This is a genomic window from Oligoflexus sp. (assembly GCF_035712445.1).
GTDB lineage: Bacteria > Bdellovibrionota_B > Oligoflexia > Oligoflexales > Oligoflexaceae > Oligoflexus.
This window is the reverse complement of record NZ_DASTAT010000131.1, coordinates 1-54,643: the sequence shown is the minus strand read 5'-3', so window position 1 is coordinate 54,643 and position 54,643 is coordinate 1. Positions and strand designations below refer to the sequence as shown.

Genomic DNA, 54,643 nt, shown 5'->3' with positions numbered 1-54,643 from the left:
GGCGCGAAGTAATAGGACTCATCCCGGATAATGCCGAGAACCCGCTTTTGCCAGCTGTTGAGAGGCGCGTATTCCAAAAGGAATTTCAGGACATCGCGCTCGGGATGTTCCGGGAAATTCTTTTTGCGCTTGGCCTTCTCTTCATTCTTGGCTTTCTGGCCTTCCAGAAACTCGTTCGGGTTGATGTAGCTGTCCATGTATTTTCTACTGGACGTGAGCTTATGCACGGGCTCGCCACGATAGTGCTCGGTCTCATCTTCGTAATTGGCTGGCGTCACGTTCCGCGCGGGCTGATTGAAGGGTGCATAGATATCAATGAGGTTTTCCAGCGACAGACAGCAGTCAATGTAATCTTCGACCTCGTCATGACCGACGTCTTCGATGAAGCGGCGGATCACCGAGGCATGGTTGGCCATCTGATCCAGCATCTTCCGATTGGTTTTGCTGAACCAGTAGTTGTTCTTGAAGAAATCACAGTGACCGAAAACGTGCGCGATCACCGTCTTCTGCGAAACCATGTTATTGGCGCGCAGAAGGTAGGCGTAGCACGGATCGTTATTGATCACCATTTCATAGATCACCGACAGACCGTAGGTGTAGCTCTTGGACAGACGCTCGTAGTCCATCCCAAAGCGCCAGTGCGGATAGCGGGTGGGGAAGCCGCCATAGGCGGCGATTTCGTTCAGCTGCTTGTAGTCAACCAGTTCAAAAATCGTTTCAAAGAAATCCAGGCCTGCGCGCTTCGCGGCTTCCTGAATGGAAGCGGCCAGGTCACGCAGCTCGGGAGTCAGTTGGGTGTTGTAGACCATGCTTACCTCCCCTTGCCTAAAAAGATCTTGAGTGCATCCATGATCGCGTCACGGTCTTTGATCTGACAGGTCGTGATGCCTTCGTTGGCTTCCCCGAAGTGTTTGTGCAGATCGCGGAGGAACTGGCCCGATCCATAGCGGGATTCCACCTGACCGTAACAGAACATGTTGGAAACCGGCAAAAGACTCGATTCGAGGATCTTCATACAATCCGCGGTATCGTTGCCCGACCAGTTGTCACCATCCGAGAAGTGGAACAGGTAGATGTTCCATTCATGAGGATTGAAGCCGTCCTCGATCAATTTCAGAGCCAGTTTATAGGCCGAACTGATCAGGGTACCGCCCGATTCCTTGGTCTTGTAGAAGGTATCCGAATCCACTTCCCGCGCGGTGGCGTCGTGGATGATGTAACGGCGTTCGAGGCCGTTGTACTGCGTGCTCAGCCAGGTATCGAGCCAGAACGCGGTCAGACGGACGATTTCCTTCTGCTCATCACCCATCGAGCCGGATACGTCCATCATATAGATGATGACCGCATTGGCGACTTTTTCATGCGTGATGCGATAGGAACGGAAACGCTTGTCGTCCTTGACCGGGATGATGACCGGATTATCCGGATCATAATCACCGCTGGAAATGCTGCGGCGCAGCGCCTCCTTGAACGTTCTCTTGAAGTGACGCAAAGACTCAGGACCCTTCTTCAGGATGCCCGAGTACTTGTACTTCTTGTCCTCGATGTTTTCCTTGCCCTTGCTTTGGATATTAGGAAGCGCCAGCTCCTCGCCCAGGATCTGAGCGAGTTCTTCCAGCGTCACATCCACTTCCAGGCTATGCTGGCCTTCGCCTTCCCCAGCCTGGCCTTGACCCGGCTGCGGTTGACCCTGGCCTACTGTATCACCAACTTCGCCATCCCCCTGACCGACTCCACCTTTTTCCCGATTGCCGAAGCTGAAATGAGGAATGTCGATGCGAGGAAGAGGGATGGTAATGCGTTTATTTCCCTGGCGACCGACAAGGTCGCCACTGGAAATGAAACGCCGGAGTTCTTTTTTAATCTTGCCACGGACGATTTTTCTGAACCGGTTGAGATCCGATTCCATTTTCATGGCCAAAAATCACCCCCATCTCCGGCTTAGGTCTTATTTCTTATCTTTCTTCACCACATCACCGCGCGCGAACACGCTGGCCACGAAGCCCAGAGCGTCGGTTGCGCAGATCTCGCAGTAGCCGTAGTTCTTGATCAGACGGTTTTTGACCACATCAATCTTCGCCTGAGCTTCCTTGTCGACCACGTTGGACACGAGGCTGGTGAGCTTGATCGTGTCTTTCTGGTCTTCAAACAGTTTCAGCTCAAGGGCTTTGTGCAGACGCTCGTTCGTACGGAAGTCAAAGGCGCGTCCTTCGAGAGCCAGGGCCCCGATGTAGTTCATGATTTCACGACGGAAATCGTCCTTGCGGGAATCGGGGATGTCGATCTTCTCTTCGATCGAACGCATCAGGCGCTCATCAGGCTCTTCCGCTTCACCCGTGTATGGATTCTTGACTTTTTCCTTCTGGGTGAAGGCTTTCACGTTGTCGATGTAGTTGCCGCAGAGTTTATCTATGGCACTTTCATCAGCCGAGATCGCACGCTGCACTTCGTGCTTCACGATGTCTTCGTATTCCATCTTAACCAGAGCCAAAAGCTCGCGGTAACGCTTGCGGGTCTCTTCATCCTTGATCAGCGAGTGGGTTTTCAGACCCGACTCCATTTCATTCAGAATGATGAAGGGGTTCAGGCAGCCGTTGCCTTTGTCCACGACCAGAGCGTTCGAAATCTTATCCTGGATATAGCGTGGACTGATGCCGTCCATGCCTTCACGGGTCGTTTCCTTGCGCAGTTCCTTGACGTTGTCTTCGGTAAAGCCTGGGATGGATTTGCCGTTATACAGCTTCAGCTTCTGCATGATCGTAAGGTTGGCCTTCTTCGGCTCTTCCAGACGAGTCAGAATCGACCACATCGACGCCATTTCCAGCGTGTGCGGCGCGATATGGATATGCGGTACCGTCTTGGCATTGAAGTCCTTGCGGTAGATTTCCACTTCGCGATTCAGACGCGTGATGTAAGGAACGTCGATTTTCACAGTACGGTCACGGAGAGCTTCCATGAACTCGTTGCTTTGAAGTTTGCGGTATTCCGGTTCGTTGGTGTGACCGATGATCACCTCGTCGATATCCGTCTGCGCAAATTTCTTGGGTTTGATCTTGTGCTCCTGACTTGCTGTCAGAAGGTCATAAAGGAAGGCCACGTCGAGCTTCAGAACTTCGACGAACTCGATGATGCCGCGGTTGGCGACGTTGAATTCACCGTCAAAGTTAAAGGCGCGAGGATCGGAGTCGGAACCATACTGTGCGATCTTCCGGTAGTTGATATCACCGGTCAATTCGGTTGAGTCCTGGTTCTTCTCATCCTTGGGCTGGAACGTACCTATACCGATACGATCCTGTTCCGACAGAATCATGCGGCGAACCTGGATGTGCTTGTTGACCATCTTTTCCCAGTCACCGTTGTAGCGCTCCATCAGCTTGTTATAGACAAAGCGACAGGCTGGGCAGAGATCGCCTTCGATGTGCACGGCTTCGGCGCGATCGCGGTTTTTATTCAGGATCTCGAGCACCGCGCGGCGGCGTTCCATGGGAATGACGTGCAGCGGCTCTTCGTGCATGGGGCAGGGCATGGTGTCTTCCATACCGAGCACATCGCCGAGGCCGATCCACGAATAGGTGTAAAGCGCACCTGCGTCAGTCCGTGAATACTGCTGCAGCCCTTTTTTCAAAAGGCGAGCGATGGTGGATTTCGCCGAGCCAACCGGCCCGTGCAGAAGGATCACGCGTTTTTCAGGGCCGTATTTCTGCGCGCCGGCCTTGAACACATTCACTAGTTTGTTCAGGTGAATGTCGAGACCGAAGACGGCATCGCGGCCGTTTTCAAAAGGGTCATCGAAGAATTTCCAGTGATACAGTTCTTTTTTGTACTCGTTGTAAGTTTCATAACCGTAGCCGGCAATCATATCGTACACGCGTTGGAAAGCGGTGCGGGCGATGGCTGGGCGCTCAATGACCATGTTCAAATACTCTTTGAGGCTTCCCGTCCAGTGCAGTTGCTTGTACTGATCATGAAATTCATGTTCTGTGATGGCGCTGATGATCTTGCTGGCATCCATGCTAGCCCCTCGCTGGTAGTGAACGATGTCGCTGCCCTAATCATAGGTCCTGATAGATAACGGAAGCATAAACCGAAGCATCTGGCAACTTTTTGAAGCGCCTTGTTCGATCACCTTCTGCCATCCATCTAATTTTTGCTGCTTAATGAGTGGGTGTCCCGCTTTCTTATATAAGAATATCGGGGAAAATAGGGTAAGTCAAAAAATGTTTTGGAAGAATGCTATCTTGCATACACTCCTGAGGGAAAGTATGGACCTGTTCTCATGAGAACTTGATAAAATTGGAAAAAATTAAAAAAAAGGTGGAAAAGCCTGGAAATGCAGCCCCCCACGTTGCGGGGGGTGACGGAGTGAGCTTCGGGGGTGACGGAGTGAGCTTCGGGGGTGACGTGGGTGTTGCGCGACCCCCGTTGCCGTCGACGGACGCGCTTTGTGCTGCGTGGACTGTCGACTGCTGCCGCTCACTCACCCGCAGGCGTTTTGTACTGCTGCCCCAAATACTCGTTGATAAAGGTGTCGATGGAACCATCGAGCACTTCATCAGGAGCAAAGGATTCATGATCGGTTCGATGATCCTTAACAAGTTTATAGGGATGCAGAACATAGGAACGAATCTGACTGCCGAACGACACATCGCTCTTGTTGCCTTCAACCACGGCTTGCGCGGCTTTGCGGGCTTCCAGTTCGCGTTCGTAGAGGCGTGACTTCAGGATTTTCATGGCCTGATCGCGGTTTTGATGCTGCGATCTTTGCGTCTGACAGGCCACGACAATACCTGATGGCATGTGCGTGATGCGGACAGCAGAATCCGTACGGTTTACGTGCTGACCACCGGCACCGGATGCGCGATAGGTATCGACTTTAAGATCCGAGTCCGCGATCGTGATCTCAATATTGTCATCAACAATCGGCGAAACATAGACCGATGCAAAAGAGGTATGGCGTCTTGCGTTGGAGTCGTAAGGACTGATCCGTACCAAACGATGCACACCCGATTCCGCTTTCAGAAGACCAAACGCGTAAGGTCCGCGCACCTCGATCGTCGCACTCTTGATGCCTGCCTCGTCGCCGTCCTGAACGTCGTGGATCTCGGTTTCCCAGCCTTTGCGTTCGGCATAGCGCAGGTACATCCGAAACAGCATGGACGCCCAGTCACAGGATTCGGTCCCACCGGCGCCCGAGTTGATCGTCAAAATTGCATCGTTGCCATCGACTTCACCGCCGAGCAGACTCTGGATTTCCAGGGCCTGCAGCTCTTTCTCAAGCAGTTCGAGAAGGCGTACGGATTCCTGAAGATATTCTTCATCACCGGCTTCTTCCGCCAATTCGAGAGCGGCCTTCAGATCGTCGCGCGTTGCCGTCAGGACTTTCGCCCGATTGACAGCCAATTCCAAAGCGCGTTTTTTCTTCAGGATGGGAGCCGAGACAGTGGGGTTGGACCAAAAGTCGGGACGGGCTTCTATTTCAGCTTCGATGTCCTGCAGCTGGGATTGCTTGCTAGGGACGTCAAAGAAACCTCCACACGCGATCGTACTTGGTAGCTGCTTCTTTGGCGCGGGAATTGAGAACGTCTAATTGCATATAAGGATTCTCCAAATAGGGGAGCTTGACGGTCGAAGACCGACGAAACTACCATAACTGCAAGACGACCGCCATAGCCAGCCTGCCGCGAAAGGACCCGCGATGATACTTCTGACCAAGCTGGATCAGCAAAAAATCCTTATCAATCTGGAAACCGTCAAATATATCGAGTCAGTTCCGGACACCATCATTTTTTTTACCAACGGTGAGTCTTTGATGGTGCAGGAGTCTCTCGATGCCATTTCCCAAGCCGTAGTGGAATACCAGGCTGCCGTATTTCGCCAGTCCGCGACGACGGCCCCTTGAGTCTGCGGCATTTTCTGCCGACCAGTCCTGCAACCTTCAGAACAAGGAAGCAGGGATTTGGGTCTTTCCCTTAAAAAAGCGCTCCTCCTCCTGTCAGGCCTCGGGCTTGCCGGCGGGATCGCATTCGCGCGCAAAGCACCCAAACCCGCGCCGGTCCCCAAAGAGGACCCCAAATCCGAGATTTATGAACGCTCGGCCGACAGCATCATCAAAAATTTCATGTTCGTCGGTGACTTTGAGCAAAAAGAGGAAACCCGGTCGAACAGCTCCGAAGTTTTCTGGCGTTATCCCTCGACCCTGCCCAAGGTCAGCTTTGATCTGGATATGAACCCCGAATTTGACAGCGAAGCCATGCGCGCGGATTTTCCGGCCACGACCGGGGAAGGACGCGCCTATCAGCATATGAACCGGGGCCGCGTCCTCTTTCTGGAAGGCAATGTCGATGAGGCCCGCAAGACCTGGCTCAGCGGCCGCGCACGCTATGGCCGCAAGTACGAAGCGCACCGACGGGCGGATTATTTCATTGCCCAGTCCTTCCTCTATCAGGGCTGGCTGAAGTGGAAGGCCAATGGCAAAAAGTATGATGTACCGGAAGTTCGGCAGGATTTTGTGAATGCCACGACCTTCCTCGCCTGGGCTTTTGATCGCAAGAAGGATCTGCCCGACGGTCTTTTGGAAAGGGTTTCCCCGCGGGCTTACTACAATCAATCCGTTATTTACTTCAATTATGAGCGCTGGGCCGGAGTCTCGGGATCGGTGGCGAATGGACTCGACTTTCTGCGCAGAACCGGGCGCAAGGAATACCGCCGTGATCTGCGCCGCATGATGGCCGAGGTGCATATCCGCAATCGCTCCTATCTGGAAGCTGTGCAGGAACTGGATCTGACTCTGCGCCAGGACGAGGATACGGCTTCATCCGCTGCGATCTTCGCGCGCATCGGTGATATCTATTATGATCTGAACAACTTTGAGCTGGCTGAAGAGGTCTACGCAGCGGCCAACAAAATAGATCGCGAGCTGAATCAGATCCGTCCTTCGCAGTATATCCTGCGCGGGGAATCCCTTTTCTGGCTGGGCCGTTTCGAAGAAGCGCGCAAGACCATGCAGTATGCGCTGCAGGCAGCTGGCTTGCCGCAGGCTGTGGAGGATCTTGATACCAATATGCAGGCCCTGGCCAGCCTCAGGATCGCCGATACCTGGCTGGCCACCAAGAACTATGAAAAGGCCCGTCTCAGCTACTTTCAGCATGGACAGGAATTTCGTGGGCACGTCACAGCTAACTTCGCGAGGATTCGCCTCGCCTGTCTGGAGCTTCCCGAATACGAAGGCAACAACATCCTTCATGCTCGTAAGCTGCTTCAGGAACTCAAAGGCCAGGCGGATGTGATCCCGCCTCCGGCCCAGGAAATGGCCTGGACCTGTGAAACGGCCTCGTATGCCCAGCACGAACGCACGCCGGAAATGGTCGAGCGCGTGCGGGCCTTCGCGCAGAATTATCCCAATTCGGCTTTTCTGCAGAAGCTGGTCGAGCCTGTGCGCGAAGTTCAGTCCCGCAAGATCGAAGATTACTTCAAAGCCGGGGACATCTTTGGTGCCGTGCAATTCTTCGAAAAAACCCGGTCCTATCTGTTTCCCGAGGTCAACGAGAAACTCGCGACGCGGCTCTTCGCAGCCTATGCCGAGATCAATCAGGCCGGAAAAGCCAAGGAGTTTCTGCCCGTTTTCGAAAAGAGCCGCATGAACGAACTGGGTCTTTTGCAGCTCGCTTCGGTGCTGGTGGAGCTGGTCGATCAAACCGAGGGCAAGGATAAGGATCATTGGGTGCAGCGCAATCGTGAGCTGGCCCTGGAGCTCGAAAAGCTCGATATGTATATCCCGCTCGAGGATCGCGTCCGCCTTTACCTGCATCGAATCATCAATCATAAGCAGGGCTTTGAGCACTATCCCTGGATCCTGGCTCTGGGCCTGAAGTGGGTGGAGGACGACGTGTCGATCGGCTGTGATATCGTCTATCCGATGCTGCAGAAGATTCAAACCCATGATCGCCTGCGGGAGCGGATGGCCGTGCAGCGCACTGCCACGCGCTTTATTGATGGCAGCCTGAAAGACCTTCTGCGTTTTGAAACCAACTGCGCCTATTCCCTGATGGAACTGGAACTCGATATGAACAAGGGCGCCATCAGCGAGCTGGCGCAGCGTTATCTGAAACGCGATTATATTCCCTTCAATGCGATGACGGCCTCCATCATCTGGCACGTTGCGGAGGAGTCGAACGCCCAGGGTGATAAGGAATCGGCCGTCGCGCTTTGGAAGCTCCTGACCACCAAAGGCGGTGCAGAAATCCCCGAGGTTCGCTATGCGCAGAGTCGCCTCCGGGTGCAGCCCACCGAGTTGGAAAACCTTTGGCAGAATTGATCATTCGCAAAAAGTCCGACAAAAGTCCTGTGATCTTGACCCAGCCGCCGCCCACGCTCCCATCCAAGCCTTGGAAAGAATTCAAGAATTAACCTGAGCGACCGATGAACTTACTGAACTCGGCTCTTTTTCGTTACGAGCGAAGGGATGATGTTATGTCGAGGTTTTTCAAAGATCCCCTGGTTGTAGCCGCGCTGGCCACACTGCCCGCAGCAGCGATAGGGTTTTCTTCCGTGATCGAATTTCAAGGCTTCGTCGTGCCGCTCCTGGCCGCTGTGCTCTGGGCGTTTGTCGTGTTCCAGGCCTTCAGCACCAAGGACGCTGCGCCTGAGAAAGACGAAGGCGATGCCGACGAAATCCAAAGGCTGCATCTGGAGCTGCAAACGGCCACCGACAAGGTGGATCGCATTGCCGAAAAGAAGCTCGTTCTTCTGAAGAATAACCTCGACAAAAAGCATTCGCTGGACAAGAGCGGACTGGAGACGGCGCTCAAAGAGCTGGAGATTGAAAACAACCGCCTGCGCGTGCAGCTCGGCGAACGCAACTCCGACCTTGCCAATATTCGCGTCCAGTTGAATGATCTGAAAGTCGAGATCGAAGGCCACCGCGAGCGTCTCAGTAAGCCCGGCAATAATGATGAGGCCGTGAAGCAGAACGAGAGAATCCGCCAGCTTCAGTCGCATCTCTCGGAGCGTGACGAGCATCTTGCGGCCCAGGAAAAACTTCTGCGGCATATCCTCGGTCTCGTGCCCACGATTCAAAAGCAGATGTCCGCCGTCATCGAACACACGGAAACCTCGGCCATCGAGATCGGTGACAAGGTTCGTTCCATTTATGAAAAAGCCCAGGAGCACCTGGCTGAATCCAACGAGATCAATAAGCAATTCTCGGGCAGCCTCGGCAAAAGCGATGATGAGGAAAAACTTTCGCTGTCCGGCGTGATTTCCGTCGCACTGAAACTGCTTCAGGAAATGACGGACATGCTGGATGAAAACGGCAAACTCAATCTGCACTTCTCGCAGTCGATCCAGGCCATCCTGGAAAACACCGCGACCATCAACAAGATCACCGAAGATATCCAGTACATCTCGGATCAGACCAACCTGCTCGCGTTGAACGCGGCGATCGAAGCTGCGCGTGCCGGCGAGCATGGTCGGGGCTTCTCGGTGGTTGCCGAGGAAGTCAGGAAGCTGTCGGATCGGACCAATCAGGCGTCCAACGACATCACCCAGATCGTCGGCAAGGTGAACGATTCGATCGAGGCCATTTCCAAATCCTTGATCGATAACAGAAGCAAGACGGAAAGCAAGAAGGATAGCGTGGATAAAGCGGTGAAGTCACTGCTTCAGACCGCGCGCGAATCCACAGCCGTGTTCTCGAAGCTGGTCGACTCGTCGGTCATCAGCTCCCAGAGCGTGGCGCATAACATCGACCAGATTATTCTCAGTCTGCAGTTCCAGGATATTACGCGGCAGGAAATCGAAGCGGCCGTGGTTCCGATCCGGCAGATTTCGAATCTGGCCGAGGAAATGGTCACCAAGCTCAGTATGCTGAGCACGGACAGTATGAATGAGCGTCCGATGAAGATGGCGGCAGGCCAGGACTTTGTTCCGTCTGCAGCGCCCAAGAGCTCGGCGTCCCCAGCGCGTCAGGCGCCTCCGACATTGACCTTCGATGATCCGCCGGTCGCGACCGAGCTGAAATCGACGTCCGTGAAAAAGCAGGATAGCAAAGCAGGCGAAGTCCTGGTGTTCGATACGCCGGACGAAAAGCTGAAGAAAGAAGTCGAGCCCGGGACGAAAGAGGAAGCTGAAGATCAAAAAGGCGCCGAACGCGGCGATGTCCTTCTCTTCTGAACCAGCTAGGCGACCTGAGGCCGCTGATCCATAGAGCAGATCTCCAGCATGGAAAGGAGATTGCTTTTGAAGACGCGGCGCAGATTCTCCTCCAGATGCTGACCTTCCCCCAGCGCCAGCCGCTGAAAGATTTCCGAACCCAGATACTCCCCGAGGTGACGGCTCAGGCCAAAGTCCTGGTGCTTGTCTTTCTCATGAAGTCGGGACAGATCCTCCAGAATCCGTTCGGGATTCCGCAGAAGGTCAACGCCTTCCTCGGAGACGCGCGGACGCCTTGGATTCATGATGGAAGCCGCGAGGGTTCCGCAGGCCTGTCTTTCAATCCTTTGCATGAAGTTCAGTCGTCCTTCACGCCGAGGTGCCTGGAGCATATCGTAAAGGTAGAAGCCGGCGATTTCGGCAAAGCGATTGATGCTGGGTTCACGCAGGAGCACAGTTCCCGAGGGGCTGAAGTAGGCAAAGCCATCCAATTCGCAGCGCCGCTCGGCCGCGGAAAGTTCCGTGCGCGTGAGTTTCAGTTTGGCTTTGATATAGCTGCGCGTGGCCTTGTCAGGTTTGATGTAAAGGTCAAAGTGCGAAAGATCGTTGGTATTGACCTTCAAACCCATGAACTGATTCAAGGCTTTCAGAATATGCAGCAGCTGATAGTCGAAGTCGTATTGATGCTCGGTATAAAGGTCGAAATCATCGCCATGGGTTCCATCCCAGCTCGCATGGAACTCCTCCCACATCGCGAGCGACTGCCATTTGATCCAGGGCGCCGTATTCAGAACGCAGAAAAAATCCTGCGCGAGCCGCAGATAGTCGGTGCTCTCTGTGGGCAGCTTTTTGGAGCTGAACGCGTAATCGTCGATATTATTGACCACGCGGACCGTTTTGATGCCAGGGTTTAAATGAGCCAGAAGATGCTGGTCTGCCAGGTGATATTCACCAATCAGGCAAAGGCAGAGCTGCTGTGGATTTTTCTCTGCCCATTCATTCAGTATATTCGCCGCAAAGGCATCGCGCCTTGTCAAACGATTCGGGGTGTCGAACTGCGAATTGATGCCCGAGACGCGGATGCCTTGCTGCGCGCAGAAAGCCACGATCGGCTGATAGTTTTCCCAGGGAAAACCCCACTTGTTATGATAGTCGATGCGCTTCAGGAATTTGTCTTCCGGCAAACGTCCGGCCAGGAACTCGTCGATCGCAGGTTGATCTTCGGCATTGAATATTTCCAGCGCCACCATCAGGGGACGGCCTGGTTCGCGACTCCGAATGTGGCGCAGAATCCTGAGAAATCCACGTTGGGATTGCCGCAAGGTGTGGAAGTCACCGAACAGCGTGATATGCGCCGCGGTAATGCGCGCAGCCACCTCATCAATGCTGCTGGGCAGCCATGTCGATGGCAACGACGCCTGAAAGTTGCGGGAATAAGCGAAAATTTCCGCTGTATTCATCGAAGTGATATGCTGCGTCGCTTGAATCGCATGCTGATAAAGTTCCTGATGAAAGGACTGTAACTTATGCAATGCACTGCTGGGCACAGCGAACCTCAAACATGGAGATAGGTAGGCCGTTGAAACGGCTTTATCACTTTCAGATGGGGCGTGGAAGCTCTAAAAATAGTTTACCACAATAAGAAAGGCTCCCAGGGAAGGGAGCCTTCTCAGTCCGAAGAGTGGAGAGGAAAGATATTATTTTTTGGTGTTTGCTAAGTCTTCGGGCGCGAAATAGAAACCGCCCATTTGCGAATCCTTTTCCGGATCCATCCCTGGAAAAATGTAATTACAACGCAGACCTGTCTTGCCTGGAATCATCCAGCCCATCTTGATCAGGCCTTCGGCGCGGCTTTTACAGCGCTCCTGCAGTATGCTCGTGACTTCCTGCTTGTCGATGACTTCGCGAATCAGGATGCCCACACCTTCCTTGGTCAGAAGACTGCCGACATAAGCGATCGTCTTGATGTTCATGCTCTCGTTCGCATTCTTGACCAGCTCTGCCTGCGATATGATCCCTTTGCGAACGTCAAGGATTTGACGCTGGCGGGGATAGATCAAAAGATCTTCACCGGCGAGAAGTTTCTGGGCGACGTCGAGGGCCATGTAGGCAGCAATCTTCTGGTCGGCTTTGAATCGCTCCTCCGCGCGCTGCACCCAGACTTCTGCATCCTCGCCCTGCTGGGTCCATTGCTGGAGCCTGAGCGCGGTTGCATACATGCGGCCCTTATCAGGGGCCACGGCGAGCATGATGCGGCCGAGTTCATTCTGTCCCATGATCTGCAGCCAGACCATATACTGCGTTTCATACCCGTTCTGCGCAATGATGTGAGCGCCGCTGGCATCCGGACAGGAATCCAGGATAGCTTTGCGGGCATTCGGGGTTTTGATGCGCCAGACGCGAAAGACCGAGAACTGCCATGGAGCATCGTAACGATTCTGAAGGATCGCCTTCATCTTATCGCCGATATCCTTGGTTCGCTTGGCACGCGGATGAAAGAGGCCTTCGATCTTATTCCACTCATCCTTGCGGATGGCTTCAAGGAACTCATTCAGGAAGTTGTGAAGCAGGATTTCCTGGTTTTGCAGAGCGACGCCAGGGCCTTTGGAGATGAGATCGCATTGAGGCAACTGGGGCGGAGGCGCTGCGGCCTCCTTTGCGGAAAGAGAAGGGCTGATGAGAAGAGATCCCAAAAGCCAGGAGATAGGCATGAAAGAATTATTTCGCCGCGCAACTCCCGCAACCCGAACTTTTTTCAGAAAGGTCAACAAGCTCCCAACTCCCGAATTCGGCGTTGATCAGATCGAGCGCATCTTCAAGATATTCCTGCTCAACAGTGAATAATTCTTTCATGATATGGGTTTCCAAACAATAGGCATTGTAGGTGAAGATATTCTCATCCGGGTTGAAGATCAGGCTCACACCGGCCTGGCGGTCTTCAAAACGATAGACTTTTTCCAGGAAATTTTGATCGTTCAGTTGTTCGCCTCGCATAATCAGGCCTCCATCGTGAAAATGGTTCCATCGGCCAAGGGTAGCGAACCTCGACACAAACGATCAAGCACTTCCGGATAAAGCCGGCATTCACTGCTGAAGACCTTGGAGGCAATGGCCTCGGGATCAGAAAGTCCGGCGATCGGCACCCGGATCTGAGCGATGATGGAGCCTTCATCGTAATGCTCATTCACAAAGTGAATGCTGGCTCCTGTCACAGTCTCCTTGTTCGCATGCACGGCGCGGTGCACATGCATCCCATACATGCCCTTGCCACCATACTCCGGTAGGAGGGCGGGATGAATGTTGATCACCCGATTCTCGTAGCCGGGAATGCTGGGAAAAGGTTTCAAAAAGCCGCCAAGCGCGATCCAATCAATCTCTTCATCACGCAGCCATTGATGAAGGTCCTCCACCAGCGTCGGCACTGCGCTTTTACCGAAAGTTCCGACGAAGACCGGCAGACCCAGCTCATGGGCGATCTCGACCCCAGGGCAGTCCTCGCGCGAGCTGATGACCCCAGCAATACGGTAAGCCCGGGTATGTTCCTGGGCGATCAGATTCTTCAAAGTTCGGCCACCGCCTGATAAGGCCAATGCGACTCGTTTGCGTGGGATAGAGACCATCAGTGAAATCTCCCCTCATCCTTAAGCCGTGCGCCATTCCAGAAGGACAAAGCGTCCACGGTTTTGGAGCCAGCGGGTTTCAGCTGCCTGATCCAGATAGGATGCGTTCCGGTTCCGACCAAAAGCGCCTTGGACTTGCGATCTAGGCGGAAGACACCGGGTTCAAGCTGGGGAACGTCGCCTCCGGCCTGTTCCAGATCTTCGATCACAACGCGCGCATCCTGCCAAAAGCAGAAGGAACCGGGCCAGGGCTTATACGCACGAAATTCATTCACAAGTTTATCCACAGCTTGTCCCCAGTTGATCTGACCGTCTGTCTTCGCAATTTTCTTACAGAAGGTGACAGCACTGGGATCCTGTGGCGTGCCTGTGAAGTCAGGATCGCGCAGCTTATCAAGAGCCTGGAGCAGCATGGGGCCACTCGCGGCAAAAAGGCGACTCGTGAGACTGGCCGCGTATTCCTGCGGTTCAATCGCAAATTTTTCCTGGAGAATGATGTTGCCGGCATCCAGGGCTTTGACTGTGAAAAGAATCGACACGGCTGTTTCCGTGAGCCCATCGAGCAGGGCTGCCGGCACAGGTGTCGCGCCGCGATAGGCCGGCAGAGCCGAGGGATGGATATTGATCGTGGCCCGCTTCGGGATTTTCAGGAAATTGTCGCTCAGAATTTGTCCGTAAGCCGCGGTGATGATGACGTCAGGAGCCGCCTGCCGCAGGACGTCCAGAAAATCAGCCGCGCTGGCTTTTTCCGGCTGCCAAACCGTCAGTCCCTGTTCCTTGGCAAAGGCAGCGACAGGAGGATCGGTCAAAACCTGCTTGCGTCCGGCTGGACGCGCGGGCTGGCTGACCACGCCCAGCAGTTCATCCGTAGCGCCGCTGCGGCAATGATCCATTAAAGTCCGCAGAGGACTCACAACTTCTTCGGGTGAACCCATGAATATGATTTTCATTCGTAACCTCGCGCGCGCCTTCAATGCGATGGGCTGCAAATATGCCACGGACGACGCGCGGGGACAAGGAAAGAGTTCAGGGTACGTTTTTAGGCAGGCCTTTGCATTCTTCAAATTGGCCGCGCAGAGCGACGTTGATTTCCTTCAGCAGTTCGTATTCCTTCGCGGATTTGATGCGGCCATAGTATTCCGAAAGTTCCACGGAACGATCGGGATTCATGAGCGCGAGGATTTGCGTGGTCTGCTTCTGGGGAAAGCGATTGAAGAGCGAAACCACAAGGTCCTTGTCAAGTTTTTCAAAGACGGCAGCGGCCTTCTTGGCTTCCATTTTCTGATAGAATTCGACAAGTTTGTCGAGGCGCTCACCCTGCAGCTGCTTTTCCTTCTGAATGGTCTGCTGGAAGAAAATCATCTCGTCTTCCAGTTTTTTGATCTTCTCATCGACCGACTTTTCCAGGTTTTTGAGCTGCTCTTCCCGCGTGGTCAGAATATGGATGCGGTTTTCAATCTGGCTCTGCTTTCTTTCCAGCATGGTGAAGTAGCGGCCAACTTCATCCTTGTCCATGCCCTCGGTGCTGATCTTGGGCAGGTTCAAAAGATCATCCAGAAAACTGCGGCGCTTTTTCGCGACGGCTTCCGACTCTTCAGGATCCACAGCGGCGATGACGGGCGCCGGAGCATCCAGAGGCGCCGCAGCTTTCTCGGTTTGGCCCCAAAGGGGTTTATCACCGAAGCTGAACATTTTCTTATCACCGATCATGATGTAGCTGATGACAGCCACCTTCAGAAGGATGATGGACGGGATACTATAACGGGTCAAAAGATGAGCGGCGGTTGACATGGCTCACTCCTGTGCTTTGCGCCGATTCATGGAAATGGCGAACTCATCAATCTGCTTTTGTTCCTGGACATTCATCTGCTTGATATGCTGCTCAAGATAGCGTTCGTCCAGGTGCTCCAGCATCTTCATGCGCTTTTGGGCCTCCGTGACCTGACGGAATTGAAGGCGCTCCTCCTCTTCCACAGCCCGAAGAGCCATGAGGCGTTGATACCACTGTGCCTTGGCGTAATCCACGCCGTGCTCCAGGGCGGACAGCATCTTCCGTTCGGAACTCTGGCGCTCCTGATTCAGCTTCTCCACGCCCTCGATATACGTTTGCTGGGACTGCATCAGGGCCTGGGTCGCCTCTTCACGTTTCAATTGAATCTGATTGAGCAGAGCCGTCTCCTGATCCAGCTGAAGTTTGCGGATCTTGATCAGTGGCTGAATCTTTTTCATCTTCTGCTTCGGATCAGCCATGCTTAGTTACCTTTATGCGGCATGCCCGAGAGCACGCGACGGAGTCCGGTCATGGCATCGTCCATGCGCGTCGATTCAAGGATGCCCTGCTTCAGGAAGGCTTCCATGAGAGGCATAATGCGCAGGGCCTCATCCAGTTTCGGATTGGTGCCGGGATGATAGGCGCCGATCTGAATCATATCGAGGCTGCTGTTATAAACACCAAGGAGTTCACGGAAATAATTCGCCTGCTGCCAGTGGCCCTGCGAGACGATATCGGTCATCACACGACTGGCGCTCGATGTGATGTCGATGGCCGGGAAATGCCCCTTCATCGCGAGTTCACGAGTCAGGTTGATATGACCGTCCAGAATGGAGCGCACCGCATCGGCAATGGGATCATTGAAATCATCACCATCGACCAGCACCGTATAAAGACCGCTGATCGGTCCATGGCCCCGGGGTTGCGGGCCGGCACGTTCCAAAAGCTTCGGCAAAAGGGAAAAGACCGAGGGTGTATAGCCTTTGGTCGTCGGTGGTTCGCCGACGGCGTTGCCGATTTCCCTTTGGGCCATCGCTACGCGGGTCAGGCTATCGACCATCAGCATCACGCGTTTACCCTGCGCGGAAAAATATTCGGCGATGGTTTGCGCGAGCTTGGCTCCGCGAATCCGCATCAGGGGCGATTGATCGCCAGTTACGATCACGACGACGGAACGCCGCAGACCCTCGGGACCCAGATCGCGTTCGATAAATTCACGGACCTCACGACCCCGTTCACCGATCAGGGCAATGACGTTCACATCGGCCTCACTGTGCTTGGCGATCATGCCCATCAGCACGGATTTCCCCACGCCTGATCCGGCGCTGATACCTATCCTTTGCCCTTCACCGAAAGTCAGAAGCGCATCCATCGCGCGGATGCCAAGGCTCAAGGGACGTTCGATGCGCGCCCTTTCGATGGGATTGGGTGCGGGTGCATCAATGTCGAAGAGTTCGCTGGTTTCCGGCGCGGACAGATCCCCGCCGTCCAGTCGATTCATGAAGGCATCTATAACATGACCTAAAAGATAATCACCGACGGGCACCTGCGTAAAGGAACGCACGGTTTGAATCGTTGATCCTGGCGAGACGCCATTCAAATGCGAATAGGGGAGCAGCAGAACCCGATCGCGCCGGAAACCAACGACTTCGGCAATGATGGGATCCTTGCGATCGCTCGCTTTGATGCTGACGATGGACCCCATGTGACAGCCAGGAAGGGTGGCTTCGATCAGGGTGCCGACGATTTCGGCGACTTTCCCGTGAAAGGACCAGGGAATGGACTGAAAGCTGGCCTTCAGATGGCCAGCGTCGAGACGCCTGAGATTCCGGAGGTCTTGCATCAACCCGCCTTTTCCTTGCTTTCAAACAGTTGAATATCCGCCTGATCCAAAAGGTCGCGAATCACTTTCGGCAGATCCCCGTCTATCACGGAGTGCTTGCCTTCGACGCGGAAGTGGTCATTCTGCAGTTTGTCATCCACCCGCAGACGGCGGCGCATTTCGGGATTCGACCAGTTGCTCAGATCCTGAAAAGCCTGGGGGCTCACATGAATGATGAACTCATCATCCGGCAGGGCATCCGAGATGGCCCGTTCGATCACAGCGCCGAAGGATTCAGGATTGACCTTGAACTCCCGGTGCAAAAGCGCTTCCAGAAAGCTTTGGCAGATCATGAGAAAATTCTCCTGAACATGGGTCAGGATGGATTTCTGCATGCCCTGAAGATTTTCCATGATATTGGCCAGTTCATCCGTGATGGCCGTGATTTTGTCCTGGGCGCTCAGCGTGCCTTTTTCCTCGCCCTGCTGAAAGCCCTGCTGATAACCTTCAGCCCGCGCTTCATTGCGCAGCGTTTCCTTTTCCTCTTCGGTCAGCTTCGGCGGCTCCATTCTTTGCACCTGGGCTTCGGGATTCGCCCGGTCGCGGGTCGGGGCATAGGGAACAAAGTCATCGGCATCGGCCTGCGTATGATGCGTCGGCTCGGGTGCAGGCGGCGGGGGAGCTTTTTGCGCCGCGGGACGCGCGGGTTGAGGCGCAGGAGCTGCGGCCTTGGCTTCGACATTGGCCTTCACCGGCATGGCCTGCGGGAAAAGGTTTACGGCCGGCTTGGCTTCCTTCACATCCTTTTTCTGCTGCGGCATCGCGGTTTCAATGACCCTGAAGGTCGCCTTTTTGAAGTCGATCTTGTTCTCTTTCAAAAGGCTGGTCACATCCAGCTCGAATTCCTCTTCCTCTTCCAGCCGGTGATGCCGGTTGGCCATTCTTTTTTTCTGCTTCTTCCACTCTTCGGTGAAGTCGAGAGGGCGAATGACCGGACGCAGTTCGTGCGGGAAGCTCATATTGATTTCGTAGGAATCCCGTACGCCTTCGGCCAGCTCCTCTTCCGCGTGAAGGCGGTTATGGATGATATTGGCATTGGCGTTATCATGATAGGTCACGGGCTTGTCGCAGATTTCCATCAGATTGAATTCACTGATGTTCATCACCTTGCGCACAGGATCATCCTTTTTGATGAAGCGCCCGTGGCTGCGATTGTTGGCCTGATTCAGCATGCTTCAAACCTCAGTGAGACGATTGATGCGGGTTCAGGAGTATCCGCAGAGCTTCCGTGGTCCGGGCCGGCTCATGCTTGGCCAGATAAAGGATCTGTTCCTGCGGCGAAAGCTTCTCGAAGGGCACGTCCTCTTTCACCTGCACGTTCTGGATACCGCCCATCTCCAAGTCGGGCTTGAATTCCTCGACGATCTCCTCTTTCCGTTTCCGCTCGGGATCATAGGACAGCCAGCGGAAGTAAGGACGGACGATGAAGGCGAAGAAGAAGACCAGGGCCAGGGCGATGACCGAGGACACGACCAGGGTCGAGATGTATTTGCGGTTTTCCTGCTTTTTCTCTTTGATGGCCTGAACCTGGGTCGCCGCGAGTTCGAACATCAGGTTATGAACCTTCACCTCATCACGGCCATCCTTGAAGCCGATGGCGGAGCGCACGAGGTCCTCGATCTTGCGCATTTCGTCGGGTGCGCGCGCCTGGAATTCAGGGGCGGTTCCATCGGAAGGATAGATCTGTGTTCCATCGACGATCACAGCCGCGGAAATGCGCTTGATCGTACCCACGGGAAGAACCTTGTGACGTTTGGTCTTCGAAACTTCATAGTTGACCCGCTCACTGGCTCTTTTGCTTTTGGTGGAATTGGAGTTGACGGCCAGATCCTCCTGCTCACCAGGAACATTGGATTTGGCGCCGGGAATGCCCGTGGGATTCAGGCCATTGCCGGCCATTTCCTGATTGTTGACGTTCGAGGAAATCACCACCACCTTATCCGGATCTATATCATTGATGGTCTGCTCTTCCTGGGTGAAGTCCACATCGACATCGACCTTGGCATCGACGCGATCCTGGCCGACGATGCGGCCTACCAGAGTTTTGATTTTACTGGTCATCTCCGCTTCGATGGTGCGGCGATAGGAGGTCATTTCCTGAGTGAGCTTGGTCGTCGGATCATCGGACTCGATTTTGGTCAGCATCTTGCCTTCCTGGTCGATGATCGTGACCTTCTCGGGCTTCATGCCTTCGACAGAGCGGGACACGAGATGGGTGATGCCGCGAATCTGCTTCTGGCTCGGTTCCTTGCCGCGTTGAACCTTGATATAGATCGCGGCCGTGGGTTCCTGCTCATCTTCCTGGAAGAGGGCTTTTTTGGGCATCACGATATGCACGCGTGCCGAGGTGATGCCTTCAATGGAACTGATGGTTCGCGCCAGCTCGCCTTGGATAGCGCGCAGCCGATTGATGTTCTGCTCGAATTCGGTTCGCGTAAAATCCTGATCGTCGAATTTCTCCCAGCCGATCATGCCGCGGGTCGGCAGGCCTTCCTGGGCCAATTTCAAACGCAAAGGCATCACCTGTTCCGCTGGAACCTTGATGCCTTTGTCGTCGATGATGAAGTTCGAAACGCGTTGCTTGCGCAGTTCCGAAGCGATTTCGTTGTTGTCGGTTTCCGAGAGATTGGGATAGAGATAGGCCATCTCGGTGCGATCGCCCACGAAGAAGAGCGAAATAAGGCCGCCGAGCAGGAGCGCGACCGCGGCCATGACCGCGATTTTCTTCGGGCCATTCAGCGACTGCCAAAAGCCCCCCAGGCGTTGACTGAGGTTCCTGAAAAAGTCATTCATTCTTTCCACGGTCACCCCTCAACAGCAGATTAAACAGGCATGCGCATGACTTCCTGATAGGCTTCCAGGGCTTTATTCCGCACCTGCACCATCAGGTTGAAAGACAGTTCGGCTTGCGAAGCGGCCAGCATGGTCTCGTGGATATTCGTATCCTTGCCATTGGCAAGGTCGGTGGCTTTTTTATCCGCCGAAATCTGACCCTGGTTCACTTCCTCGACGGCCGTTTTCAGATGATCCATAAAACTCGTCTTCGGCTTTTCTTCACCCTGACCGGCGCTTTCGAATTGTTTCTGCGCTTTCAGATCGCGCAGCTCGCCGAGGATTTCACTGCCGAAGCGCAGCGATGATGTTATGCGTTGCATCGCTCAAGGCTCCTATTAGACGCGACCGATTTCGATGGCGGTATTCGCCATGCTCTTGGAAGCATTCAAAGCCGTTGTATTGGCTTCAAAGGCACGGGTGGCGGCGATCATGTTCACCATCTCGCTCATCACCTGGATATTGGGCATCGCCACATAGCCGTCGGCATTCGCATCGGGATGCGAAGGATCGAGAACCATGCGCGGAGCCTTGGTGTCCTTATGGATATCGACGACCTGCACCTTTTTCAGCTGCGTGCCGGTATCTTCATCCAAAAAACCTTCGAAGGGGCTGCCGCTGGCCGGGTTGGCCGCAAAGACCACGTCCTCGCGCTTATAAGGTCCACCTTCCGGTGTGCGCGTGGTGTTGGCATTCGCAAGGTTGGATGACAGGACATTCATGCGAATGCGTTGAGCTGCCAAGCCGGATGAACTGATATTCATGGCCTTAAAGAAACTCATACCTGACCTCCGTTGGCGATGGCATATTTCAGAGTCGCCAGTTTCTTGTTGATCAATTCCACTGTGGCCTTATAGAGGATCTGGTTCTGGGCCATGTCGCCCATTTCCTTATCCACATCCACCGTGTTGCCGTCCTGCCCGACGCTTTCGGTGGGACGAACATAGACTTCAGCCTGAAGGGTGCCGTCCGCCTCGACCAGATCACTGCGGAAGTGCCGCGGATCGGCCGCTTTCATCGGCATGGATTCCTCATCACCGCCTGCCAGAGCCTGAAGCTGTTCTTCAAAGTCATAGCCGAGAGCGCGATAACCAGGGGTTTCAGCGTTGGCGATGTTGCCGTTCAGCACGTTCTGCCGTTCCAGCCGCATATCCAGCGCCGCCATCTTTATTTGGTCGCCGCGGGTGAACATGCCCCCAATCAAGCTGCTCATAGCGCTTTTCCTGAAGCGGGCTGGGGCACTTCCAGACCTTCGAGGTTGAACTCGTTGATCTTGTTGCGAAGGGTCCTGAGGCTGATGCCCAGAGTCTTCGCGGAATGCGTGCGGTTGCCGTTATGCGTGCGAAGCGTTTCCAGAATGAACTGGGTTTCCACTTCCTGCATCTTGCGGCCGATCGGCAGGTGCTTGACCCATTCCAGATCGTCATCCACCTTCTTCTGCTCAAGGACGAATTCCTTGGCGGTGATGGTGTTGCCCGAGGCCATCAGAACCGCGCGCTGGATCACGTTCTGGAGTTCGCGCACGTTGCCGGGCCAGGTGTATTTCAGAAGCTTCTGCATCGCATCCGCGGTGAGCGTGGCGGCCTCGCCCTTGAATTGGGTGCTGAAGGCCTTCAGGAAGTGACGGGTCAGAACTTCCACATCCTTGGGACGTTCGCGCAAGGGCGGAATTTCCAGGTGAATCACGTAGAGGCGGTAGAAGAGGTCCTGACGGAAGCGGCCATCTTTCACCGAACGGGTGATGTCACGATTGGTCGTCGCGATGATGCGGGTATTGACCTTGATCGGGCCGTTGCCGCCGATACGCTCGATTTCCTGCTCCTGCAGAGCGCGCAGAAGTTTGGCCTGGAGGTTTTGATCGGTTTCGGTCACTTCATCCAAAAGCAGCGTGCCGCCGTTGGCCTGCTCGAACTTGCCGATGTGCTGCTGGTGAGCACCTGTGAAAGCGCCTTTTTCAAAGCCGAAAAGCTCGCTTTCCAGAAGATTGGGAGGCAGGGCCGCGCAGTTGATCGCCACGAAGGGATCAGCCTTGCGATTGCTGCTCATATGGATCATGCGCGCAATCACTTCCTTGCCGGTTCCGGATTCGCCGGTGATCAGCACAGGGACGTTGGCGTCCGCGATCTGTTTGATGATTTCACGAATGCGCAGCATTTTTTCATCAGCAAAGATGAAATTGGCCTGAGGCGCGGGAGCGGCAGCCGGCTTCTGCTGTTGCTGCTGCTTTTCGCGACTCTGTTTGTCTTTCATGTAGTTGAGGTAGTCGTTCGAACTGACTTTTTCCTCAACATCATGAGCGATCGCACCATTGTTGCTTTTCATGTTCATCAGGACACTCCTATCTTTGGATTTGCTCCAAACGCTTCTTAGCAAGTTCGGCATACAACAGGTTGTTGCCGTCATCGGCGGCTTTTTGGAAGGCAGCCATGGCTTCGTCACGGCGGCCCGATCTGTAGAGCAGGAGTCCGCCTTTATAAAGAGCCTCGGCGCGACCTTCCCACTGATTGTTTTCGGTGCCGGTCAGGGTATAGAGTCGGCCGGCCTCCAGATAATCGTTGTTACGGCGATGCTCTTCGGCAAGGGCTGTGAGTTCATTGGTCCAGACCTGAAGAGCATCCTTGCCAGGTGGCGCGGACTTCAGATTGATCTTCCTGAGAAGCTGCTTGGAAGCCTTGCGTTCGGAATCCATGCTGAGCTGCTCGAAGCGCTTGCTGAGGTCGGCAAAGAGATAAATCATCCGTGCCGTGGGCTGGCCTTCAGCCCTGGTGTTGCCGACGGCTGCGCCCGATGTCGGAGTTTCCGTCGCGAGCTGCTGATTCCAGGTTTCCAGAAGGATCTTCGGCGGGGTGCGGACCAGCTGGGGTGCCGTCAGGTTCGCTTCCAGATCCGCCTTGATTTCCGCGAAGATCGTGTTTTTCTCATCAGGCGTCAGGGACTTCCAGCTTTCCCACGCATTGCGATCGGATACCGCGAGATTCTTTTGCAGACGATCCAGAACGTCCTTGCCGGATTTACGAGCCGTCTCGTTATCGAGGCCCTTCATGGCGGCCTGCATGTGCCAGAACCAGGCGCGGAACTGATCGGGTTTGTTATCCGTGGTCTTCGCCGCGTTCTCATAGTATGGGAGCGAGGCCAAGGGCTGCTTCATGCGGCGGTAGGATTCGGCGGCGGCCCAGCTCACGGATGTGGTCTTCTTCAGCTCGTCCATGCTCTTGGGCAGGCTTTCGATGATCGTGATCACGTTCACGTATTCCTGGGCCTTCAGATGACGATCGATGCTCACGAGGATGCTCGATTCGCAGCGCTTCAAAAGAAGGGGGCGGAAAGGTTCGGTGGCCTTGCCTTTGTAGCGATCGAAGTATTCACCGGCGACTTTCGCAGTATCGGCGTTCCAGGCTTCCGTCTTCAGGCGATTGCCGAGGATGATGCTGTCGATCATAAAGGCCGTGCGGGGGCTATCCGATCCTGCGCGACTTTCTTCCAGACGCATCATGATATTCGGACCGACGATCGGTGGTTCTTCAAAAAGAGGCATCAGCTTTTGAATCGAGGCCGCATCGATCTGCCAGTAGGCGCGGCGAAGAGCGGCGAGAGCGGTCAGAGCGGGATTGTCACGCGTGGGAATGACCTCAAGCCCCTTGCTCAGCTGCGCCATGTCCTGGGCCTTGCCCTGCTGAATCGCACGAATGGATTTGATATCGAGGCGGCGCATCGCACCGAAGCCGGCCAAAGGACTGTCGGGATGTTTCTGCTGAAGACTTTCATAGTATCCATCCGCAAGAGTCAGGTTGCCTTGACCCAGATGAATTTCAGCCAGTTTCCAGATATGCTCGGCGCTGCGATCGAACACGCCTGGATCATCATGCAGGACCTTCTGGTAACCGACGAGGGCCCGATTCTCATGACCAAAGTCAAAGAGCTGACCGGAATACTGGGCCATCGCTTCAGGTCCGGTCATCGCCTTGCCTGCATTCTGCTTCAGCCAGCCTTCATAGCTTTTGCCGGTTTTGAAGGTGGCGATCTGTATGCGATAGATATAAGGCGGATAAGTTTTCCATGACTGACCCAGGCCACCGCTCGTATCATTGAGTTTGACCACGAGTTCCTGAGGAGTGCGAATGGCCTCGGGTTGCGGCTGCAGAAGGCGGCGTTTGCCGCTCGGCTCCGTCAGTGCACTTACGGATTCGGAAGGCGCAGCCGTCGGCGCACTATCAGTCAAGGTTGGGACGTCACTGCCCACGGCCGAACCCTGAGCCACGGGAACCAGCGGAAGGCCGGTCGTCGGATCATGCGTTTCCTTATAATCCGCATCAAAGAAATCAATCGTGATGCGGAAAGGTTCTGTAAAACTATTGACCATGACGCGAACGGCATCGTCGCGCAGAACCATTTTCACTTCGGTGCCCTGGCCGCCCTGATCCTTGAAGAAAACCCGACGAACGACGGATTCATCATAGTGAAAGACGGGTTCCAGTTCGCTGGTATGGGTGCCCTGGATTTCAAGGACGACGGCCCGCTCGCTCGGTTCATAGCGATAGCTGAAGACCCTTTCGTCCGGGAAGGGCAATACGATTTGACTGTAACGCTGCTTCCCAAATAGCGTTCCTGCCTCGGCGCTCACAAGGGTGAGGGCGATGAGCAAAAGGATTCGCAATGCGGCAAACAGTGTGCGCATGGGTACGGAGACCTCGGTAATGGTATTGTCGGCAAGGCTTGGATTGCAACCGCCGTGCCATATTTTAAGGGTGGCAAATCATTATCTAAAACTTGACGGCGCCAAGAACCCGTCATTGGGCGAGCTTTGCCGGAGTCAAAGGCCTGACGATCACATGCCTTTGTGTCATGTCTTTGACTTGCCCGCGCTTTGGTAGTATGGATAAATGTTCTAGAGAATGGACCTTTCCCGCTGACGAGGACACATCAATGTGGACAAAACCTAAACTTGCCTGGGATCAGAAATCAGTGCGCGTGGCCGTGATCGGCGACCTCATACTGGACGAATATTTGGATGGCGTCGTCAATCGCATATCGCCGGAAGCGCCTGTCCCAGTGCATCTTGTGCGCAAGACTTCCATCACGGCAGGCGGTGCTGCGAACGTGGCCCGGAATATTCAGCTGGCCGGCGGGGAAGCCATGATGGTCGGGGTCTGTGGGAATGATGGAGCCGCGGATCAACTGCGGCAGCTCTTGAAAGCGGATAGCGTGGATGTGAAAGGTGTCTTCACCGATCCCGAGCGTCCGACTGTCCGCAAAACGCGCATCACCGCCAATCATCAGCAGCTGGTGCGCGTGGACTGGGAAGAAGTGAAGTCCATCCCGCAGTGGATGCAGGATGATCTTTATCAATATGTGGAAAAGCAAAATTTCGATGTGATGCTGCTCAGTGATTATGGTAAAGGCGGCCTGCCTCGTGAATTTCTGCAGCGATTGATTAAACTTGCCCGTCAGCGTCAAGTTCCCGTCGTCATAGATCCCAAGGGCAAGGACTATAGCCAGTATGCAGGCGCCACGCTGGTGACGCCCAATCGCAAGGAAGCCTGTGATGCCCTGAGTCTTGACAGCAGCGCCCAGATTCCGGCTCATGAATTGGCTGAGCAGCTCTATAAGAACTATCAGATTGAAAATATCCTCGTCACCCTGGGCGCCGAAGGGATGCTCGGACTGGCAGGCAAAACCCATGAGAAGCAGCATCTTCCCGCTGTGACGCGCGAGGTTTTCGATGTCTCGGGCGCCGGTGATACTGTGGTTTCGATCATGGCTCTGGGCCTGGGTGCGAAACTTTCCCTTTTTGAAGCCATGCGCCTCGCCAATACCGCCGCCGGCCGCGTCGTGGAAAAGTGGGGCACGCAGCCTATCCTTCGGCATGAGCTGATCGAGGCTCTGGAGCGCGAGGAAACCCAGCATCATTTTGGATTCACCCAAACCACGAATAAGATCATGGACAGCCGCGATGTGAAGGCCGCGATTGGTCCCATTGGCAAGCGGGCCCAGAAGGTCGTCTTCACCAACGGCTGCTTTGATATCCTGCATGCCGGGCACATTTCCTATCTGGAAGAGGCGCGTTCGCGTGGTCACTTGCTCGTGATCGGTGTGAATACCGACCGATCCGTGCGGGAACTCAAAGGCGCCAGCCGGCCGATCATTTCCTGTGATCAGCGCATGCGTCTGCTCGCGGCGCTCCAGTGCGTGGATTTCGTCGTGCCCTTCGATGAAGATACTCCGGCCCGCTTGATCGCGGAGATCATGCCGGATGTTTTGGTGAAAGGTGCTGACTACGAAGTGCATCAGATCGTAGGCGCGGATGTCGTGCAGGCGAACGGTGGAACGGTGGAACGCATTCCTTTTGTGGAAGGTCTGTCGACCAGCGATATCGTGCGTCGGGTGAAGGAGAACAAGGGCGTGGGGCTGGATGCTTAGTTGGCTTTTGGCTGGGCGCGTGGGGCTGGACGCCTAATTGCCTTTTTGTTCGACCGACACGCTGATGGTAACCGATTTATCTTCAATGTAATCGACGGATTTGTTCAGATTCGCCAGAGTTCCGAGCAGTCCGCCGATCCTCACTTCCAAACCGAGCACCTGCACGGAAAAATCCAGGCCGTAACGAAACTTGGGATAGCTCAGGAAAAAAAGGTCGAGGTCATTTTCCATGACGGCCTTCAGTTCCCCGCTCGAATATTTCTCAGAATTGAAAATCGCCTGCGCGCCCGCGACATCATACATCGCATAATCAGCCCAGGGAACGATGGCAAAGCGCTTCAGGACGAACCAGCTGAGGTTGAGTCCGGCCTCGTAGTAGTTGACCGTGTAACGGAAGCTTTGCATATCCGCATTTTCAATGGAAACCGGCCCATTTAATGATTTGACATAGCTGACGCCATGCTTCGCATTCAAACTCTTGCCGCCGAGGATCATGGCGAGACGGAGTTTCTTATGCATTTTCGGGAAGGGCACAAATGCGAGATTCAATCCGAGGCCGCTGGTTTCGAGAGTCGATTTTTGTTTTCTCTGAAAACTGTTATAAGCGTCGCCATAGGTCCACTCTTCGGCGAGTTTCGAACGTTCGATGGAAAATCCGATCGCGATGTTTTTCAGCGAAAGGGCGAGGTGCGGTTCCATCTTATAACCTGTGACCGTCACGGCATTATTCGGATTCACAGCGGTCAGGCCTTCCGGCTCCTGCATCAGCTTCAGGTTCACCTCTTCAAACTGTCCGGCATAGGTGATGGTGTTATGCGAGGGCACGATGTGGTTGATCGGAGGCGATTGATAGAGCCCGGGGTTCTGGGCCCTCTGCTTCACGAAGTCCTCGACGATGGGTGTGCGAGGATCCAAACTATTGCTTTGAGCGTCCGCCACGCAGGGCAGAAGCAGAAGGAACAGCAGTAAGCAAATGCCCGGCAAAAGTGGCTCTCCAAATGGATTTTCACAGTTTCTTATCGGCACTCCCTCTCCAATTGAACCCCACTTTCCGAAAAGTAAGAATGCTCAACCCGCAATAAAAGGCCGGGTCGCTTGTCAGCCATCGATCGTGACGAAGGAGTCTGACATGCAAGGAGCGTTTTCCCAGAGAATTTCCCGCAGCGTTTATCTGAAAGCTACACTCTTTGTCTGGGCGTTGCTCGGATTTCTTGGCGTAGGCTATGCCACTGTGGGAAGTCGCAATCCCCTCCCTACTCTGCTTTTCCTGCTTATTTCCACGGGTATTAGTCTTTGGCATCTGAGTCTGGCCGCTGGACGGTTCCGCGACCTCAATATCCCGGGATACCGGGCTTTGTGGCTCCTGGTGCCCCTTGCGAACATTTATTTCATGGGGCTGCTGCTCCTTTCGAAAGGCAGTCAGGAGCCCAATCCCTATGGGCCTCCGCCCCTTGATTCCGGCTCCGAATTTACGGCTCCGCTCGTCACGGCGCTGCTCCTTTTGGGCCTCAGCCTTGGACTTCGTTACTTCAATACAGTGGAAAAGATCACGCGCCAGGTGCCAACGGCCTATACCATGTCCGAGATCGGGCTGCAAAAACGCCTGAAGGAAACACCCTGCCATGCGCAGTCAGCCTATAACCTTGCTCAAGCCTATCTCCAATCCCGGCATTATCAGGACGTCCTGGATCTGGAACAAAAGTTCCAAGCGCAATGTCCGGATAAGGTCGTGCAACTGAACTGGGCAGCTTTTGATGCCGCCAAGAGATTGGATGATTTTCCTCGGGCTGAAAAAATTATCAGCGATCTGATCGAAGCCCATCCTGAGGATGCCGACTACTTTGCCTGGAGGGGCATGCTCTATGAGACTCGCGGGGATCTGGCCAAGGCGGCGAAAGATTTTGAAAGCGTTCTGCGTCTCAAGCCCAAAATGCAAAGCATTCCGCTGAATCTTAGGGATGCCTATCGTCAGCTGAATCAGCCCTGTCAAGCTCTGAAAGTGCAAAAACGCTATTCGGCTCTTTATAGTGATGTGGCTCAGGATCCTGGAGTCCAGGAATTGACCGGAAAACTGGAGGCCGAATGCAAGGCGGCTGGAAAAAGCAGCTGACGTGCAGAAGGATGGACGCGCCTGGATCAAAAATCCAGACGCTTGGGTTGGGTTACGAAGGGGAAAAGATCCAGACCGTTGGAGGGGGTCTTAGAAGTCTTCGTTAAAGCTGACCTCGCCCGTGACACCGACCTGGTAGGCGGAGACACGGCGTTCAAAGAAATTGGTCAGTTCCTGCACGTCCTGCAGTTCCATGAAATCAAAAGGGTTCTTGGACATATAAACAGGCGCGATGCCCAGGGTTACGAGACGCTGATCGGCGACGTATTCAAGATACGAGCGCATATCCTTTTCCGAAAGTCCGGCAATGCCGAAGCCCAGGACGTCTTCTGCAAAGGCCATTTCGCATTCCACGGCTTCGTCGATCATACGGGTAATGTCGCGGCGCAGCTCGTCATCAAAAAGATCGGGTTCTTCACGGCGGACGGTGTCGATGACCGTGAAGGCGAAGTTCATGTGACAGCTTTCATCGCGGAAGACCCAGTTCGTTCCCGAAGCGAGGCCATGCAAAAGGCCCTTGGACCGCAGGAAGTAGACATAGGCAAAGGCCGCGAAGAAGAACAGACCTTCGATACAGGCCGCAAAGCAGATCAGATTCAGAAGGAATTTCTTCCGATCCGCTGCGGTTTGCAGGCTCTGCAGATCGTTGATCGAATCGATCCAACGGAAGCAGAATTCGCCCTTGCGCCGAATCGAAGGGATGTTCTCAATCGCCGAAAAAGCGGCGACGCGTTCCTCGTCATTCGGCAGATAGGTATCGAGCAGCGTCAGATAGAATTGCACATGCAGTGCTTCTTCATAAAGCTGACGCGACAGATACATGCGCGCTTCGGGTGAATTGATATGCTTGTAAAGATTCAAGACGAGATTGTTTGATACAATCGAATCCCCGGTGGCGAAAAAGGCCACAAGGCGCTTGATCAAATGTTTCTCGGCATCAGACAGCTTGTCCCTCAGGTCACCCACGTCCGTTGTGAAGTCGACTTCCTCAACGGTCCAGGTGTTTTTGATGGCATCCTTATACATTTCAAAAAACAAAGGATACTTCATCGGTCTCAGGGTCAAATCCATCCCAGGACTTAACAGCATTCGTTCACTCCTCACGTACAGGCTTCGCAGGCTTCTGGGTTTTCAAGGGAACAGGCAATCGCAGCGACGGCAGTGGGCGCTTGCGTCTGCACTGTGGTTTTATTGATCTTGGTTGCTGGTCTTGAACGCAGATAATACGTCGTCTTCAGACCTTTTTTCCAGGCATAATTGTACATCGAGGACAGTTTTCCGATCGTCGGGCTCTCGCTGAAGAGGTTGAGCGATTGACTCTGGTCAATGTACGCTCCGCGCTCGGCAGCCATGTCAACCAGCGATTTCTGCGGAATTTCCCAGGCTGTGCGGTAGACGGCGCGGATGCTTTCGGGAATCTCGTCGATACCCTGGATCGAACCCTCGGCCACCTTGATCTTGTTACGAATCGACTCATTCCAAAGGTCGAGTTCCTTCAGAGCCTTCACCAGATAGGTATTGATCTGGATGAATTCACCCGACAGGGTCTCGCGTTTGAAGAGGTTCGAAACCTGAGGCTCGATGCACTCATAGGCGCCGCAGATGGAGGCGATGGTCGCTGTGGGCGCGATCGCGATCAGCAGCGAGTTGCGCAGGCCGTAGGTCTTGATTTTCTCACGCAGGGCCTGCCAGCGGGCTGGATCCGTAGGGGTGACGTTCCAAAGGTCGAATTGCAGCACACCGTCTGCGGCTCGGGTGTCCTCATACGAAGGATGCGGACCGAATTCCTTGGCCAGAGCGCAGGATTCTTCCAGGGCAGCGAAGTAAATCTCTTCCTGGACGCGGCGCGAGATTTCACGCGCGGCTTCGCTGTCGAAGGGCAGCTGGAGCTTAAAGAAGGCATCCTGCAGACCCATCAGACCGAGGCCAACCGGACGCCATTTATGGTTCGAGGCGGCCGCGGGAGCGATCGGATAGAAGTTGATATCGATCACGCGATCCAGGTACTTCACGGCCACGCGGGCATTTTCACGCAGCTTGGCATAATTGATTGTTTTGTCTTCGACGTAATTCGCAAGGTTGATCGAACCCAGGTTACAGACGGCGGTCTCATCTTTCGACGTGATTTCGATGATTTCTGTACAGAGGTTCGACAGGTGCACAACGTTGGCCGGATTTTTGCCGGTCTGATTGCACTTTTTGTTGCTGGCGTCCTTGAAGGTCATCCAGCCGTTACCGGTCTGCGCGAGCGATTTCATCATCGCGGCATAAAGTTCACGGGCAGGAATACGGGCCTTGGCCATGCCTTCGCGTTCTGCAGAAAGATACGCTTCCTCAAAGGCGTCACCGAAGAGGTCGGTGAAATGCGGCACCTCTGCTGGATCGAAGAGCGACCACTGGCCGTCGCTTTCCACGCGCTTCATGAAAAGATCAGGAATCCAGTTGGCGAGGTTCAGGTTGTGCGTGCGGCGCTGCTCGTCGCCCGTGTTGTCACGAAGCTGCAGGAAATCCAAAATATCGGCGTGCCATGTTTCCAAGTAAATACAGGCCGCGCCTTTGCGCTTGCCGCCCTGATTCACCGCCGAGACGGACGAGTCGAGAGTTTTCAGGAAAGGGATGATGCCATTGCTTTTGCCGTTGGTTCCGCGGATCAAAGAACCCTGGGCGCGAACCCGGTGATAGGCGAGGCCGATGCCGCCGGCGAATTTCGAGAGCATGGCGACATCTTTGTACTTATCATAGATGGATTCCAGACTATCATCAGGCGAATCGAGCAGATAGCAGGAGCTCATCTGCGGACGACGCGTGCCGGAGTTGAAAAGAGTCGGCGTGCTGGGCATGTAGGCGAACGACGAGATCAGGTCGTAGAATTCGATCGCTTCCTTCACAGTCAAGGACAGGCCGCAGGCGACGCGCAGGAAGAAATACTGCGGCGTTTCGAAAACCCAGCGTTTTTCCGGGTCTTTCAGAAGATAGCGGTCATAGACGGTGCGAATACCGAAGTATTCAAAAAGCTCGGAACGGCGGTGGTCGATCGCAAGGTCGAGCTGCTCACGATGTTCCATCACGAAATTGTAGGTATTCTCTGCAAGCAGGCCGACGTCATAGCCGTGCTGAATGGATTCCGAGAAGCTGCGGACTTTCAGCTTGGCCACTTCATCCAGAACGAACTGATGCAGCTGACGTGCAGCCAGGCGCGAATATTCCGGTTCGTCGGCGATCAGCATGGCCGTCGTGTGCATGACAAGTTTATCAATCTCTTCGCTCGTGGCACCGTCGTAGAGTCCATTCACCACTTTTTCCAGGATCCGATCCGCATCCACTTCATGGAGACCATGACAGAGCGAGGCGATGGAGTCGCGGAGTTTCGTGGTGTTCAGCGGCTCCCTGTCGCCATTCCTTTTCCGAATGAAAATGGAACGTTCACGGCGCAGGCCAAGGTTGGCATCTGCGGGGGCAGTGGCTGTGCTGCTGGGCGTGTGAAGACTCATGGCAGTTCCTCTCGACTAGAGCTATGAAGGTTGACCTGACGGCCTAAAGCCTTTTCTTATTGGCGCCGGCTTTTCATGCAAAAGCCACGCCTTGAGCAGCGCCAGAGCAGGGTTTCAAAGAAAAAAAAATTCCCTGCGATCCGGTGCATCGCTTTCTATATCGTATATATCTGGATTGTTGTGTCTCATGTGCGGGAACTTGAATCCCGCTGGGGTATTCGGCTGCTGGCAGAAGAGAGCATGGGCTCCCCCAGGCTGCACGCCGCACCCGGCCGCTAGAGTTTACAGAGTGCGGCCCTCGATTCCTTGGCTCAACATCGCATGTACGTGTACCACAGTTTACTCACCATCCGTTCGACTTATATCTCAACAACTTGAGCGCGTATCATGTGTCGGTAGCTTTTGAAAGCCAAGTCTATTTGCGTATTGGGGATCCATTTGTTGCCGACAAAATTTAGCATATCTAGTGTGAGCAACCCGAGTCAACCCCTAAATATAGCGCTGTCCTGTGGATTAGCTGTGAATAAGTTTCCGAAAAACGGAGGAAAAATAAAGCAGGATGCGCACTTGTGGGAACCGTCCTCGTTTCAAAAAAAAACTTATCAACAAGCCACCATGCATGGCTGCATTCTTTGGTATAGCTGGCTCAGCGGGTTTTTTTTGAGGAAGAAACAGCAGTCGTTTGAAGTTTTGCATAACATGCAGGACGGATTGGCAAGTCAACTCTATTTTGAATTTTTCTCACGCAGGCACTTGAAAAATTTGTCCTTGCGGCTCGCCAGGTTTTATGACAGGCAGCGACTCCCGGCTTTTCGCTGTGAGTCGCACACGAGCTAGAAAAACTGCGTATTTCACTTACGCGCGGCCTGTTTTTCGTGGGCCTTCAGGACTTCCTCGGCTTCGAGGCCTGTGAGGTCTTTGATGCCTTTCATCAGCCGATAGAGCGCGAACATCATGATGGCCATGGATGGGACGACGATGACCGGCCAACTCAGAGCGTTCATTTTTCCAAGCTGTTCGTTGAATTCGGGTGTACCCGTCGGGCTTGTCAGGAGCACGCGCGCCAGGACAAAGTTGAGTATGGCGGAAATGAGAAAGGAACCAGCCAGAAGATACGAGGACTGCACCATAAGGCGTTCAAACGACTCTTTATGATGGGTTGACTGCAGACGCGATTCCACCAGATCGACATTAATAATAGCGTCGTTATAGAGAAGTTTTTTGACCAGAGGACTTTGTGTGCGCATCGACACGATGATGGCGATCCCGATCAGGCTGGGTACAGCGGCTTCCTTGACGGCGATCCATTCCACCGGCAGTTGCACCAGCGTAAAAACTCCGGTGAGAAGGATGCTGATAAATCCCAGGCCCGAGATAAAGCTAATGTGACGCCTCTTCGCGAAATCCCAGATGCTGTAGGCGATGGGGAAGGCCAGGGCCAGCAGCAGGCCTTTGACCGGACCGAGGCGTTCCACGGTGCTGAACTTGCTCAAGATCACGGACGGGATCGCGATGTTGAATACAAGGCTGATTAAGGGGTTTTCCTGAGCATTCTTCTTGTCCATCGAGTCCTCTATGCGTTCAAATTTTGCGGCAGCTGCCAATGGATCGGCGGTTCCCCGCGCGATTTCAGATATTCATTGATTTTCGAGAAAGGCCGACTGCCGAAAAAACCGCGATGCGCGGAAAGCGGCGAAGGATGCGCGGTCTCGATAACGAGATGCTTCTCGCGGTCGATGCTGCGTCCCTTCTTTTGCGCATGGGCGCCCCATAGCAAAAAAACCAGGCCTTCCCGTTTTTCATTCAAAAGCTGAATGATGCGGTCGGTGAAGTGTTCCCAGCCTTTATTCTGATGCGACGCGGCCTGGCCCTGCTCGACGGTCAGAACGGTGTTCAATAGCAGGACGCCCTGTTCCGCCCAGGCCTGCAGATAGCCGTGATGCGAGGCGGGTACGCCCAGGTCGGATTTCAATTCCTTGAAGATATTCACGAGCGAAGGGGGGATCGGCACGCCTGGTTTCACGGAAAAACTGAGACCGTGCGCCTGATCCGGGCCGTGATAGGGATCCTGGCCCAGGATCACGACGCGAACTTTGTCAAAAGGCGTGGAGTTCAAGGCATGAAAGTAATCCGATCCTTTCGGATAGATGATTTTGCCCTGCGCGATTTCCTTTTTGAGAAAGTCTTTCAGCTTCAGCATATATTCCTGTTGGAATTCGGGCTCCAGCACCTTCTTCCAGCTTGGATGCATTTGAATGGTTTCGTTACGCATGGGACGTCCTTAAAGAGAAACGAATCCTCTTTTATATCGGCTCCTTCCCCATTCGTCCATGCCGTAAGAATGTCCCAGCCAACCTGCCAAAACCCTCCCTGCCCATTCCCGCAGGGCCGGAAATCAAGGGAATTTTATCCCATCTTTTCCACGGGATGACGGGATTCCTTGAAGTCCCGCGCCGGAAGGCGAAGAGGAAGTCAGAACAAGAACTTTCATGCGGGTCTGTGATACCCCACTGAGGCGCCTGATGCGTAAGGATAATGCTGACAAACTAGCCTGTCTGGTCGTGGATGACAACTACGAGATTTTCGTTTTGATCGAGGCCGCTGTGGGTGATGCCTACGACTGCGAATATGCACCCGATGCCTTCACAGCGCATCAGCTGCTGCTGACTCGTCACTTCGATATCATGCTCTGCGACATCCGCATGCCCCACATGGATGGTTTCGATCTGATGGAGCAGTTGAAACAGAAGATGATCACCATTCCCGTGATCTTCGTTTCGGGGGCCGTGAATCCCGACAACGTCCGTCGCGCCTTCCAACTCGGAGCTGCGAACATCATCGCCAAGCCCATTCCTTTGCAGGAGCTTCGGGACAAGATGAAGGTGGCGGTGGATTTGCATGACAGGCTGATCGAGGAAAGCTACGGCAGCGATCAGGAGATGGGCTATGTCTATAACCTCCTGAAGACCTATTACTATGATACCCAGGAGATCCTGCATCAGATCCAGCTCTACCATATTCCGATTTCGGTGGTGAAAGAGGAGCTGGATAAAAAGCAGAGGCTGGGAAAATGCTTTCTGGACGACCCGGAAAGCATTCGGTTCCTGGCAAAGGCGGCGTGACGCCTCCCCGCGCGGTGGATTCCGGGTGAATTTTGTGCAGTCGCTCCGTAGAATGGAAGGACCTGACTGGCGACTGCACAGATCCTTTATCACCTGAAGGTCGAATCCCATGAATTCCGCCCTTAAAGCTTTGATGTGTCTTCTGCTCTTCACGATTTTTGTCAAGAACCCTCAAGCCGGGGCCCAGGACCTGCCGCCCCAGGGCGCTTCATTCTTCGACTCCATGCAGAGCACCGTGGGAATCATCTACGACGGGAAGCCATTGCCTCTGGAGCCGCATCCTTTCGAGGCCCTCCTGAAAAAATTGAATCAGCATTCCACGTTCTTTACCTCGGTGGTCCCCTTCGGTCGATCGCTGCAAAAAATGGCAGCCTATCCCCAGTCACTGAAATACCCTCGCGTGCTGGTGGCGACGAGCGAAATCAGCAAGGACATGAACACTCACTTTCGCGGTCGGCTCTTCATCGCTTATGTCGAAGCTGCGAGAAAGTTGGAAGTGATCAGCTACAACCCCATCATGGGACGCTATGAATTCCAGATCGTCGACAATTTTCATCCAGGTGGCAAAGCGCAGGCTCGCTATATGCCGAGAAACCTCTGCCTCCGCTGCCATCAAGGAGGAACGCCGATCTTTGCAGGCGGCGAGTGGCTGGAAACAACAGCCTTCAATCCGGAGCTATTGAAACTGGCGCAAGCGGCCATCGGCAGCAAAGACTACCTGGGCATTCCCCTGGCGCGTGATGACGCCTCTTCAAAATACGAATTGATCCCCAAGCCCGAGCATTTCGAGGATATGGTTCGCTTCGGAGCTTTGCTGATCGGCTATCAGAAAGCCTGGCAGGACCTTTGCTCGTCAAACCGGAATAAAGTTCAATGCAAGAAAAAACTTCTCAAATGGATGCTGGTCACCAACCTTGCGGATAAGCTCTCGCTTGAGCCTGATCGTGAACTGCTCCGGGCCTTTGTCTCGGTACTTGGCAAAGGAACGATCAACGTGCCCTCGGAAATGCTGGCGGATCACAATCCTGTCGTGAATGGGCAGCTGTCCTATCACATGCCTCCAGACATGGATCCGAGTCTTCCCAGGGAACCCATGCAGATTATCATGGCATCCCAAGGCGATCCCCTGGGTCTTCAGTTCTATAAGTTTCACATCTTCATCAAAGGCATGGGTCAGAGTTTTTTTACGGAAAAGGACTTCAGTCAGATACGGACCATTCTTGGTGGCCGGATAGAGAAGCGCTCTCAGAAAACCGACGCAGACAAAACCTGTTTACCGGATGCCGGCGCTCTTCTTCAAAGTTTGAACAGTCCGAAGGAAGCGAAACCATCCATGGAGGGGAGCTGCTTTCCCAAGGAGGCATGGCTCAAGTTCATGAAGGCCATTGACACCATGCCGCTCACTGCGAATTCTCCTCTTTCACGGGAAACCATACTTGAAGAACTCGACAAACGGCTCGGAACTCAATACGCGAACGGCCTATGCTGCCGGACCAAGCTCATGCCTGCCGTCCAAAAAGAGGCCGAGAAGAAAACGAGGCTCGATCCAGGATCCTTCAAAGATCAAAGACTTCAATCCTTCGTTCGCTTCTGCAGTGAATGCCATCTTTATCAGGATCTTCCCCCGCCATTCCTGGCTGGCGAAAATGAGCGGGAGGTGTTGGAAAATATCAGGAAGAAAGCGGAGCTGATTCAATTTAGACTTGAAAATAAGCAAATGCCGCCCCAATTCGCGCGGCATTCATTGACCTCTCAAGAACGGCAGGATCTCCTGCGCGATCTTAAGAGGATTTCAGCTCATGATTAAGGGCAGATCACTGGCGAATGCGCCGAGTTCCCGACACCATTGACGGCAACGACCGTGAAGCAATAGGTCGTGGTGCTTGCAGCCATCGCACCGAGAGCGGTTTTAACCTCATCACTCGTCACAGCTACGGAGTATTTCGTTCCGTTCTTCTGCAGAGAAGCGAGCGGATAATTTTTGATCTGAATGGGGACGTCCGTCTTCCCGGGAAAGCGCGGGTTGCGATCGGGAGGGACAACGAAGACCTTATAAGAAACAACCGCAGCATCCGCCGAGGCGTCCCAGCTCATTGTATAGTTCGTAACGGCCGCAGGATTTCCGTTGTTCGCTGGTGGAGGCGTTGTATTGCCGGTTGGTGACCCGGAGGTTTTGTCTTCGGTTTTCGCATCGTCAGCCTTGCTTGCTGACTGGGCCGTTGCGCCGTTCGTGGTGCTGCGGCTGTCCTGAATCACTTCGGCCTGGCAGGCGTGAATCAGGAGAGACGCAGATACGATGGACGAAAGGCAGACAGCAGTTCGATTGAAAATCATATCTGTGCTCCTTTCTTATTTCGTCACAGCAAAGCCGGCTGGCGCTGCTGGGGCTGGGGCGTTGGCTGGTGTGATGATGACGTCGACGCAGGACTTGTAATTCAGGGTCCCGCTCATGTCCTGAACGAATTGGATCGTGCAGTCGGTGCAGGGAGTATTGGGAACTGTGAACTGGAAGCGGCCCTTGTTGGGGGTTGCTCCCACGGCCGTGTTGTCATCTGTTTGCGCGGGGACCAGAGTTGTAAAGTTCACCTGGCCCATAGGAGAAAAATTCAGCTGAAAGGTACCGGTGTGGCCAATCGTTTCTTCAAAATCGGCAGTCACCGTCTCACCGACCGTGAGAACGACAGGATTCGTACCCCGGGTCGTGGCGCCGCAAGGTGATGCGGCGTCGCCTTTGTTGCCATCACTGGAGTTTCGTGGAACGAGTCGCGGAACACCACCGGTAGCAGTTGTCACGCTGAGACGCGCATGCGCGAAACTCACAGTTGCTAAGAAAAGATTAGCGCTTGCAGAGAGTGCAAGCAGATGCTTCGTATTCAATGGCTTTTCCCCTCGGTATATGTTGAAACCAGTCCCATAGGGCGTTATCGGCACATAATGAAGAATTCATCAGTGAAAATTGTAAGTAACCGTTAATATTCGGTAAAAATTCGAATTTTCAACGGATTTTGGGGCCGAGCGGGGTCTATGTACTTGAAATTTTCCAGCAAGTCACCTGCACCTCGCCGGTTTTTTTCGACTCCATCATCACCGTCTCGTCCGCTTTCGCCGTCGGGGTTTTTTCCACGCACATCTCCAAAGCGGCCACGGTGTGCTTCAGTTCGGTGGCAAAGCGCAGGGACTCACTGAGCAGGGGCACGCTATGCCCCAGAATCTTCTGGCAATGATTCAGTTCGTGAAACTGCTTGGCCAGAAGCGTGGCTATCCTTTCGGAATGCATTGCGCTCTGGCTGGTTTCCTCCAGAACTTTCTTGCTGAAATTACTGTGATTCAGGAGCGAACGATCCATGCTGCTGACAATGTCGGCGGTGGCAACGCCCACGTTATAGGTCTCCTGCAGCTTGTTCATATGGATATTGACTTCCATCTGCAGAAGGGTCAGCTCGGATGCGGAATACTTCACGGCCGCCACACCGTTGCGGAGGTATTCACCGCATTGATTGACGGGAATGAAAACGTGATCCGCTTTCGACGCCGCCTGAGAAAGGTACTGCGCAGTCTTTTGCAGTTCCTCCCGTCCACCCTGGATGGCTTCCTTGATGTGATGGGCAAAGGTATGAAACTGTGCGGCCAGGACCCTAAGTTCACTGCCAAAGGGAAAAAGATCCGTGACCGTCGGATGCGCCTGCCCCCGCACGACCTCGATCGAGACCGCGACCGACTGCGCATTGATCTGCCTCGCCACCTCATCTATCTGTTCGGTCAGGCCCACGAGATGGTCCCACTTCTGCATCAAAGAGCTGACCGAAGTGTGGGCTCCCGAAATGTTGTCCCGGGTTTCACTCAGGACGGAAAAAATTGCATCATGAATCTTGCTGCCATGGTGGGCGCTATAATGAATGCGTTCCAGGTGCTCCTGGGCGCGGACGATCTTATCGCGCAGGATGCTGTCGCTTTGAAGGGATTCATGGATCAGACGGAGCGTTGAGGCATTGGTGCTGCCCAGGTTTTTGGATAAATCGAGAAGATTATCCAAATTCTGCCTGACCTGAGCGAGGGGGTCGGAAAGCCTCGTCTTCTTCCAGTCCAGCTTGGAGTGTGCCGCCAGCTGTCCGCATTCCCGGCTTTGGTCCAGAACACGGCCCAGGCGACTGTTGATCTTCTGCATTTCATCATGGCCGCTGATAAGGCTATCGTAAATATTTTTGCTGCGTTCACCCAATATTTTTATTGAGTCGGTGACGCGCTGCACAAGGCCCGGGCCAGGCTCCTGCTGCTGATGAAGAAGCCGGTTTTCCAGCTCATGCAGGCCTTTTTTAAGATTATGGTAGACGCCGTCGTCACGCTCGCGGCGCACGAGCAGCACGCTCAAACATATCATGGAAAGCAGAAGGCAGGTCAGAAGCTCCCAGCGAAAGGACGCGAAGCCATCCTCTTGACCTGAGACATGAATGACAATAAAAACCGCCGTGGCCTGCAAAAACAGGGACACGGAAAGAGCCGGAGTCTTGAGTCGATGCCATGCGTCCATTGGAATCTCAGTTCCTGGTCGTGGAATAACTTTGATTCCCTCGGGAGTTCATTGTGCCTTACAGCGACTCCGGGCAAGAGGCAGGAACGAGCGTCCTGCAGCTGATGACAGCAAATAAACCATGATTATCTCTAACATCATTCACTTTCAATGATCAAGCCTCGTCCGGGAGGCCAGGCTCAGAGTCATCAGATGAATCGAAGTGAATGCATTTCTTTATCCTGCGATCCTTCCAAACTGTGTGTCGCGAAAAATGCTTTTCGATTGCGAGGGCCGGATGCCATTCCCAGGCTTTTGGGTATTAATACCCTTTATTTTCTGGCGTAATACGGAGGGCCGCAGCCGGGTAGGCGGCTGTGGCTCAAGGCATGCGCTTCTGCGGTTTGAGGTGGGACAGAGGCCGGTTCAATAGCCTGTGTTCAAACAATTCTTACGTTTGAATCGAACACCGAGGACGCGGAGTTGGGCGCGGGCATCGTAGGCGGAATCACTGACGAGGACACTGCTGTTGATATTCAAGGCGCGTTCAAGGCCGCAGGGTTTCCAAAGGAGTTCAGAAGGACGGAAAGGCTGTGAAAAGTCCGCGTACCATTCATCATTCCATGGACCTTCGAGGGTTTCCGCGAATGAAGCCGTCTGGCCCTGTCCTTCATGAAACCAGCTGACATTCAGCTTCGCATCCGCATCCGCGGGAAGGCTGGCGAGCGCACCAAAGGCCAGGGATTCAATCGCGTAGCTTTGAAGGGATGGAGCAAAGCGGAGAGTGGCGATGCAATTCTTCCGCCTTTGCGAGGGCGCGGAGTCAGGCCCGGATTCCGCTGTCAATTCATTGGGGAAGATAAGCCAGAGGACATCACCTTGAATCTGAGAGCGAGCGCCCACTCCCTGAGGGCATCCGCTGCCATTGAATACAAGGGATTGCAGTTTCAAGGCGCTGCCGCCTCCAGGTGGGACCCGCGCCTCCAGATCCAACTGCGCGGCCAGGGGCTGGGTGAAAAAAGCGAACAAAGTCCAAAGACACAAACGTGCGTGCATGGCGATCTCCGTATGAAATGTTGCTGCTTCGGGGAAGCTAGTCCACGGCCATGCGAAAGCCAATCGCCGGCCGCACGAAATGTTCTGCGGAGCGTATGCAAACAGATCGCGGAAGAATGTCAGGGAACGATCACGGTGAGCGGATTTGGGACGCAGGCTGGATAAGGATTCCAGCCTGCAGGAAGGATTAAGGATTCGAGGCGGCCTTGGGCGAGAAGAGGACCTTCTCCAGGAACATCACGGTCGTTTGCAGATAAACCGATTGATTGGCTTTCTTGCGGAAGCCGTGGCCTTCATCTTTAGCCAAAAGATACCAGGCTTCGTTACCATTCGCACGAACCGCTTTCACGATCTGCTCCGCTTCCGAGGTCGGCACGCGCGGATCGTTGAGGCCCTGCACGACGAAAAGCGGCTTCTGAATTTTCTTCACGTTCGTCAGGGGCGAGATCTTATCAAGGAAGGTCTTCATATCGGGGTCGCGTTCATCCCCGTATTCCACGCGGCGCAGATCCTGACGATAGGATTTGGTGTTGGTCAAAAAGCTGATGAAGTGACTGATGCCGACTGTATCAATGCCACCGGCGAGACGATCGCTATAATAGGTCATCGTCGCCAGGGTCATGTAGCCACCATACGATCCACCCATCACGACGACCTTGCTGGCATCCAGATCCGCCTGCGCTCCGATCCAATCGAGGAGCGCCCCGATGTCCTTCACCGAATCCTCGCGCTTGAAGCCGTTATCCAGGGTCAAATAGGTTTTCCCATAGCCGGAAGAACCGCGGACGTTGGGAGCGATCACGGCCACGCCCATTTCCGTGGCGTAATACTGAAAGCTCGCCGAAAAACCTGGGCGGAATTGAGCCTCGGGACCGCCGTGAATGCTGATCACAACGGGGATTTTGCCTTTGGCGTTGCGCGGCTTATAGATAAAGGCCGGGATCTGGCGCGGCTGCCCACCTGCCTCGTCAAAGGTCGGATAGGAAATGAGTTCCGGTTCCACGAAATTATTCTTGTTCAGGCCGCCGGTTTCGCTCTCTGTCCAGGCCTGCAGCTTATTGCTCTTCAGGTCGTAAACAAAGACGTCACCCGAGGAACGGGCCGACGACAGCGTCATAGCCAGGAGATTATTTTTCTGGGGATGGAAGGTGAAATTGCCGATCTGTCCGATGGGAAGACCTTTCAGCTCTTTATAGGATAATTTTCGGGTATCGAGGCTGTAGAGTTTGCTGATGCCGCCTTCATTGGTTTCAAAAACCAGGGTTTTGCCATCCGGGGAAAGGCGCAGGGCATCGACATCCCATTTGATGTTCGCTGTGATGGGCTTCGCGCTTTTCGTGCCGATATTGTAAACGTAAAGCGTTTTGAATTCGCCCTGGCTGTCGTTCGACAGGAAAATGTTCTGACTGTCCTTGGCAAAAGCCGCGGCCCCGAATGCCATTTTCATGCCGGGGAAGATCTGCTCCAGCTTCTTCGCTTTCAGGTCGTAGAGGTAAAGGTAATTTTCGTTGATGGAAATCGTGCGGGAGACGAGCAGAAGGTTTCCATCATAACTGAATTCCATGGGCTCCCAGCTGCCGCCTTCCTGAACGACGAGCTGAGCTCCCGCGTTCTGCTGGCTCAGATCCTGAATATAAACGTCGGTATCACGGCCGTTGCGTTTGGTGCTGGCAAAGGCCATCAGGCGGCCCTGGTGATCCCAAAGCGCGGATTCATTGCGGGACTCGCCATCGGTCAGCATCTTCGATCGGCCCGATTCCAGATCGAGCAGATAAATCTGAGAATTCTCGTTGCCGCCTTTGTCCTTCAAAAAAAGGATATGCGGCGTGACCGGACTGACATCGGCCGCGCCCACAGGTTCATCGAAGAAAGTGATCTGCTTGCGATACTGAAGCGGCCCGCGCACGGTGTGAAGCTGCGAGGCTTCACCGAACCGGGTGCTGATGACAAGGCCCTGCTCGCCGGGCAGCCAGCCGAGGGCGGATGCCGAGCGGATATTTTCATACTGGTTGAGGCGGTCTTTCAGGGCACCAGGAATCTCGGGGATATTTTCCATCACCAGATTGCCTACTTCGCGTCGGGTGACTTCCTTGCTGCTGGCTGCCTGTACGCTCGACGCACAGAGGGCGAATGCCGCCAGTAAAGAGAGAGACTTCAGACTTCGCATGTGAAAAGCTCCTGAGAAAAAGATCTGCAGCACTGTAGCGGCTGAGTGTGGCCACTTGCAATGTGAACTTGGGTCCGCCATAATACGCGGCGTGATCTGGGAGTTAATATGAAGCCATTTCGGACAGAATTGACCCTGCCGCCGGCCCCTTTTTTGGAGAGGGATCGGCCCATTTTTACGCTCGGCTCCTGCTTTGCGGAACACATAGGGCAGAGGCTTTTGGACTTCAAATGGCAGGGTTTGAATGCGCCCTTCGGGACGCTCTTTCATCCCTGGGCACTGAGTAAACTCTTGCGGCTGGCCGCGGCGGAAGCGGACCTGGATGCTGCGCTTTTCGTGGAGAATGATGGGGCCTATTTTCATCATGATCTGCATAGTCGCTTTTTTGCGCAGGATCCTGCAGCGCTGCAGGAAAAATGGCGGGAAGTCGCTGCCTCGGTACGCGCAGTCCTGAAGCTGTCACCCTGTGTTTTATTAACGCTGGGCACGGCCTGGGTTTATGAAAGAAAATCCGACGGGCAGCTGGTGGCCAACTGCCACAAAAAACCGATGGATCAGTTTAACAAAAGACTCCTGCGCACGGATGAGATCCAGGCGGCGCTGAAGGACATACGGGCAACGCTGCCGTTGCCTTCACCCCTGATTATCAGTTTAAGCCCGGTCCGCCATGTAAAGGATACGCTGACAGGAAACGCCTGGAGCAAAAGCCTTCTTTTGACGGGAATACATGACTTTCTTTCGCGGCATGACGGCCTTTATTTCCCGGCTCATGAAATCATGCTGGATGACCTGCGTGACTATCGCTTTTATGAGTCCGACATGATCCACCCATCGGGTGAAGCCATCGACTATATCTGGGAAAAATTCACAGCCACCTATATGACCGAGGCCAGTCAGAAATTTCTAAAGGACTGGCAGAACATACTCAATACTTTGAAGCATCGTCCCCTGCGCGTCGAAGCCCCCTCCTATCAAAAGCATGTCAGCGCGATGATCGAACGACTCGATTCGTTTTCTGATATCGACTGTTCGCAGGAAAAATTCGAACTCCGTTCCCGCCTCTTCTCTTAATCGAGAATTTACAAGACCTCGCTTGCCCGAGTCAGCTGACTTGGGTACAAGGCTTTTAAACTTTTGAGGTGAATCATGCTTCATTCGCGCCGAAGCCTATTCAAAATAGGAACGAGTCTTGTGGGTGTTTTGGTGGCTGAACGTCAGGCCTTTTCGCTTGAATGGCGCCAGCTTCCTGAGGCCATCGGCAGGCGTGAACGGGAGCGTCTCGCTCAAACGTTTGAATATGGTGTGGCATCCGGCGACCCCCTGCATGATCGCGTTATTCTTTGGACGCGGGTGACCGGCGATGGATCATCCCTGATCCCCGTGCGCTGGCAGGCGGCTTTGGATAGTGGCTTTGAAAAAATCGTCGCCGAGGGTGAGGCCGAGGCCAGGACTGAGAATGATTTCACGGTGCACGTGGATGCCCTTCTTCCTTATCCTTCCACGACGTATTACTACCGTTTTTACGCCATGAACTGCTGGTCGATGGTCGGACGCACGCGGACAGCTCCTTCGGATCTGCAGGCGATTTGTCTGGCGCTGGTCAGCTGCTCCAGTATCTGGTCAGGATATTTCAATACCTATGAAGCCCTGGCCCAAAGAAATGATATCGACGCGATCATCCATGTCGGTGACTATATCTACGATTTCCTGGATGAAGACGAGCAAAGGAATATGCCGGCCGATCCCGTCAACGCCAGCAATCCCGAAACACTCGAAGGCGTGCGCCAGCGCTATCGTTATTATCGCAAAGATGTTTTTTTGCGTCATGCGCACCAGCAGCATCCCTGGATTATAGTCTGGGATAATCATGATATCGATCACAGAGCCGGCCGGGACGCCAGCATTCGGGCCTTTCATGAATGGGTGCCGCTCCGAAGGCCGGAAGCCGCGCAGGATCACATCATCTATCGTCGGCTGTCCTTTGGTCCCATGCTCGATCTGATTATGCTGGACACGCGGCATGTCGGTCGTGATTCCCTGAGCCAGGAAACCGGCAGCCGCTCCATACTCGGCGATCAGCAGTTTCACTGGCTGAAAAACCAATTGATTGAATCGCAGGCCCGCTGGCGTATCCTCGGCAATCAGGTGCTGATGGCTTCCTGTAAAATTCTGGGGCGGCCCATTTCGGAAAAAATGTGGGATGGTTTTCCTGCTGACCGGGAAAGGTTGCTCAGGGTGCTGACAGAAAACGGCATCATCAATACGCTGGTGGCCACAGGCGATGCGCATCTTTCCTTCGCAGCCAATCTTGAAGTGGATGGCCGGGCCGCCGGCGTCGAAATTCTGCCGTCCAGCGTGACCCGGGGCAATCTGGATGAACAGGTCAAGGGCATTCTCGGCACGATTGCCAAGGGTGGTTTTGCAGCCGCTGTAAAACTTTTCAATCCGCACATTCGCTATTTCGAGAGCACCCGGCACGGTTACGGAATCATGGATTTAAAAGAGGAAGGCGCCACACTCGAATTCTGGTATGTGCCGCATGAGGAGCTGAGTCAGGAGCAGGTCATGGCGAAGGCCCTCTATGTCGCCAATGGTCAGCAGCGTATCACCCGTGAAGATGCCTCTCTTTCCGAAGGTCGCAAACGCGCGTCTCCCGCTCCTCAGGAGCCGAGGCTTTATCAGAGCCCAGGTGAAGTCGGAGGTCAGGGTGGAGACTATTTTGATGACACCGAACGCCTTGGCTTAAAATCCCGCCTCATTCGCATTCGACTGCGCAGTGGCGATAGGGTCGATGCTCTGGCTGTGGACTATGACGATGGACTTTCTTTGAGCCACGGCGGTGACGGCGGAAGTGAACAGATCCTGGAACTGAATCCCGGTGAATATCTGCGCCGCATGACCGTGAGTATCGGCAAAAGAAAAGGGGCCACCGCGGTCCACTATATAAAGTTAACGACAAGCCAGGGTCGCGCTCTGGAAGCGGGTAGAAAAACAGCGAGCGTCATGGATTATGCGCCGGAACCCGGACGACATATTGCAGGCTTCCGCGGGCGAGCCGGTCGCGAGCTGGATAAGCTCGGACCCATATTCGCGCCGGACTTTGACGTTTAACCGGCCAGATGCTGCTGGATTTGCCGAAAAACACTGGGTGAAAACAGAAGTCCCTGATGCCCGATATCAGGGAAATGCAGATTGCTTTCCGCAAACTCCGCGTGATGAGGCGGCAGCACGATGCGATCAGCACCACCCCCGATGGCGAGAAACTTCACGCTGGCCGCATTCGCACGGGTATCGGCCAGACGTTTCAAAAGTTCCGAACTCGGACGCAGATCCTGGGCGACGCGCGTCCAAAGCCAATAGGCGTTGTACGTTCCGTGATGCGGGGTGGCGATGGTGATGCAGCGATCGACCCGTCGCGCGCCGCCGAGCTGCTGCAGATAAACCCGGGCCACGAGTCCGCCGAGGCTATGGCAGATAAAGTCGATGCGCCCACCCCTGACATGATTCTTCAAAAAATGCTTTAGCTTGATCGCAGCCTGCTCGATGCTGTCGCCCGGGCGATATTCAAAACTGAGCTGCGAGCGATAGCCCTTGGCTGCAAGATAACCGGCCAGGGGCAGAAACGAGGAGCGATTGGCAAGATAACCATGGATGAAAACCACAGTCCTTTGATCGGCCGCACGTGCCGTTTTTTTCCGGCTTTTGCGCCAACCCAGGGGAAAAAGCAGAACCGAGGCGGTAAACGCGAGCGCCTCGCGAGTGATCGTCCAATGACGCCGGGGATTGGTCAGGGCCTCTTGATTCACGGTATACCTCGGATGGTTGCCAGAGGGGATTATAGCAGGACAGCGGCAACTACGTATTGAATACTTTGATAGTCGTGTTTCTGCCTATAAGGCAAGGATGCAGCGGTCACAGAAAGGTATGCATTCCTCGAGGAAGAGCAGGCGATGCCGATCTAGTGGATAACCGGTCAGCCCCATGATCCTGACCCGCGCCTATGCGCCTGAAATCGAAGATTATGCGAGTATCCTCTATTGGATTCTGATCGGCGGCCTTACTTCTGTTCTGCTCTATAACCTCTTTCTTTGGCTGGGCGCGAAAAAATCCCTCTACATGGTTAACGTGATCTATATTTCGGCGATCCTGAGTCTTAATTTTGTTTTCAGCTTCGGATTTTTTGCGGCCCGCAATCTTTGGATGCAGCTGGGGTGGGGGCATCTCGATCTTTTGACTCGGGTGCTGCATGCGCTCGGCAATCCCTCCGGCCTGCTCGCCAGCACCTATGTCATCCACTTTTCCATCCATTACTGCGATATAGCCACGCTGTCCCAACGCCTCGCGCGCCTCCTGCGGATCATTTTTATCTTTGGCGTGACACTTTCCTTGGCAGGTTTTCTTTATATCTGCATCACCAACGATCCCGGCAATTTGGTCGCATCCTCTTCTTCTCGTACCTGCCCCTGACGATGGGCACTTCCATTTTTGTATCCTATCTTGAAGGACGCATAGTGGGTGATAAAAGCTCAGGCCCAGGGTATAACCCATGTGGACGGCGTGCAGGCTCTGGAACTCATCTTTCAGAATCAGTTCAGTTCGAAAGATCAGGCGAGTCTCATTTCCGGCCGTGGATTGGTGGAGACTGATCCGGTGTCCGGCGTTCAAACTCTGATCTTTCAGATCGAGCTGGGTCTTAAAAGGCAGACCCACGCGGCCTGAACTTTATAGTCCGGGAATATCGTAACCGAGTTTCGCATACAGCTGACGAATGGTTTCAAGATCCTTTTCCAGGGAATCACCCGGGATCAGCTGCCCCGCCCACACGGTTCTTTTGTGGGCATTATCGAGATACCAGCACACAATCGGCACCCTGGCCTCTTTTGCGATGTGCCAGAATCCCGTTTTGATTTTCTGAACATCGCGGCGTGTTCCCTCGGGAACCAGAGCCAGGTGAAACTCGTCGCGTTCGGCGAATTCCTTGGCCATTTGTTTCACAAGGCCCGTGGATTGACTGCGATCGACGGGAATGGCTCCCAGTTTTTTCAAAAGCCCGGCATAAGGCCAGCGGAAATCCTGATTGCGAACCAGGACATGACCCTTCTTTTTTACAATGGCAAAGCCGGAAAAGGCCATCACGGTGTCCATGATGGTGGTGTGAGGAAAGCCGATAATAACCTGCTTTTTCTGCCAGTAAGGGGGCAAAGGATCACAGGTCCAACCGCGCAAGGCAAAGATCGTACGACCGAGCTGACTGAGAATATCCTGATACATAGACGCTTAATGGCTCGCTGAACGGGGTTTCATGCACGATGCATCCTAGCACAGTGTCTGAAAGCCCCGAAAGTCAACAATTGGTCAAAGCCTAAGCGCTTTTGCTTTCGAGCCAGGCATCTGGAGTGACGGGGATATGGGCTTTGGGAATGGACAGACGCAGTTCCAAAGCCGGATGGTCCGTCTGATCCAGAAGATGCAGCGTGAGCGCCCCGCCCAGATCCGCGATAAAACCGCGAGCCGCCTCCATTCCAATACCGCGCCCTGATACCATGGAGACGTTACGGGTCGTGGAAAAGCCTGGCAGAAGGATCAACTCGGAAATCTCCCGCAGCGAATGCTTGCGCGACTGCTGAATGAGTCCCTGGGCCATGGCTTTTTCCCGAATATCGACGAGATTGAGTCCACGCCCGTCATCCCGAATGCGAATCTGAATCGAAGGGCCGTCGTCATCGACGACGAAGGTCAGCTCACCTATTTCGCTCTTGCCCTTCTGCAGGCGTTCATCCCGGGATTCAATGCCATGATCAAGGGAGTTGCGGATGATGTGCGTCAGCGCCTGCCGGAGTTTATCAGCGGCGAAATCCGTCAGATAATAGCGCCCTGACGATATCAGAAGACGGGGTGATGGTTTTCCAAGATCGCCCGCCACTTTATAAATCTCCGACTCAAAGCCCTTGATGACGTCACGGACATCTTCATAGAGGGAATCAATAACCAGCTCCTTGAGCAGATGCGGATCATCCTTCGCATACTGCAGGCGCTCCCTCGAAATCAGGATCGCGTTCTGGTCGGCACCTGTTTGACGGCAGATATCCTGAATCTCCTGCAGACTGTTCTGAATATGGATAAGATCGTGTATGAGCCTGCCCTTGATCGCCGTTAACTTTTCCCGGGCTTCATGATCCAGCTTGCCCTGATGGACGCGGATGATCTCGCGAACATCCTTCACGTGCTCTTCCGTCTTGTGAAGGAATTCCTTGATGTCGTTGAAGCTGAAGCTGCTCATTTCACCCTTCAGCGTATGCAGGGTGATATAGATCGGCTGCCAGTTATCGACGAGGCTGATTTCAGCCCGGGCAATCGCTTCCCGCACCTGGGGGATCTGCCGATTGATGGCTTTGATGATCGCCCGATTCTTCTTTTCCTTGTCATGACTGCGGTTGTCATCCTGCTCACCGACCACGGTCACGAGAAGCTGCGCATAGCGGTTCAGGCTTTCCATTTTCTTTTTGGAGTCAAGCAGCGGCTGGACGTTTTTGGCCGCGAAGACGATCGCTGTGATCACGCCGTCATTCTCGATCTTCTTCCATTCCAGCTCATGAGTATTGTCGTCAATGATGGCTTCCAGCGGAAACGAGGATTCATTCAGCGACCAGGTCAGTGTCGATTCGCCAATCACCGACTGCAGAACACTCTTGGCGCTTTCGATCTTCATCTTGCGCAGAACCTGCGAGAAGTTGTCGATGCCGGGGAAGAGTTTCTGAAAGTAGGCCGAGGACTTTTCCAGATCAATTTTCATGCCGGGAAAGATCATGACGAGAGCCACTTCCGTCGCATTCATGACGGCTTTGTTCTCAGCCATTTGCTCTTTGATCGTGGCGAAGGCCTCATCGACGATCTGCTTTTGCTTCTCGATCTCGTGTCGGGCTTTTTCCGATTCGTGCAGAGCCTGCTTCAGTTTGGTTTCGAAGATATAGAGGATGAGCGAGAACACGGTGAGCGAAAAGAAGACGGTCATGGCGATAAAGCCGACGTGGAATGAGGAGAACACATCAAATTGGAAGAACCACTGATCCGGATTCAGATGGGGCTGCGTGACGAAAGCGACGATCGCATTCCCTAAGGCTGCTATGGCTGTGACAGCCATTCCATGTTTTGAACCTGAAAGGAGATAGGCGCCAGCGACTGGAGAAAAGGACCAGAAATAGATGGGCGACCATGTGCCGCCCGTGGCATAGATGCAGCCAATCAGCGTAAGAGCGCAGCCATAGTTGAGAAGAGCGGAGGCGACGGCCAGGTTCTTACGCGTTCTTTGGATGAAAAGAGCACCGAGGGCCGTCGGAAGTCCGATCAGACCCACAGCAAGGGCGGCGACCTTGTTTTGAAAGAGAATCCCATAGATCGGGACGTAGCTGAACCAGGCGCAGGAATACACCAGCATGAACGATAGGGCCACGACAGCCTCGGCCCTGCGGCCCCGATCGGGATAATGCGCGCGATCGATGAAGAAGTAGGTGCAGGTCGCCTGCCAGAGCCTTTGCATGAGCGAGGATGGGCCGTTTGCCTTTTTCTTGCGACTATCCTGGACGTTTGTCACCCCAATTCCTCCATGACGAGTTGAGCGTTTCAACTCATAGTCCCTTTATTATCGCAAAGCGAGCGAACCCTGTCACCTCTTGCGGGGGAATGCCTCAGTTTTTACCGACGGCAAAGGCTGCCCCCTGAATTCACAGGGAAGATACCGATCAGAAAGAGCGAACAGTTGAGGTGTCCTTGGGAAGAATTTGCCTAATCATCGACGCGTGGCTCATGACTTTGCTCATACTCTTGAGCAGTGCCTTGTCTTTTGCGTCTCAGCTGAGTGAATCCCCGGCGCGTCCACCCTTGCAAATCAGTCCGTTGCTGCTCGATGATCCGGGCCAGGCCGTGGCCTTGAATCGGAAAAAGCTTGAGAGTATGGAGAGTGCCAAGGTCCCGCATGAATTCATGAGAGCGGCCTTTGAACTGCAGAGTGGACTTATTCAGCTCGGCCGCTATGAAGAGGCGCTGGTCTTCCTCGACAGCAGTCTGCCCGTGGCTCAGGCGCAGCACGACCGCGAGGCGGAGGCCTGGTTCCGCTTGCAGAGATATCAGGCGGAATCCTCATCCACTATGCAGTATACGGCCGGAGGCTATGCGGAGCTGGAGGCGGTGCAAAAGATGGCCCAGGACATCAAAAACCCCATACTGCTTGGGAATGTTCACCTGCAGAAGGCGTATTTTCATACGAAGACCAATCAGGAGGAAGCGGCGGCCAAAAGCTTCCACGAGGCCTATAAGGTCGTTCAAAGCAGTCCTGACGAACTGCAAAGGCTGCGGCTTTTGGGGAGCCTCGCGATTGTCTACACCGTGAATAGTTCCGTGCGTCTGGATAGGGCTCTGGAGATGTTTGAGGAGCTTCATCAGTATTTCCTGAAGCATCCTTATCGCTACTTGGGGTCTGTCACCTACTTCTATTACGGGGATGCCCTCTCGCAGATGCAGCAATGGGATAAGGCTCTGGACGCTTATCAAAGGTCCTATGGTTTTGCCGTGAAGATCCAGGATGAAATCGGTGAAGTCTATGCCCGACTCAATATAGCCAAGGTCAAGAATCAGCAAAGAAAGTTTCGGGAGGCCCTCGGTATTTTGCACGAGATCCTGCCGACCTTTGCCCGCTATCGGGACGAAGGGGGAATGCTGGAGGTCGATCTGAATCGGGTCAGAGCCCTTCTAAGCTTGGGGCGGAAGGATGAGGCGCAAAAGCTGATGCAGAAGATCAGCCCGGCCATGGAAAGGCTCGTGTCGCCGACCGATACCGTGGATTTTCATCGGCTGCATTCCGAAGTGCAGGCGGCCCAGGGCGACTACGAGAAAGCCTATCAGCAGCTGGAAATGGCCTATAGTCAGCAGCTTAAGATCTTCGATGAGCGGAAACAGAATATCGCCCAGCGCTACTATATCGACTTTGAGATTGAGAAAAGCGCGGATAGGAATCGCCTGCTCCAGCAGGAGAATGAACTCCAGTCTCTGGCTCTGTCGAGCAAGGAGCGTCAGACCCAATTGATACTGGCCATACTCGTTCTGGCCCTGGGCGTCCTTATCATGACCGGCTGGCTCTTTTACAAAACGAAAAGGAAGAACGCCGAGATTCGGAGCCTTCATCAGTATATCGAAACCAATGTGCTGCAAAGGTTTCTGCCGCCCGTTCTGGTGGCCGAGATTATCGAAGGGCGTTCGCGTTTGGATCAAAAGGCCAAGTCCGAGCTGGTCACCATTCTCTTCGCCGATCTCTGTGAGTTCACCCAGTCCACGGAAAGACTCGGAACAGCGACGATTTCCCATATTCTGAACGATTTTTTTGTGGCCATGACTGATGTGGTCTTCGAGCATGGCGGCACCATAGACAAGTTCATTGGTGACTGCGTGATGGTCATATTCGGAGCGCCGCTGCATCTCGATCCAGAGGAGCAGGCTCGTCGAGCGGTCGCCTGCGCCTTTGCCATGCATCAGCGCCTGAAAACCCTCAATGCCTCGTGGGAACTGACGGAACATGAACATTTTGAAATGCGCATCGGCATTCATCAGGGCAGTGCGGTCGTCGGCAGTTTTGGTGGACCGAAGCGGGCTGATTATACGGTGATTGGTCAGGCGGTGAACCTCGCCTCCCGAGTCGAGGCTTTGGCCACACCGCGATCTGTGTTCGTCACGGAAGCGATCACGCCGTATCTTCCCAGGACTGCGTATCGAAGCCATGGGTTTTTCCGAATCCGCGGTTTGAATGAAGAGCGCGAACTTTTTGAAGTTTTGAACACGGCCGCAACGGAAGAGGCGACCGTCGCATGAGAAAAGCCTGGCTGCAAACCTTCATGATACTGGCTGGGCTGATGCTTCAGCCTGCCGCAGCGCGTCCTCGGGACAATCAGCTGAAGACCTTGCAAAGCTGGCTGCAGCTTGCCATGGACGATCCTGCTCAGGCCCAAAGAGAGGCCCTTCAAAATCTGCGCGATAAAACGTCCACGCTTTCCGCAGAAGAGCTGCTGGAAACTCACTATTTTCTTCGCACAGAGGGCGTCAGACTCACGCCGGACATAGAGACGAAAATCGCCGAAAGAATTCAGAGCTTTGATCACCCTCCTATGGCTCATCTGAGCAGAATGCAGGATGCCATCGCTCGTCACGAAAAATCCGATGAGAGTGAAAAAAGGGCTCTTATTCGGGAACTGCTCAACCTCGCTACTGTGGCCGTGGATCGGGATTGGCCTTATGTGGAAGCCCTAATTCTGCTGAAAGCCACGGACTTGGAGTATGAACTGGGGGACGTCTCGCCGGGGCTTCTTCATGTGCAGCGTATTCTGAAGAGCCTGGAGGGAAGGGTGCCCGAGGACGCCTATCCGCTTATCCGTGCCCGTCAAAAATTAAGCGACTTCATGGATCCGCAGGGCGAATCGGAAAAGGCTGAGAAGCTTATGCAGGAAACCATCCAGATTCTCAGAAAGGGGCCCTATCGACATGAACTGTCGAATGCCCATCGTTTGCTGGGAATAACGATTGCCCGGCAGGGCAAGGATTATCCCTGGGCGGAACGTGAATACCGAACCGCGTTGCAGTACGCGCGTGATCTGGGCTCACGCAAGCTGGAGGGTAAAACCCTGGCTACGCTCGGTGGAATCTATGGGCTCACTGGGCGCTTTGTCGAGAGCCAGCCGATCTTTGATCAGGCGATTGCGCTCATGAAGGAAAGTGGTGTCGATGTCATCAGTATTTCGGATACATACCGCATCAAGGCCCGCAACTATATCCGGGCCCGTCGATGGAACGATGCGCTGGAGGCTATTCAGAACGCAAGCATTGATGAGGCGATGGTCGATAAGAATTATCGGATTCTTTTGCTGGATATGAAGGCCCAGGCTCTGGCAGGGATGGGACGCTATCAGGAAGCTTATGACGAGCGGCAGAATTATGTGAAAGTTTTGCAGGAGATTCAGGAAGCCGATCGAGAGAGCGATATCAATCGTTTGAAAGTTGATATGGGTCTGCGTATTGAAGAAGAGCAGAACAAAAAGCTGCAGCTCGAAAATCGAGTCCATCGGCAGATTGCTCTGGGTGTCCTGCTCGCCTCGCTCCTGATAACCGCTCTCCTTCTGCTTGCTTTGAAAAATGCCCGTGCGGTTCGCAGCAGTCAGCAAAGGATGAAGCGGATTCTTGATAGCATTGAGGAAGGAATCCTGACGATTGGATCGGGGCTCAAGGTCGAAGCGGATCTCTCGCCTTACCTGATGAAGATACTCGGCGAAACCGAGCCCCTGCAGTCCGTGACGCGGCTTCTGGATCACTTCGATATCAGCCTCGATGCAGCCCAGACCATTCAGGCGGCGCTGGAAGCTGTTCTGGGCGAATCGCAGCTGAATTGGACGCTGAATGCTGCGCAGCTGCCGTCCACCGTCCGGCTTCTGAAAGAGGATAAACACCTTGCTTTGGAATGGCAGGCCGTTTATGAGCGGGAC

Annotated in this window: 45 protein-coding genes; 13 read left to right on the top strand and 32 right to left on the bottom strand. The window is 54.1% G+C overall.

Annotation, left to right across the window (positions count from 1 at the left end; all coding sequences use genetic code 11):
* From VFO10_RS27820 to prfB, 4 genes are all read right to left on the bottom strand, one after another.
* On the bottom strand, nt 1–809 hold an 809-nt coding region (locus VFO10_RS27820), incomplete at its 3' end, for a SpoVR family protein (protein WP_325145284.1).
* Nucleotides 810–811: 2 nt separating this feature from the next.
* Nucleotides 812–1,921, bottom strand: a complete 1,110-nt coding sequence (locus VFO10_RS27815; RefSeq protein ID WP_349259392.1) for a DUF444 family protein — start codon at nt 1,919–1,921, stop codon at nt 812–814.
* Nucleotides 1,922–1,948: 27 nt separating this feature from the next.
* On the bottom strand, nt 1,949–4,012 hold the full coding sequence (locus VFO10_RS27810) for a hypothetical protein (protein WP_325145283.1): 2,064 nt from the start codon (nt 4,010–4,012) through the stop codon (nt 1,949–1,951).
* A gap of 461 nt (nt 4,013–4,473) precedes the next feature.
* Nucleotides 4,474–5,574, bottom strand: a complete 1,101-nt coding sequence (gene prfB, locus VFO10_RS27805; protein WP_349259393.1) for a peptide chain release factor 2 — start codon at nt 5,572–5,574, stop codon at nt 4,474–4,476.
* Nucleotides 5,575–5,695: 121 nt separating this feature from the next.
* Here prfB and VFO10_RS27800 point away from each other — a divergent pair, with 121 nt between their 5' ends.
* The 3 genes from VFO10_RS27800 (at nt 5,696) to VFO10_RS27790 (ending at nt 10,170) form a co-directional block, all read left to right on the top strand.
* Nucleotides 5,696–5,899 carry a flagellar FlbD family protein gene (locus VFO10_RS27800; RefSeq protein ID WP_325145282.1) on the top strand — a complete coding sequence of 68 codons (204 nt, stop codon included), beginning with the start codon at nt 5,696–5,698 and terminating at the stop codon, nt 5,897–5,899.
* 57 nt (nt 5,900–5,956) lie between these two features.
* Entirely contained in the window at nt 5,957–8,314 is a 2,358-nt protein-coding gene (locus tag VFO10_RS27795; RefSeq protein WP_325145281.1) for a tetratricopeptide repeat protein, read from the top strand.
* Between the two features lie 155 nt (nt 8,315–8,469).
* Nucleotides 8,470–10,170, top strand: coding sequence for a methyl-accepting chemotaxis protein (locus tag VFO10_RS27790; protein WP_325145280.1), 1,701 nt, complete (start codon nt 8,470–8,472; stop codon nt 10,168–10,170).
* 5 nt (nt 10,171–10,175) lie between these two features.
* On the opposite strand, the gene VFO10_RS27785 is transcribed toward VFO10_RS27790, so the two are convergent.
* From VFO10_RS27785 to VFO10_RS27715, 15 genes are all read right to left on the bottom strand, one after another.
* Nucleotides 10,176–11,696: a ChaN family lipoprotein gene (locus VFO10_RS27785; protein WP_325145279.1), complete on the bottom strand. Its 1,521-nt coding sequence runs from the start codon at nt 11,694–11,696 to the stop codon at nt 10,176–10,178.
* Between the two features lie 150 nt (nt 11,697–11,846).
* Nucleotides 11,847–12,860: a hypothetical protein gene (locus VFO10_RS27780; RefSeq protein WP_325145278.1), complete on the bottom strand. Its 1,014-nt coding sequence runs from the start codon at nt 12,858–12,860 to the stop codon at nt 11,847–11,849.
* A 7-nt stretch (nt 12,861–12,867) separates the two neighbouring features.
* Nucleotides 12,868–13,143 carry a hypothetical protein gene (locus VFO10_RS27775; RefSeq protein WP_325145277.1) on the bottom strand — a complete coding sequence of 92 codons (276 nt, stop codon included), beginning with the start codon at nt 13,141–13,143 and terminating at the stop codon, nt 12,868–12,870.
* Nucleotides 13,144–13,145: 2 nt separating this feature from the next.
* A complete protein-coding gene (locus VFO10_RS27770) occupies nt 13,146–13,769 on the bottom strand; it encodes a formyltransferase family protein (protein WP_325145276.1) in 624 nt (207 codons plus the stop codon).
* On the bottom strand, nt 13,769–14,719 hold the full coding sequence (fmt, locus tag VFO10_RS27765; RefSeq protein WP_325145275.1) for a methionyl-tRNA formyltransferase: 951 nt from the start codon (nt 14,717–14,719) through the stop codon (nt 13,769–13,771). Before fmt ends, VFO10_RS27770 begins: the two co-directional genes overlap by 1 nt.
* A gap of 76 nt (nt 14,720–14,795) precedes the next feature.
* On the bottom strand, nt 14,796–15,560 hold the full coding sequence (locus tag VFO10_RS27760) for a MotE family protein (RefSeq protein WP_325145274.1): 765 nt from the start codon (nt 15,558–15,560) through the stop codon (nt 14,796–14,798).
* Nucleotides 15,561–15,563: 3 nt separating this feature from the next.
* On the bottom strand, nt 15,564–16,019 hold the full coding sequence (locus VFO10_RS27755; RefSeq protein WP_325145273.1) for a hypothetical protein: 456 nt from the start codon (nt 16,017–16,019) through the stop codon (nt 15,564–15,566).
* A 2-nt stretch (nt 16,020–16,021) separates the two neighbouring features.
* Nucleotides 16,022–17,383: a FliI/YscN family ATPase gene (locus VFO10_RS27750; protein ID WP_325145286.1), complete on the bottom strand. Its 1,362-nt coding sequence runs from the start codon at nt 17,381–17,383 to the stop codon at nt 16,022–16,024.
* Nucleotides 17,383–18,594: a FliH/SctL family protein gene (locus tag VFO10_RS27745; protein WP_325145272.1), complete on the bottom strand. Its 1,212-nt coding sequence runs from the start codon at nt 18,592–18,594 to the stop codon at nt 17,383–17,385. The genes VFO10_RS27750 and VFO10_RS27745 overlap by 1 nt, the downstream gene beginning before the upstream one ends.
* 10 nt (nt 18,595–18,604) lie before the next feature.
* Complete coding sequence (fliF, locus tag VFO10_RS27740) at nt 18,605–20,215, bottom strand: flagellar basal-body MS-ring/collar protein FliF (protein WP_325145285.1); 1,611 nt, start codon at nt 20,213–20,215, stop codon at nt 18,605–18,607.
* Nucleotides 20,216–20,244: 29 nt separating this feature from the next.
* Nucleotides 20,245–20,577 (bottom strand): flagellar hook-basal body complex protein FliE, encoded by a 333-nt coding sequence (gene fliE, locus VFO10_RS27735; protein WP_325145271.1) that lies wholly within the window; start codon nt 20,575–20,577, stop codon nt 20,245–20,247.
* 15 nt (nt 20,578–20,592) lie between these two features.
* A complete protein-coding gene (flgC, locus tag VFO10_RS27730) occupies nt 20,593–21,036 on the bottom strand; it encodes a flagellar basal body rod protein FlgC (RefSeq protein WP_325145270.1) in 444 nt (147 codons plus the stop codon).
* Nucleotides 21,033–21,467 (bottom strand): flagellar basal body rod protein FlgB, encoded by a 435-nt coding sequence (gene flgB, locus VFO10_RS27725; protein WP_325145269.1) that lies wholly within the window; start codon nt 21,465–21,467, stop codon nt 21,033–21,035. The genes flgC and flgB overlap by 4 nt, the downstream gene beginning before the upstream one ends.
* Nucleotides 21,464–22,582, bottom strand: coding sequence for a sigma-54 dependent transcriptional regulator (locus VFO10_RS27720; RefSeq protein WP_325145268.1), 1,119 nt, complete (start codon nt 22,580–22,582; stop codon nt 21,464–21,466). The genes flgB and VFO10_RS27720 overlap by 4 nt, the downstream gene beginning before the upstream one ends.
* A gap of 10 nt (nt 22,583–22,592) precedes the next feature.
* Nucleotides 22,593–24,929 (bottom strand): tetratricopeptide repeat protein, encoded by a 2,337-nt coding sequence (locus VFO10_RS27715; RefSeq protein WP_325145267.1) that lies wholly within the window; start codon nt 24,927–24,929, stop codon nt 22,593–22,595.
* A gap of 248 nt (nt 24,930–25,177) precedes the next feature.
* On the opposite strand from VFO10_RS27715, the gene rfaE2 reads away from it, so the two are divergent.
* Complete coding sequence (gene rfaE2 / locus VFO10_RS27710) at nt 25,178–26,671, top strand: D-glycero-beta-D-manno-heptose 1-phosphate adenylyltransferase (protein ID WP_325145266.1); 1,494 nt, start codon at nt 25,178–25,180, stop codon at nt 26,669–26,671.
* Between the two features lie 33 nt (nt 26,672–26,704).
* Here rfaE2 and VFO10_RS27705 read toward each other — a convergent pair whose 3' ends face one another.
* Nucleotides 26,705–27,655 carry a hypothetical protein gene (locus VFO10_RS27705; protein ID WP_325145265.1) on the bottom strand — a complete coding sequence of 317 codons (951 nt, stop codon included), beginning with the start codon at nt 27,653–27,655 and terminating at the stop codon, nt 26,705–26,707.
* A gap of 145 nt (nt 27,656–27,800) precedes the next feature.
* On the opposite strand from VFO10_RS27705, the gene VFO10_RS27700 reads away from it, so the two are divergent.
* Nucleotides 27,801–28,781 carry a DUF805 domain-containing protein gene (locus tag VFO10_RS27700; RefSeq protein WP_325145264.1) on the top strand — a complete coding sequence of 327 codons (981 nt, stop codon included), beginning with the start codon at nt 27,801–27,803 and terminating at the stop codon, nt 28,779–28,781.
* A gap of 90 nt (nt 28,782–28,871) precedes the next feature.
* Here the strand turns inward: VFO10_RS27700 and VFO10_RS27695 are convergent, their stop codons facing one another.
* From VFO10_RS27695 to ung, 4 genes are all read right to left on the bottom strand, one after another.
* Entirely contained in the window at nt 28,872–29,870 is a 999-nt protein-coding gene (locus VFO10_RS27695) for a ribonucleotide-diphosphate reductase subunit beta (protein WP_325145263.1), read from the bottom strand.
* 11 nt (nt 29,871–29,881) lie between these two features.
* Entirely contained in the window at nt 29,882–32,272 is a 2,391-nt protein-coding gene (locus VFO10_RS27690) for a ribonucleoside-diphosphate reductase subunit alpha (RefSeq protein ID WP_325145262.1), read from the bottom strand.
* Between the two features lie 851 nt (nt 32,273–33,123).
* Nucleotides 33,124–33,837, bottom strand: coding sequence for a VC0807 family protein (locus tag VFO10_RS27685; protein ID WP_325145261.1), 714 nt, complete (start codon nt 33,835–33,837; stop codon nt 33,124–33,126).
* An 8-nt stretch (nt 33,838–33,845) separates the two neighbouring features.
* Nucleotides 33,846–34,544, bottom strand: a complete 699-nt coding sequence (gene ung / locus VFO10_RS27680) for a uracil-DNA glycosylase (protein ID WP_325145260.1) — start codon at nt 34,542–34,544, stop codon at nt 33,846–33,848.
* Between the two features lie 250 nt (nt 34,545–34,794).
* Here ung and VFO10_RS27675 point away from each other — a divergent pair, with 250 nt between their 5' ends.
* Together VFO10_RS27675 and VFO10_RS27670 are read left to right on the top strand one after the other, a co-directional pair.
* On the top strand, nt 34,795–35,394 hold the full coding sequence (locus tag VFO10_RS27675; protein ID WP_325145259.1) for a response regulator: 600 nt from the start codon (nt 34,795–34,797) through the stop codon (nt 35,392–35,394).
* A 109-nt stretch (nt 35,395–35,503) separates the two neighbouring features.
* Nucleotides 35,504–37,201 (top strand): hypothetical protein, encoded by a 1,698-nt coding sequence (locus VFO10_RS27670; RefSeq protein ID WP_325145258.1) that lies wholly within the window; start codon nt 35,504–35,506, stop codon nt 37,199–37,201.
* On the opposite strand, the gene VFO10_RS27665 is transcribed toward VFO10_RS27670, so the two are convergent.
* The 5 genes from VFO10_RS27665 to VFO10_RS27645 all read right to left on the bottom strand — a co-directional run bounded on the left by VFO10_RS27665 (nt 37,198) and on the right by VFO10_RS27645 (nt 43,124).
* Nucleotides 37,198–37,728: a hypothetical protein gene (locus VFO10_RS27665; protein ID WP_325145257.1), complete on the bottom strand. Its 531-nt coding sequence runs from the start codon at nt 37,726–37,728 to the stop codon at nt 37,198–37,200. The genes VFO10_RS27670 and VFO10_RS27665 overlap by 4 nt on opposite strands.
* Nucleotides 37,729–37,743: 15 nt before the next feature.
* On the bottom strand, nt 37,744–38,271 hold the full coding sequence (locus tag VFO10_RS27660; protein ID WP_325145256.1) for an SCE4755 family polysaccharide monooxygenase-like protein: 528 nt from the start codon (nt 38,269–38,271) through the stop codon (nt 37,744–37,746).
* Between the two features lie 145 nt (nt 38,272–38,416).
* Entirely contained in the window at nt 38,417–39,922 is a 1,506-nt protein-coding gene (locus VFO10_RS27655) for a methyl-accepting chemotaxis protein (RefSeq protein WP_325145255.1), read from the bottom strand.
* A 405-nt stretch (nt 39,923–40,327) separates the two neighbouring features.
* Nucleotides 40,328–40,957 (bottom strand): DUF4360 domain-containing protein, encoded by a 630-nt coding sequence (locus tag VFO10_RS27650; RefSeq protein ID WP_325145254.1) that lies wholly within the window; start codon nt 40,955–40,957, stop codon nt 40,328–40,330.
* 187 nt (nt 40,958–41,144) lie between these two features.
* Nucleotides 41,145–43,124, bottom strand: a complete 1,980-nt coding sequence (locus VFO10_RS27645; protein WP_325145253.1) for a S9 family peptidase — start codon at nt 43,122–43,124, stop codon at nt 41,145–41,147.
* 108 nt (nt 43,125–43,232) lie between these two features.
* Here VFO10_RS27645 and VFO10_RS27640 point away from each other — a divergent pair, with 108 nt between their 5' ends.
* Both VFO10_RS27640 and VFO10_RS27635 read left to right on the top strand, forming a co-directional pair.
* Nucleotides 43,233–44,195 carry a GSCFA domain-containing protein gene (locus VFO10_RS27640; RefSeq protein WP_325145252.1) on the top strand — a complete coding sequence of 321 codons (963 nt, stop codon included), beginning with the start codon at nt 43,233–43,235 and terminating at the stop codon, nt 44,193–44,195.
* A 75-nt stretch (nt 44,196–44,270) separates the two neighbouring features.
* Nucleotides 44,271–46,235: an alkaline phosphatase D family protein gene (locus tag VFO10_RS27635; protein ID WP_325145251.1), complete on the top strand. Its 1,965-nt coding sequence runs from the start codon at nt 44,271–44,273 to the stop codon at nt 46,233–46,235.
* On the opposite strand, the gene VFO10_RS27630 is transcribed toward VFO10_RS27635, so the two are convergent.
* Nucleotides 46,232–46,930: a hypothetical protein gene (locus VFO10_RS27630; RefSeq protein ID WP_325145250.1), complete on the bottom strand. Its 699-nt coding sequence runs from the start codon at nt 46,928–46,930 to the stop codon at nt 46,232–46,234. The two genes, VFO10_RS27635 and VFO10_RS27630, sit on opposite strands and share 4 nt — an antisense overlap.
* Before the next feature lie 175 nt (nt 46,931–47,105).
* Here VFO10_RS27630 and VFO10_RS27625 point away from each other — a divergent pair, with 175 nt between their 5' ends.
* Nucleotides 47,106–47,591, top strand: coding sequence for a hypothetical protein (locus tag VFO10_RS27625; RefSeq protein ID WP_325145249.1), 486 nt, complete (start codon nt 47,106–47,108; stop codon nt 47,589–47,591).
* 48 nt (nt 47,592–47,639) lie between these two features.
* Entirely contained in the window at nt 47,640–47,843 is a 204-nt protein-coding gene (locus VFO10_RS27620) for a hypothetical protein (RefSeq protein ID WP_325145248.1), read from the top strand.
* A gap of 3 nt (nt 47,844–47,846) precedes the next feature.
* Here VFO10_RS27620 and VFO10_RS27615 read toward each other — a convergent pair whose 3' ends face one another.
* Nucleotides 47,847–48,395: a 1-acyl-sn-glycerol-3-phosphate acyltransferase gene (locus VFO10_RS27615; protein ID WP_325145247.1), complete on the bottom strand. Its 549-nt coding sequence runs from the start codon at nt 48,393–48,395 to the stop codon at nt 47,847–47,849.
* Between the two features lie 91 nt (nt 48,396–48,486).
* Entirely contained in the window at nt 48,487–50,715 is a 2,229-nt protein-coding gene (locus tag VFO10_RS27610; RefSeq protein ID WP_325145246.1) for an ATP-binding protein, read from the bottom strand.
* Nucleotides 50,716–50,927: 212 nt separating this feature from the next.
* Between VFO10_RS27610 and VFO10_RS27605 the strand changes: the two genes are divergently transcribed.
* The gene (locus tag VFO10_RS27605; protein WP_325145245.1) at nt 50,928–52,982 is read left to right on the top strand and encodes an adenylate/guanylate cyclase domain-containing protein; all 2,055 of its coding nucleotides are present in this window, start codon (nt 50,928–50,930) and stop codon (nt 52,980–52,982) included.
* Nucleotides 52,979–54,643, top strand: a 1,665-nt coding sequence (locus tag VFO10_RS27600) for a hypothetical protein (RefSeq protein WP_325145244.1), incomplete at its 3' end; no start/stop codon positions are given. The genes VFO10_RS27605 and VFO10_RS27600, both read left to right, overlap by 4 nt.

Coding starts and splice junctions, on each gene's coding strand:
- VFO10_RS27810 (WP_325145283.1), bottom strand. CDS start 4,012: ATGGATGCCAGCAAGATCATCAGCGCCATCACAGAACATGAATTTCAT.
- VFO10_RS27800 (WP_325145282.1), top strand. CDS start 5,696: ATGATACTTCTGACCAAGCTGGATCAGCAAAAAATCCTTATCAATCTG.
- VFO10_RS27790 (WP_325145280.1), top strand. CDS start 8,470: ATGTCGAGGTTTTTCAAAGATCCCCTGGTTGTAGCCGCGCTGGCCACA.
- VFO10_RS27780 (WP_325145278.1), bottom strand. CDS start 12,860: ATGCCTATCTCCTGGCTTTTGGGATCTCTTCTCATCAGCCCTTCTCTT.
- VFO10_RS27775 (WP_325145277.1), bottom strand. CDS start 13,143: ATGCGAGGCGAACAACTGAACGATCAAAATTTCCTGGAAAAAGTCTAT.
- VFO10_RS27770 (WP_325145276.1), bottom strand. CDS start 13,769: ATGGTCTCTATCCCACGCAAACGAGTCGCATTGGCCTTATCAGGCGGT.
- fmt (WP_325145275.1), bottom strand. CDS start 14,719: ATGAAAATCATATTCATGGGTTCACCCGAAGAAGTTGTGAGTCCTCTG.
- VFO10_RS27760 (WP_325145274.1), bottom strand. CDS start 15,560: ATGTCAACCGCCGCTCATCTTTTGACCCGTTATAGTATCCCGTCCATC.
- VFO10_RS27755 (WP_325145273.1), bottom strand. CDS start 16,019: ATGGCTGATCCGAAGCAGAAGATGAAAAAGATTCAGCCACTGATCAAG.
- VFO10_RS27750 (WP_325145286.1), bottom strand. CDS start 17,383: ATGCAAGACCTCCGGAATCTCAGGCGTCTCGACGCTGGCCATCTGAAG.
- VFO10_RS27745 (WP_325145272.1), bottom strand. CDS start 18,594: ATGCTGAATCAGGCCAACAATCGCAGCCACGGGCGCTTCATCAAAAAG.
- fliF (WP_325145285.1), bottom strand. CDS start 20,215: ATGAATGACTTTTTCAGGAACCTCAGTCAACGCCTGGGGGGCTTTTGG.
- fliE (WP_325145271.1), bottom strand. CDS start 20,577: ATGCAACGCATAACATCATCGCTGCGCTTCGGCAGTGAAATCCTCGGC.
- flgC (WP_325145270.1), bottom strand. CDS start 21,036: ATGAGTTTCTTTAAGGCCATGAATATCAGTTCATCCGGCTTGGCAGCT.
- flgB (WP_325145269.1), bottom strand. CDS start 21,467: ATGAGCAGCTTGATTGGGGGCATGTTCACCCGCGGCGACCAAATAAAG.
- VFO10_RS27720 (WP_325145268.1), bottom strand. CDS start 22,582: ATGAACATGAAAAGCAACAATGGTGCGATCGCTCATGATGTTGAGGAA.
- VFO10_RS27715 (WP_325145267.1), bottom strand. CDS start 24,929: ATGCGCACACTGTTTGCCGCATTGCGAATCCTTTTGCTCATCGCCCTC.
- rfaE2 (WP_325145266.1), top strand. CDS start 25,178: ATGTGGACAAAACCTAAACTTGCCTGGGATCAGAAATCAGTGCGCGTG.
- VFO10_RS27700 (WP_325145264.1), top strand. CDS start 27,801: ATGCAAGGAGCGTTTTCCCAGAGAATTTCCCGCAGCGTTTATCTGAAA.
- VFO10_RS27695 (WP_325145263.1), bottom strand. CDS start 29,870: ATGCTGTTAAGTCCTGGGATGGATTTGACCCTGAGACCGATGAAGTAT.
- VFO10_RS27690 (WP_325145262.1), bottom strand. CDS start 32,272: ATGAGTCTTCACACGCCCAGCAGCACAGCCACTGCCCCCGCAGATGCC.
- VFO10_RS27685 (WP_325145261.1), bottom strand. CDS start 33,837: ATGGACAAGAAGAATGCTCAGGAAAACCCCTTAATCAGCCTTGTATTC.
- ung (WP_325145260.1), bottom strand. CDS start 34,544: ATGCGTAACGAAACCATTCAAATGCATCCAAGCTGGAAGAAGGTGCTG.
- VFO10_RS27675 (WP_325145259.1), top strand. CDS start 34,795: ATGCGTAAGGATAATGCTGACAAACTAGCCTGTCTGGTCGTGGATGAC.
- VFO10_RS27670 (WP_325145258.1), top strand. CDS start 35,504: ATGAATTCCGCCCTTAAAGCTTTGATGTGTCTTCTGCTCTTCACGATT.
- VFO10_RS27665 (WP_325145257.1), bottom strand. CDS start 37,728: ATGATTTTCAATCGAACTGCTGTCTGCCTTTCGTCCATCGTATCTGCG.
- VFO10_RS27655 (WP_325145255.1), bottom strand. CDS start 39,922: ATGGACGCATGGCATCGACTCAAGACTCCGGCTCTTTCCGTGTCCCTG.
- VFO10_RS27650 (WP_325145254.1), bottom strand. CDS start 40,957: ATGCACGCACGTTTGTGTCTTTGGACTTTGTTCGCTTTTTTCACCCAG.
- VFO10_RS27645 (WP_325145253.1), bottom strand. CDS start 43,124: ATGCGAAGTCTGAAGTCTCTCTCTTTACTGGCGGCATTCGCCCTCTGT.
- VFO10_RS27640 (WP_325145252.1), top strand. CDS start 43,233: ATGAAGCCATTTCGGACAGAATTGACCCTGCCGCCGGCCCCTTTTTTG.
- VFO10_RS27635 (WP_325145251.1), top strand. CDS start 44,271: ATGCTTCATTCGCGCCGAAGCCTATTCAAAATAGGAACGAGTCTTGTG.
- VFO10_RS27625 (WP_325145249.1), top strand. CDS start 47,106: ATGATCCTGACCCGCGCCTATGCGCCTGAAATCGAAGATTATGCGAGT.
- VFO10_RS27615 (WP_325145247.1), bottom strand. CDS start 48,395: ATGTATCAGGATATTCTCAGTCAGCTCGGTCGTACGATCTTTGCCTTG.
- VFO10_RS27605 (WP_325145245.1), top strand. CDS start 50,928: ATGACTTTGCTCATACTCTTGAGCAGTGCCTTGTCTTTTGCGTCTCAG.